At 51.7% G+C, this 57,671-nt stretch carries 52 protein-coding genes and 2 tRNA genes (2 of these 54 only partly in view); 10 read left to right on the top strand and 44 right to left on the bottom strand.

The features are described 5' to 3' along the window. From spoVE to HFP08_RS11165, 16 genes are all read right to left on the bottom strand, one after another. Nucleotides 1–527: the 5' portion of a stage V sporulation protein E gene (spoVE, locus tag HFP08_RS11240; RefSeq protein ID WP_168120689.1), read on the bottom strand. Its footprint begins 574 nt before the window's first position; only the first 527 of its 1,101 coding nucleotides appear in the window; its start codon is at nucleotides 525–527; its stop codon lies off the left edge, out of view. 46 nt (nucleotides 528–573) lie between these two features. Then, the gene (gene murD, locus HFP08_RS11235; protein ID WP_168120688.1) at nucleotides 574–2,016 is read right to left on the bottom strand and encodes a UDP-N-acetylmuramoyl-L-alanine--D-glutamate ligase; all 1,443 of its coding nucleotides are present in this window, start codon (nucleotides 2,014–2,016) and stop codon (nucleotides 574–576) included. Nucleotides 2,017–2,119: 103 nt separating this feature from the next. Further along, the gene (gene mraY / locus HFP08_RS11230) at nucleotides 2,120–3,076 is read right to left on the bottom strand and encodes a phospho-N-acetylmuramoyl-pentapeptide-transferase (protein WP_168120687.1); all 957 of its coding nucleotides are present in this window, start codon (nucleotides 3,074–3,076) and stop codon (nucleotides 2,120–2,122) included. A 4-nt stretch (nucleotides 3,077–3,080) separates the two neighbouring features. After that, nucleotides 3,081–4,502 (bottom strand): UDP-N-acetylmuramoyl-tripeptide--D-alanyl-D-alanine ligase, encoded by a 1,422-nt coding sequence (locus HFP08_RS11225; protein ID WP_168120686.1) that lies wholly within the window; start codon nucleotides 4,500–4,502, stop codon nucleotides 3,081–3,083. Nucleotides 4,503–4,505: 3 nt separating this feature from the next. Further along, nucleotides 4,506–5,990, bottom strand: a complete 1,485-nt coding sequence (locus HFP08_RS11220; protein ID WP_168120685.1) for a UDP-N-acetylmuramoyl-L-alanyl-D-glutamate--2,6-diaminopimelate ligase — start codon at nucleotides 5,988–5,990, stop codon at nucleotides 4,506–4,508. 74 nt (nucleotides 5,991–6,064) lie between these two features. Beyond that, nucleotides 6,065–8,008, bottom strand: coding sequence for a stage V sporulation protein D (locus tag HFP08_RS11215; RefSeq protein ID WP_168120684.1), 1,944 nt, complete (start codon nucleotides 8,006–8,008; stop codon nucleotides 6,065–6,067). 89 nt (nucleotides 8,009–8,097) lie between these two features. Next, entirely contained in the window at nucleotides 8,098–10,383 is a 2,286-nt protein-coding gene (locus HFP08_RS11210; RefSeq protein WP_168120683.1) for a PASTA domain-containing penicillin-binding protein, read from the bottom strand. An 11-nt stretch (nucleotides 10,384–10,394) separates the two neighbouring features. Next, a complete protein-coding gene (gene ftsL / locus HFP08_RS11205; RefSeq protein WP_168120682.1) occupies nucleotides 10,395–10,796 on the bottom strand; it encodes a cell division protein FtsL in 402 nt (133 codons plus the stop codon). 280 nt (nucleotides 10,797–11,076) lie between these two features. Continuing rightward, nucleotides 11,077–12,027 (bottom strand): 16S rRNA (cytosine(1402)-N(4))-methyltransferase RsmH, encoded by a 951-nt coding sequence (gene rsmH, locus HFP08_RS11200; RefSeq protein ID WP_168120681.1) that lies wholly within the window; start codon nucleotides 12,025–12,027, stop codon nucleotides 11,077–11,079. 44 nt (nucleotides 12,028–12,071) lie between these two features. Next, nucleotides 12,072–12,509, bottom strand: coding sequence for a division/cell wall cluster transcriptional repressor MraZ (gene mraZ / locus HFP08_RS11195; protein ID WP_168120680.1), 438 nt, complete (start codon nucleotides 12,507–12,509; stop codon nucleotides 12,072–12,074). 130 nt (nucleotides 12,510–12,639) lie between these two features. Beyond that, on the bottom strand, nucleotides 12,640–13,785 hold the full coding sequence (locus HFP08_RS11190; RefSeq protein ID WP_168120679.1) for a DUF4349 domain-containing protein: 1,146 nt from the start codon (nucleotides 13,783–13,785) through the stop codon (nucleotides 12,640–12,642). 157 nt (nucleotides 13,786–13,942) lie between these two features. Further along, a complete protein-coding gene (locus HFP08_RS11185; RefSeq protein ID WP_168120678.1) occupies nucleotides 13,943–15,208 on the bottom strand; it encodes an adenosylhomocysteinase in 1,266 nt (421 codons plus the stop codon). Nucleotides 15,209–15,261: 53 nt separating this feature from the next. Further along, entirely contained in the window at nucleotides 15,262–16,905 is a 1,644-nt protein-coding gene (bshC, locus tag HFP08_RS11180) for a bacillithiol biosynthesis cysteine-adding enzyme BshC (RefSeq protein WP_168120677.1), read from the bottom strand. 186 nt (nucleotides 16,906–17,091) lie between these two features. Beyond that, on the bottom strand, nucleotides 17,092–17,490 hold the full coding sequence (locus tag HFP08_RS11175; RefSeq protein WP_168120676.1) for a DUF3397 domain-containing protein: 399 nt from the start codon (nucleotides 17,488–17,490) through the stop codon (nucleotides 17,092–17,094). A gap of 31 nt (nucleotides 17,491–17,521) precedes the next feature. Continuing rightward, nucleotides 17,522–18,499: a ketopantoate reductase family protein gene (locus HFP08_RS11170; protein ID WP_168120675.1), complete on the bottom strand. Its 978-nt coding sequence runs from the start codon at nucleotides 18,497–18,499 to the stop codon at nucleotides 17,522–17,524. 143 nt (nucleotides 18,500–18,642) lie between these two features. After that, on the bottom strand, nucleotides 18,643–19,293 hold the full coding sequence (locus HFP08_RS11165; protein WP_168120674.1) for an RsfA family transcriptional regulator: 651 nt from the start codon (nucleotides 19,291–19,293) through the stop codon (nucleotides 18,643–18,645). 256 nt (nucleotides 19,294–19,549) lie between these two features. Here HFP08_RS11165 and HFP08_RS11160 point away from each other — a divergent pair, with 256 nt between their 5' ends. Next, nucleotides 19,550–19,786, top strand: a complete 237-nt coding sequence (locus HFP08_RS11160) for a DUF2626 domain-containing protein (protein WP_168120673.1) — start codon at nucleotides 19,550–19,552, stop codon at nucleotides 19,784–19,786. A 66-nt stretch (nucleotides 19,787–19,852) separates the two neighbouring features. On the opposite strand, the gene HFP08_RS11155 is transcribed toward HFP08_RS11160, so the two are convergent. Further along, on the bottom strand, nucleotides 19,853–21,046 hold the full coding sequence (locus HFP08_RS11155; protein ID WP_168120672.1) for a class I SAM-dependent methyltransferase: 1,194 nt from the start codon (nucleotides 21,044–21,046) through the stop codon (nucleotides 19,853–19,855). 82 nt (nucleotides 21,047–21,128) lie between these two features. On the opposite strand from HFP08_RS11155, the gene HFP08_RS11150 reads away from it, so the two are divergent. After that, complete coding sequence (locus tag HFP08_RS11150; protein WP_168120671.1) at nucleotides 21,129–22,229, top strand: coiled-coil domain-containing protein; 1,101 nt, start codon at nucleotides 21,129–21,131, stop codon at nucleotides 22,227–22,229. A gap of 12 nt (nucleotides 22,230–22,241) precedes the next feature. Here HFP08_RS11150 and HFP08_RS11145 read toward each other — a convergent pair whose 3' ends face one another. Together HFP08_RS11145 and HFP08_RS11140 are read right to left on the bottom strand one after the other, a co-directional pair. After that, nucleotides 22,242–23,459, bottom strand: a complete 1,218-nt coding sequence (locus tag HFP08_RS11145; RefSeq protein ID WP_168120670.1) for an extracellular solute-binding protein — start codon at nucleotides 23,457–23,459, stop codon at nucleotides 22,242–22,244. A gap of 183 nt (nucleotides 23,460–23,642) precedes the next feature. Beyond that, nucleotides 23,643–24,974, bottom strand: a complete 1,332-nt coding sequence (locus HFP08_RS11140) for a PhoH family protein (protein WP_168120669.1) — start codon at nucleotides 24,972–24,974, stop codon at nucleotides 23,643–23,645. Nucleotides 24,975–25,087: 113 nt separating this feature from the next. Between HFP08_RS11140 and HFP08_RS11135 the strand changes: the two genes are divergently transcribed. Then, complete coding sequence (locus HFP08_RS11135) at nucleotides 25,088–25,648, top strand: YhcN/YlaJ family sporulation lipoprotein (RefSeq protein WP_168120668.1); 561 nt, start codon at nucleotides 25,088–25,090, stop codon at nucleotides 25,646–25,648. A 34-nt stretch (nucleotides 25,649–25,682) separates the two neighbouring features. On the opposite strand, the gene HFP08_RS11130 is transcribed toward HFP08_RS11135, so the two are convergent. The 7 genes from HFP08_RS11130 to HFP08_RS11100 form a co-directional block, all read right to left on the bottom strand. Then, the gene (locus HFP08_RS11130; protein WP_168120667.1) at nucleotides 25,683–25,820 is read right to left on the bottom strand and encodes a hypothetical protein; all 138 of its coding nucleotides are present in this window, start codon (nucleotides 25,818–25,820) and stop codon (nucleotides 25,683–25,685) included. Nucleotides 25,821–25,901: 81 nt separating this feature from the next. After that, nucleotides 25,902–26,984, bottom strand: a complete 1,083-nt coding sequence (locus tag HFP08_RS11125; RefSeq protein WP_168120666.1) for an LCP family protein — start codon at nucleotides 26,982–26,984, stop codon at nucleotides 25,902–25,904. An 18-nt stretch (nucleotides 26,985–27,002) separates the two neighbouring features. Continuing rightward, on the bottom strand, nucleotides 27,003–27,275 hold the full coding sequence (locus tag HFP08_RS11120) for a hypothetical protein (RefSeq protein WP_168120665.1): 273 nt from the start codon (nucleotides 27,273–27,275) through the stop codon (nucleotides 27,003–27,005). Beyond that, nucleotides 27,272–27,589 carry a YlaH-like family protein gene (locus HFP08_RS11115; protein WP_168120664.1) on the bottom strand — a complete coding sequence of 106 codons (318 nt, stop codon included), beginning with the start codon at nucleotides 27,587–27,589 and terminating at the stop codon, nucleotides 27,272–27,274. The genes HFP08_RS11120 and HFP08_RS11115 overlap by 4 nt, the downstream gene beginning before the upstream one ends. A gap of 113 nt (nucleotides 27,590–27,702) precedes the next feature. Further along, a complete protein-coding gene (gene typA, locus HFP08_RS11110) occupies nucleotides 27,703–29,544 on the bottom strand; it encodes a translational GTPase TypA (protein ID WP_168120663.1) in 1,842 nt (613 codons plus the stop codon). A 159-nt stretch (nucleotides 29,545–29,703) separates the two neighbouring features. Continuing rightward, entirely contained in the window at nucleotides 29,704–30,186 is a 483-nt protein-coding gene (locus HFP08_RS11105; RefSeq protein ID WP_168120662.1) for a hypothetical protein, read from the bottom strand. A 188-nt stretch (nucleotides 30,187–30,374) separates the two neighbouring features. Beyond that, nucleotides 30,375–31,037, bottom strand: a complete 663-nt coding sequence (locus HFP08_RS11100) for a TerC family protein (RefSeq protein ID WP_168120661.1) — start codon at nucleotides 31,035–31,037, stop codon at nucleotides 30,375–30,377. Nucleotides 31,038–31,177: 140 nt separating this feature from the next. Here HFP08_RS11100 and HFP08_RS11095 point away from each other — a divergent pair, with 140 nt between their 5' ends. After that, nucleotides 31,178–31,933, top strand: a complete 756-nt coding sequence (locus HFP08_RS11095) for a TerC family protein (protein ID WP_168120660.1) — start codon at nucleotides 31,178–31,180, stop codon at nucleotides 31,931–31,933. 151 nt (nucleotides 31,934–32,084) lie between these two features. On the opposite strand, the gene thiI is transcribed toward HFP08_RS11095, so the two are convergent. From thiI to HFP08_RS11070, 5 genes are all read right to left on the bottom strand, one after another. After that, the gene (gene thiI / locus HFP08_RS11090; protein WP_168120749.1) at nucleotides 32,085–33,305 is read right to left on the bottom strand and encodes a tRNA uracil 4-sulfurtransferase ThiI; all 1,221 of its coding nucleotides are present in this window, start codon (nucleotides 33,303–33,305) and stop codon (nucleotides 32,085–32,087) included. A gap of 2 nt (nucleotides 33,306–33,307) precedes the next feature. After that, complete coding sequence (locus tag HFP08_RS11085) at nucleotides 33,308–34,465, bottom strand: cysteine desulfurase family protein (protein WP_168120659.1); 1,158 nt, start codon at nucleotides 34,463–34,465, stop codon at nucleotides 33,308–33,310. Then, nucleotides 34,462–35,190 carry a DUF6081 family protein gene (locus tag HFP08_RS11080; RefSeq protein WP_168120658.1) on the bottom strand — a complete coding sequence of 243 codons (729 nt, stop codon included), beginning with the start codon at nucleotides 35,188–35,190 and terminating at the stop codon, nucleotides 34,462–34,464. Before HFP08_RS11080 ends, HFP08_RS11085 begins: the two co-directional genes overlap by 4 nt. Before the next feature lie 53 nt (nucleotides 35,191–35,243). Further along, a complete protein-coding gene (locus HFP08_RS11075; RefSeq protein WP_168120748.1) occupies nucleotides 35,244–36,164 on the bottom strand; it encodes a prenyltransferase in 921 nt (306 codons plus the stop codon). A 63-nt stretch (nucleotides 36,165–36,227) separates the two neighbouring features. Next, nucleotides 36,228–36,938 (bottom strand): DUF1836 domain-containing protein, encoded by a 711-nt coding sequence (locus HFP08_RS11070; RefSeq protein ID WP_168120657.1) that lies wholly within the window; start codon nucleotides 36,936–36,938, stop codon nucleotides 36,228–36,230. 251 nt (nucleotides 36,939–37,189) lie between these two features. On the opposite strand from HFP08_RS11070, the gene HFP08_RS11065 reads away from it, so the two are divergent. From HFP08_RS11065 to HFP08_RS11055, 3 genes are all read left to right on the top strand, one after another. Continuing rightward, complete coding sequence (locus HFP08_RS11065) at nucleotides 37,190–38,509, top strand: hemolysin family protein (RefSeq protein WP_168120656.1); 1,320 nt, start codon at nucleotides 37,190–37,192, stop codon at nucleotides 38,507–38,509. A gap of 248 nt (nucleotides 38,510–38,757) precedes the next feature. Continuing rightward, nucleotides 38,758–38,833: transfer RNA gene (locus tag HFP08_RS11060), tRNA-Thr, on the top strand. An 11-nt stretch (nucleotides 38,834–38,844) separates the two neighbouring features. Beyond that, nucleotides 38,845–38,921 (top strand) — tRNA-Pro (locus HFP08_RS11055). A 100-nt stretch (nucleotides 38,922–39,021) separates the two neighbouring features. On the opposite strand, the gene HFP08_RS29505 is transcribed toward HFP08_RS11055, so the two are convergent. Then, nucleotides 39,022–39,144, bottom strand: coding sequence for a hypothetical protein (locus HFP08_RS29505; protein ID WP_277345850.1), 123 nt, complete (start codon nucleotides 39,142–39,144; stop codon nucleotides 39,022–39,024). 45 nt (nucleotides 39,145–39,189) lie between these two features. After that, nucleotides 39,190–40,053, bottom strand: a complete 864-nt coding sequence (locus HFP08_RS11050; RefSeq protein ID WP_168120655.1) for an AraC family transcriptional regulator — start codon at nucleotides 40,051–40,053, stop codon at nucleotides 39,190–39,192. Nucleotides 40,054–40,199: 146 nt separating this feature from the next. On the opposite strand from HFP08_RS11050, the gene HFP08_RS11045 reads away from it, so the two are divergent. Together HFP08_RS11045 and HFP08_RS11040 are read left to right on the top strand one after the other, a co-directional pair. After that, nucleotides 40,200–41,318 (top strand): glycoside hydrolase family 88 protein, encoded by a 1,119-nt coding sequence (locus tag HFP08_RS11045; protein WP_206109225.1) that lies wholly within the window; start codon nucleotides 40,200–40,202, stop codon nucleotides 41,316–41,318. A 121-nt stretch (nucleotides 41,319–41,439) separates the two neighbouring features. Then, on the top strand, nucleotides 41,440–42,033 hold the full coding sequence (locus HFP08_RS11040; RefSeq protein ID WP_168120654.1) for a hypothetical protein: 594 nt from the start codon (nucleotides 41,440–41,442) through the stop codon (nucleotides 42,031–42,033). Here HFP08_RS11040 and HFP08_RS11035 read toward each other — a convergent pair. The 4 genes from HFP08_RS11035 to mobA all read right to left on the bottom strand — a co-directional run bounded on the left by HFP08_RS11035 (nucleotide 42,019) and on the right by mobA (nucleotide 50,575). Beyond that, nucleotides 42,019–46,902 (bottom strand): DUF3320 domain-containing protein, encoded by a 4,884-nt coding sequence (locus HFP08_RS11035; RefSeq protein WP_168120653.1) that lies wholly within the window; start codon nucleotides 46,900–46,902, stop codon nucleotides 42,019–42,021. The genes HFP08_RS11040 and HFP08_RS11035 overlap by 15 nt on opposite strands. Nucleotides 46,903–47,972: 1,070 nt before the next feature. Next, nucleotides 47,973–49,139, bottom strand: coding sequence for a copper amine oxidase N-terminal domain-containing protein (locus HFP08_RS11030; RefSeq protein WP_168120652.1), 1,167 nt, complete (start codon nucleotides 49,137–49,139; stop codon nucleotides 47,973–47,975). Nucleotides 49,140–49,269: 130 nt separating this feature from the next. Continuing rightward, nucleotides 49,270–49,854, bottom strand: coding sequence for a YdeI/OmpD-associated family protein (locus HFP08_RS11025; protein ID WP_168120651.1), 585 nt, complete (start codon nucleotides 49,852–49,854; stop codon nucleotides 49,270–49,272). Nucleotides 49,855–49,930: 76 nt separating this feature from the next. After that, nucleotides 49,931–50,575 carry a molybdenum cofactor guanylyltransferase gene (mobA, locus tag HFP08_RS11020; RefSeq protein ID WP_168120650.1) on the bottom strand — a complete coding sequence of 215 codons (645 nt, stop codon included), beginning with the start codon at nucleotides 50,573–50,575 and terminating at the stop codon, nucleotides 49,931–49,933. 274 nt (nucleotides 50,576–50,849) lie between these two features. Here mobA and HFP08_RS11015 point away from each other — a divergent pair, with 274 nt between their 5' ends. Next, a complete protein-coding gene (locus HFP08_RS11015) occupies nucleotides 50,850–51,584 on the top strand; it encodes a Crp/Fnr family transcriptional regulator (protein ID WP_168120649.1) in 735 nt (244 codons plus the stop codon). Nucleotides 51,585–51,593: 9 nt separating this feature from the next. Here HFP08_RS11015 and HFP08_RS11010 read toward each other — a convergent pair whose 3' ends face one another. The 7 genes from HFP08_RS11010 to HFP08_RS10980 form a co-directional block, all read right to left on the bottom strand. Continuing rightward, nucleotides 51,594–52,694, bottom strand: a complete 1,101-nt coding sequence (locus HFP08_RS11010; RefSeq protein ID WP_168120648.1) for a PAS domain-containing sensor histidine kinase — start codon at nucleotides 52,692–52,694, stop codon at nucleotides 51,594–51,596. After that, nucleotides 52,687–53,340, bottom strand: coding sequence for a response regulator transcription factor (locus HFP08_RS11005; protein ID WP_206109230.1), 654 nt, complete (start codon nucleotides 53,338–53,340; stop codon nucleotides 52,687–52,689). The genes HFP08_RS11010 and HFP08_RS11005 overlap by 8 nt, the downstream gene beginning before the upstream one ends. Before the next feature lie 83 nt (nucleotides 53,341–53,423). Further along, nucleotides 53,424–53,873: a GAF domain-containing protein gene (locus tag HFP08_RS11000; RefSeq protein WP_168120647.1), complete on the bottom strand. Its 450-nt coding sequence runs from the start codon at nucleotides 53,871–53,873 to the stop codon at nucleotides 53,424–53,426. A 54-nt stretch (nucleotides 53,874–53,927) separates the two neighbouring features. Continuing rightward, nucleotides 53,928–54,476 carry a hypothetical protein gene (locus tag HFP08_RS10995; protein ID WP_168120646.1) on the bottom strand — a complete coding sequence of 183 codons (549 nt, stop codon included), beginning with the start codon at nucleotides 54,474–54,476 and terminating at the stop codon, nucleotides 53,928–53,930. Nucleotides 54,477–54,500: 24 nt separating this feature from the next. Continuing rightward, nucleotides 54,501–55,040 (bottom strand): DoxX family protein, encoded by a 540-nt coding sequence (locus tag HFP08_RS10990; RefSeq protein WP_168120645.1) that lies wholly within the window; start codon nucleotides 55,038–55,040, stop codon nucleotides 54,501–54,503. Between the two features lie 166 nt (nucleotides 55,041–55,206). Next, nucleotides 55,207–56,781 (bottom strand): ABC transporter substrate-binding protein, encoded by a 1,575-nt coding sequence (locus tag HFP08_RS10985; RefSeq protein WP_168120644.1) that lies wholly within the window; start codon nucleotides 56,779–56,781, stop codon nucleotides 55,207–55,209. Nucleotides 56,782–56,843: 62 nt separating this feature from the next. Continuing rightward, on the bottom strand, nucleotides 56,844–57,671 hold the 3' portion of the coding sequence (locus tag HFP08_RS10980; RefSeq protein ID WP_168120643.1) for a carbohydrate ABC transporter permease. It continues 108 nt past the right edge of the window; only the last 828 of its 936 coding nucleotides appear in the window; its start codon lies beyond the right edge, outside the window; its stop codon occupies nucleotides 56,844–56,846.

Here is a 57,671-nt window from a genome sequence, read left to right as displayed (position 1 = left end):
ATCAGGGAGGCGCCGACCATAACGGCTCCCGTGCCCAGATCGGGCTGCAGCATAATGAGACCGAAGGCAAGAAAAACCAGACCAAGCGGAGGCATCAGGCCCCTCGCGAACAGCGTAATCGTCTGCTGCTTCTCGGACAGCCACTTCGACAGGAACAGAATCATCGCCAGCTTCATGAATTCAGACGGCTGGATGCCGAAGGACGAGATGCCAAGCCAGCTCCTCGCTCCTCCGCGCACAACGCCGATCCCGGGAATAAGCACGAGCAGCAGCAAGCCGAAGCAGACGATAAGAGCTACCCCAGCCCATTTCTTCCATATCAAATAATGCGTGTTCATTGTAAATAGTAACGCACCTGCGCCTAGTACGGCAAATAACAGCTGCCGCTTCACGTAATAGAAGCGATCTCCGAATTCATGAAAAGCAAGCACAGCGCTCGCGCTGTACACCATAATGAGTCCGATCGTCAGAATCAACCCGATAGCGGCAAGCAGCCAAACATCCGGGGCAGACCGCGCTTTTGCCATAGCGTACACACCTCTTAGCATGGGAAAGTAGGGACAGGCCCCCTACTTACAAGGTATGCGCCGATTGCTTAAACATGCTCCCTCTTTGCTCGAACGAAGCAAACATGTCCCAGCTTGCGCAGGCGGGCGACAACAGCACAATATCGCCTTCCCCGGCAAGCGCCGCGGCCTGACGTACAGCCTGCCGCAGCGTGCTTTCGGCGTCCTTCTCAGGTTTCACGCTTTCGACCTTCGTTAAACCTGCCTGCCTCGCGACCCTCTCCAGCTTCCCGCTGGTCTCTCCGAGCGTCACAAGCCCCTTCAGAGCGCCGAACACCGGCAGCAGCTCCATATAGTCGGAGCCCCGGTCCAGCCCTCCGGCGATCAGAATAATCGGCGCCTTCAACGATCTGACCGACATCGCGGTCGCGGTCGGGTTCGTTGCCTTCGAATCATTGTAATAGGTTACGCCGTCCTTGACCGTTACCAGTTCCAGCCGATGCTCGACGCCCCTGAAGTCGGACAGCGGCGCTCTAAGCGCCTCCAGCGGCGCCCCGGCAGCCGCATACGCCGCAATCGCCGCAAGAGCGTTGGCCGCATTATGGCGTCCTCGCAAACCAAGCTCTTCCACCGGCATGATCGTATGCTGGACAACCTGCCCGGAGCCTTCGGCCGCCAATCGGCAAACGATGCTCCGCTCGGGCAACTCCGCGCTGTCGCCAGCGTCTCTCTCGTATGGCGGATCGATGAACACGCCCTCCTCGAGCCGCTCGAAGATCGAGAAGGGAAGCTGCCGCGCCTTAAGTCCGGCGGCAATTTGACGACAAGCACCATCATCCCAATTCAGCACGGCCGTATCTTCCTCGCTCTGATTCGCGAACAGCTTGGCCTTGGAGGCGACGTAATCCTCCATGCCTCCGTGATAGTCCAAATGCGTTTCAGCCAAATTCAGCAGCAAGGCTATTCGCGGATGAAAGCGAGAGGTTCCCTTTAACTGAAAGGAGCTAAGCTCGGCCACGATCCAATTGTCCGCTGTCGCGCCTTGAACAGCCTCGCACAGCGGCAAGCCGATATTGCCGGCAACGATTGGATTTTTGCCAGCGGCTTCCAGCAGCGCGCCAAGCAAGGTAGTCGTGGTTGTTTTTCCGTTCGAGCCGGTAATCCCGATTATGGGCGCGGGAGACAGATGGTAGGCGGCCTCAACCTCGGTCGCGACCTCAACGCCCAGCCGCAGCGCCTGCTGCACCGGAGACGCCGAATAAGGGATACCCGGATTTTTGACAAGCAATGCCGTGCGTTCGTCGACCAGATCGGAGGGATGCCCGCCGCATAACACAGAAATGCCCAAAGCTTCGAGTTCTTGGGCTTCGGGGCAGGCTTCGCGATTTTTCTGATCATTAACAATGACGTTCGCGCCCAGCTTGTGGAACAGCTTGGCGACGCTGACACCGCTTCTCGCAAGCCCCAATACAACAACTCGCTTGCCTTGGTAGGTGCTTGGATGATTCATAATGAGATGACATTCCCTTCCGTATAGGTAGTTCAAAAAGTCCACTTTTGATCACGATGTATAGCAAGAAGCTTATCGACATCGAATTTTGCATTCAGCCGAGCTAGATGACGAACAGCAGCCCTATAACGGCGAGCACGAGGCCGACCGACCAGAATACGGTCACAACCTTCCATTCGGACCAGCCGATTAGCTCGAAATGATGATGAATCGGACTCATCTTGAAGATCCGCTTGCCTCTCAGCTTGAACGAACCCACCTGAAGAATAACCGACAGCATCTCGAGCACGAACACGCCGCCAATAATGACGAGCAGCAATTCCGTCTTCGTCAGAATGGCCACAGCGGCAATGCCGCCGCCGATACCGAGCGAGCCCATATCGCCCATGAACACCTTCGCCGGATGGGCGTTATATACGAGAAATCCCAGCACCGCTCCGACCATCGCCGCCGAGAATACCGCGGACTCATTCGAGGAAAGCTGCAGCGCGACGACGGTGAAAGCGCCAAAGGCGATAGCGCTTGTGCCAGCCAGCAATCCATCCAGACCGTCCGTGAAATTGACCGAGTTGCTGGCGGCGAACATGATGATGACCACGAACGGATAATAGAACCAGCCTAGATCAAAGCCGATGTGCGTCCCCGGCACGAGCAATTCCGTGCTGTGATGCATATGGTACAGAAGCGCGCATACGATAACGGAGAATAACAGCTGACCGAGCAGCTTCTGTCTCGCCGTCAAGCCGAGCGAGCGCTTGAAAACAATTTTGATGTAATCATCGAGAAACCCGACCAGGCCGAAGCCAAGCGAAGCGGTCAGCAGCACCCAGAATTCTTGGGACTTGTCGGAGAATCGCAAGAATGCGACCATAAGCGCAATCATAATAATGATGCCGCCCATTGTCGGCGTACCGCTCTTCTTGAGATGACTCTGCGGACCTTCCTCGCGAATCTGTTGGCCGAACTTCAATCGCCGCAGCAACGGAATGCACAATGGTCCCAGCAGTACAGCAAGCAGGAAGGATGTTCCGATTGAAAATAAGATGACCGCCATGTCCATATCCTCACCTCTTCTCCAAAGCTTGGACAACCTGTTCCATGCGCATCCCTCGCGAGCCCTTGACCAGCACGAGATCCTCTGCCGTCAATTCGGACCTCAGCCAAGCCGCAAGCTCAAGCTGATCCTCGAAATGCCGGATTCTGCCCGCTTGCGCGGCTCTTGGCATACTGTCGTTGGCAGCAGTCGCGATATGCGCGGACAAAGGACCGTAAGTCAGCAGCCCTTCCGCCTTGTCATCCGACAAGTAGGCGCCAATTTCCCGATGCATGGCAATCTCGTCCGGTCCAAGCTCCAGCATATCGCCAATCACAATCCAGCGCCTGGCTATGTCCTGCAGTCCCGCAACCAGATCAATGGCCGCTCTGGTCGCAGTCGGATTTGCATTATAGGAATCATTAAGTATGATCGCTTCATTATAAGCCCTCGACGGTTCGATGCGCATGCCTGTCAATTTAAGGCTTTTGAAGCTTTCTGCCATGCTTTCGCCCGGTACGCCGAAGTAGCGCGCAACCGCGACAGCTGCCAGCGCATTGCTGATATTATGCTTGCCCGGGACGGGAATATGAACCATGCCGACGCTGCTGCTCTTTCTGTTATTCAATGCGGCGAAGGAACTGCCGAACGGGTCAAGCGCGATGCGATCCGGCGACCATTCATTCCCGGAACCGAGGCCGAAGGTTTTGAGCTGAATCCCTGCCGACAAGGCCATGCGCGACAAGCCTTCCCGAAGCAGCGGTTCGTCTCCGTGATAGAGCAGCAGACCTTCGTCGCCGAGGCCGAGCGCAATCTCAAGCTTCGCCTTCGCGATGCCTTCGCGCGAGCCCAATTGCAGCATATGCGCGTCCCCGATGTTCGTAATGATCGCGGCGTCCGGATGCGCCAGCTTCGTCAACAGCTCGATCTCGCCGAAGCCGCTCATGCCCATCTCCAGCACGGCAACCTCGGTATCCTCATCCATCTTCAACAACGTGAGCGGAAGCCCGATTTGATTGTTGAGATTGCCTTCCGTCTTGAGCACGCGATAGGAAGCGGACAGCAGCGCGGCCGTCATATCCTTGGTCGTTGTCTTGCCGTTGCTGCCGGTAATGCCGATGACGCGAACGGGCAGCTCGCTGCGATAAGCGGAGGCAAGCTGCTGCAGCGCTTCGAGCGTGTCCTTCACCATGAGAAGCGGCATATCCATCCGGGTCAGCTCAGCGGGAACTTCCCTGCCCTTCTGCCACAGCATGGCTTTCGCTCCGCTGCTGACTGCTTGAAGCGCATAATCATGCCCGTCGAATCTCTCCCCTGCAAGGGGAACGAACAATTGTCCAGACCCCGCGGCACGCGTATCGGTCATAACACCGCTGACCGTCAGCTCGCCGTTTCCGCCTTTTCGATATGCGCCGCACATGGACGCGATTTGACTTACTGTACGTGTTATCACAGATTATAATCTCCTTATTATGGCCTCTTTGGCTACTATTCGGTCATCGAAGGGGTAGCTTCTTCCTCCGATGAGCTGATAGGTTTCATGACCTTTCCCCGCAATCAATACTACATCGCCTTGGCTTGCCATTTCAACCGCTTTTTCAATTGCGGCTTTCCTGTCGGGCACGACGGAATAACAATGACCGGGAACAGCAGCTTCCTTCAGGCCGCCCTCAACATCCGCGATAATCCGTACCGGATTCTCCGTGCGCGGATTATCGGAGGTTACTATGACATAATCGGCGTAAGACGCTGCAATTTTGCCCATGAGCGGCCGCTTCGTCCGGTCGCGGTCTCCACCGCAGCCGAATACGCAGATGAGTCGCTCTTCCGCGAACTCACGGACCGCTTTGAGTACATTCTCCAGACCGTCCGGCGTATGCGCGTAATCGACGACGACAGCGTAATTTTGCCCGGCATCCACACTCTCTACGCGTCCCGGAACGCCTCTTACGCTCTCGAGCGCCTCCTTGACGGCATAGAGCGGAATGTCTTCAATCAAGGCAGCCGTTATCGCCGCCAAGGCATTGTACACATTGAATTTGCCTCTTAGCAGCAGATTAATGTCTGCGCTCCCGCGAAATGTGTCAACATGAAACGAGGTTCCCTTCGCCTTGACATGAATCTGCGAAGCGCGCACATCCGCCTCCTGCTCCACGCCGTAAGTAACAACCTCAGCCGAGGTCAACATTCCGAAGCGGGCCGAAGCCGGATCATCCGCGTTCAGCACGGCGAAGGAGCGCTGCTCATTGGGTTGTGAATAAGCATTGCCAAGTCGGGAGAAGAATAACCCTTTCGCGCTCTCATATTGCTCCATCGTCCCGTGATAATCCAGATGATCCTGCGTGAGATTGGTGAAGATCGCCGTCCGGAAGCGGCAGCCCTTCACACGGCCTTGCTCCAGCGCATGCGAGGATACCTCCATGGCGCATATCTCCGTCCCTTCATCACGCATCTCGCCCAGATAACGCTGCAGTTCATGCGCATCGGGCGTTGTTCCGCTCATAGGGAAGGATCTCCCGCCGAATCTCCGTTCAATCGTGCCAATCACGCCCGCCGAAATATCCTGTTTCAGAAAAATTTGCTCGATCAGATAAGTCGTTGTCGTCTTCCCGTTCGTCCCCGTTACGCCGATCAGCTTCAAATCCTCGCTTGGATGCGCGTAGACATAATCCGCGATTACCGCCGTGGCCAGTCTGCTGTCCTTCACGATGAGCTGCGGCACATGCAGCGGAAGTCTGCGCTCGACTACCAGAGCCGCAGCGCCCTGCGCTACTGCCTGACCTGCGAATTCATGCCCGTCGACGGTAAGTCCGCGCACGCAGATGAACAACTGACCCGGCTTCACCGCTCTCGAATCCTTCTCGATGCCGGCAAACTCCGTCTCGCCGTCCCCTTCAAGCCGGGCCGTAATTAGCAATTCCTTCAGTTCCTGTAGACGCATTCCCATCAAGCCTCCCTCGATGACTCTGACGGAATACTATATGCCGCCCAGAGCAATCGCGTTAATGCCCATGCTCAACTTCCCGGGCTGGAAATGTCGTCCTCGTCCCCAAGGTAGATGCGTATTGTCGAACCCCGGTCCACGCGAGTTCCGGCCGCAGGCGCTTGTCTGATCACGTATTGGCCGGAGCCGGCGGAGGTTAGATTGAAGTTCATATTGAGATCCTCGTAGAGATCGGAGACCGTCTTGCCAATCAGGTTTGGAACGGTAACGATCGGCGTTTCACCGTATTTGTACAGCCTGTCGATCTGATTCTGCCGAGGCGGAATGCCCAGAATGGTCAATGCGTCTTGCAAAATATTATGCACGATCGGCGCGGCCACAACGCCGCCGAATTGGATGCCTTGCGGATTGTCTACCGCAACGTATACAACAATCTTCGGATCGTCGGCAGGAGCGAAGCCGACGAAGGAAACGATATGCTCGTTCGGCGAATATCGCCCGTTGATAACCTTCTGCGCCGTCCCCGTCTTGCCGCCCACGCGATAGCCGTCGATGAACGCGTTGCGTCCGGTGCCTTGCGCCACGACGCTTTCAAGCGCTTCGCGCACTTCCTTCGAGGTGTCGTCCGAGATAACCTTGCGCACCGCTTCGGGCTCGATCGTCTGTACCGTTTCTCCCGTCTCCGGATTAATGAGCGATTTCGTGACATGAGGCTTATAAAGCGTGCCGCCATTTACCGCCGCAGAGACGGCTGTAATCTGCTGAATGGGGGTAACGGATACCCCTTGACCGAACGCCGTCGTCGCCAGCTCGACCGGACCGACCTGACTCAGCTTGAACAGAATGCCGTTCTCTTCTCCTCCAATATCAATGCCGGTTTTCTTGCCGAAGCCGAAATCCTTAATGTATTGAAACAAGGTCTCTTTGCCAAGGCGATTGCCAAGCGTCACAAAGCCCGGGTTGCAGGAATTCTCCACAACCTGCAGAAACGTCTGGCTGCCGTGGCCGCCCTTCTTCCAGCAGCGCAGCTTCGCGCCGCCTATCTCGATCGAGCCCGGATCAAAGAACATTTCATTCTTCAGATCCACCTTATTCTCCTCGAGCGCTGCGGCAAGCGTAATAATTTTGAAGGTGGATCCCGGCTCATAGGTCATCCAGATCGGGAGATTGCGGTTATAGACCTCGGATGGCACATCACGGAAATTGGCCGGATCATAGGTAGGGCGGCTCGCCATGCCTAGAATTTCGCCTGTATTCGGGTCCATTGCGATCGCGATCGCGCTATCCGCCTGCAGCGAGGTCATCGCCTGATCAAGCTCTCGCTCCATTACCGTCTGAATATCCTTGTCTATTGTTAATTCGACGGAAAGTCCTTCTTTCGGGGCGTCATAGGTATCCGTCGAATTCGGCATCAGATTCCCTCTCGCATCGGATAAGAAGGATACGTTGCCGCCGATGCCGCTTAGCTTGTCGTCGTAAGCCGCTTCTACTCCGGTAAGCCCCTGATTGTCGATACCCGTGAATCCGAGCAAATGAGCCGCGAGATCGCCATACGGATAGTACCGTTTATTGTCCGCCGCGACAACAATGCCGGGCAGGTTCAGCTTTCGAATCTCCTCGGCCTTCTCCGGCGTAACCTTTCGCCCTCCCGGTCCAAGCTGAACAATCATTTTCTTCGTTTTGATTTTCTCCAGCAGCTTTTCCTTCGTCATGTCAAGAAGGCCGGTAAGCGCCGCTGCCGTGCCCTCCTGATCCTTCACCTGCACGGGAATGACCCATACCGTGGGGGAACTGACATTATAGGCCAGCGCCACGCCGTTCCGGTCCAATATTTCGCCCCGCATGGCGGCATAAGGAATATCTCTTCGCCATGAATTCTCCGCTTTCTCCGCAAGCTCGGCGCCCTTCCACAACTGAACATACGCAAGTCTGAACGCCAGCGATACGAACGCTACACCGGCTAGCAACAGAATGATGAATAACCGCCGTCTGACGGTTACGTTCGATACCTTCATCTTCATCCCCCTCCGAACAACAGCTTGGCAAGGAGCGTACGCTGACGCTCATTCCCAGCCTATTCGGGACAAGGGGTATATAGAACAAGCTATTGCTTCGTCAAGGCTTGATCGCCGCTTGAACCAGCGCCGGCTTCCGACTCCGAGTCGCCGTTATCGGGGCTTGAGCCTTCCTCTGAATCGGAGTTCGCATCAGCGGCCCCCTCTTGCTCAACAGCCTGGTCCGAGCCCGCCGGAGGCGACAAGGTTACCTTGACGATTCGTTCGTTATTCACCATTTCCTCGGTTTGCGAGGTAACATAGCCCGTCCCTTCCGGAACAAGCCTTGCACCGGTCAGAGCTGTGAGCTCCAATGCGTCTCTCAGCGAAAGCCCAGTCAAATCCGGCACATCAAGCTGCTCCTGCTTCTCTGTAATCAGATAGATCTTCTGGGTTGGATGAACCTTGGAGCCGGCTTCCGGAACTTGCTGCAGAACCGTATCGCCTTTGCCGACAACCTCCACATTCAAAGTCGCGTTCTTCATAATGCCTCTCGCTTGAGCTACGCTGACCTCAGTCGCCTTCGGCACTTCAACGGAAACCTCTTTGTTCTCGGAGGAATCATCGATGGGATAGTTGGGAGCTACTCCCATCTTCCTCAGACTCTTCAGCACGATTTCCTTGAATACCGGGGCTGCGGCCGATCCACCGCCAGCGTCCGGATCGTCGGGTTCATCGATCGCGATATAGATGACGATTTTGGGATTGTCTACCGGCGCGTAACCGATAAAGGAAACGAAGAACTTGTCTGGGGAATAGACGCCGTTAATAACCTTTTGCGCCGTACCCGTCTTACCTGCGACACGATAACCTTCCACATAGGCGTTTCTGCCGGAACCGATTTCCTGATCGGAAACAACCTGCTCCAAATAGAGGCTCACTTGCTTCGATGCGGATTCGGAGATGACCTGCCTGACAAGCTGCGGCTCCACGACCGTTGTCGTTTTCGTTGTCGGGTCTGTGATGGACTTCACAATGAGCGGTTTGTACAGCTTTCCGCCATTGGCTACAGCCGCAACGGCCGCCACCTGCTGAATCGGCGTCACCAATACGCCTTGACCGAAGGTTGTCGCCGCAATATCCCGATTATATTGCACGTGAATCGTCCCTGTCGGCTCATTCCCCAGATCGATCCCTGTCTTCTGACCAAAGCCGAATCGGTTGAAATAATCGAATAATTTATCCTTGCCGAGCTTCTCGTAGCCCAGCTTGACAAACGCCACATTACTGGAGCGCTTCAGTCCGTCAAGAAACGAAATGGTTCCCCAGCCCTTGCCGTTATTATAATCACTGATCGGCTTCGGGTCGCCCGGCACCTTGATGCTGCCGGACTTGTACAATTCGTTCGGATCGAATAAGCCTTGATCGACCGCTGCCGCCAAAGTGGCGATTTTGAACGTGGAACCGGGCTCATAGAGCGAATAGATCGCATGATTATAATAGCTGGAATAGTCGCTCTTCCAGTAAGCATTCGGATCGAAGTCGGGCATGTTGGCCATCGCCAATATTTCCATCGTATTGGGATCTGCCGCTATGGCGGTCGCGCTTTTCGGATGATACTTGTTCATCACGTCGCGCAGCGCCTCTTCCACGATATTCTGAATTTCGCTGTCAATCGTAAGCTTGACATCATCGCCGTTCTCTGCCGGCTTGTAATCGACATCGCCTTTGGCAAGCTGCACCTGCTGGCCGTCCTTCTCGTAACGGATATAGCCGTCCTCTCCGGACAGCTTATCGTTATAGAAGGCTTCCACGCCGGACATATTCTCTTGATCCAGACTTACATAGCCGACCAGTTGGGAGGCCAATCCGCTCGGATAATATCTTTTCTGCGTTTCGACAATAATGATGCCGTCATCCGTACCCACATCCTTATCCCGTAGATACGCCTTTATTTGATCCTTCAGTTGCTTGATCTCGTCTGCCTTCGCCTTCTCGATCTCCCAGCCGCTCTTCCTCAGCTCGCGTTGCATATAATATTCGCCGCTTTTATTGGCTGCTGTCACAACCTCGCGAATATCCGACTCCTTGCCGCCCAGAATACTGTACAACCCTTCGACGACCATATCTTCAATGCCTTCCGCATGAATGACCTTGGGATTAACGGATATATTATAGGCAATCGTATCCATCGCAAGCACGTTGCCGTCCCTGTCCAGAATCGATCCCCGCTTCGCGGTCAGCACATCGGAGGTCGACCAGCGCTGCTTCGCCATCTCATAGTAATTGCCGCCGCCAAGCACTTGGAAATAATAGATTCTGCTGATTAAAATAAGAAAAAGGAGGGTTATGATCCCTCCAAACAACAATGTTCTCAATCTCATTCTCTTTGTCATGATTCATCACCTTAATTGCCCATTGCGGTTTTGGTTTCATTATCGTCTTTGCGAATCGTAATGCCATTATCCAGACTGCTCACCATGCCTTGCGTCTCCGCCATTTGGCGAATTCGCTCCGGATCGCTGAGCTGCTGCACTTGACGCTTCAAATCTTCGATTTCGACATTCATCGTCCCGTATTCGGTATTCATCTTTTTGATTTGAAGATTCATATCATAGATTTGCGCATATCGAAAAATAATAACGCCTGCAACAATAACGCACATTAACACAGTGAACAAATAAAGCAGCTTCTCCTGCACAGGCAAAGATTTGCGCTTGCGCACGAGTCGTTTCGTCTCGCGAACCGTTACTTGCTCCTGCGGCTTGCGCTTAGGCTGGAGCGCAAGGTTGCCATTGATATACGCCAATTCAAAATCCCCCTCTTATAAGGTTGTTTAAAAGTCCGCTTTTGATCACGATGTATACCAGGAAGTTTATTCGACATCGAATATTGAATTCAGCCGAAACTTCCGTTGCTCACGTAGTATCCACTACAAGCGGATGCTTTCGAAGTACGTTTCTTACGAAACGTTTTAGCTACTCAGTTTCTAGCTTCTTTCAATCTTCTGAAGCGTTTTGAAAAACGCAACTTCGTAAGCATAAGCTATTGTGCTGAAAACCGGACTTTTAAACTCACATTTATTATTTTTAAAGCTTCTCTGCAATTCTCAGCTTTGCGGATCTGGCGCGCGGATTGAGCTCGAGCTCTTCCTCGCCTGGCACAATCGGCTTTCGATTAACCAGCTTAACGATGCCCTTCTTCCCGCAGACGCATAATGGAAAGTCCGGCGGACAGGTGCATTTCTCCACATTCTTAGCGAACAATTGCTTGCAGATCCGATCCTCAAGGGAATGGAAGGTGATGACCGACACCCTTCCCCCGGGAGCCAGGCATGCTATCGCTTGCTCCAGCGCTTCCTCCTCGGCGCCAAGCTCGTCGTTCACCGCAATGCGCAGCGCTTGGAATGAACGTTTCGCCGGATGTCCTCCGGTTCGTCTTGTTGCTGCCGGGATAGCGTTTTTAATGATTTCCGCCAATTCCCCCGTCTTCTCGACGGGCGCGTTCGTACGCAGTTTCACAATGCTTCGCGCAATCGATCTGGCGAATTTCTCCTCGCCATAGCGATCCAGAATTCGCGCGATGTCCCGTTCTTCCCAGTCATTGACGATTTCATGCGCCGTCAAATCGCTTTCCTGATCCATTCGCATATCCAGCGGCGCGTCGTGATTGTAGCTGAAGCCGCGCTCCGCTTCGTCAAGCTGCGGGGAGGAAACGCCAAGATCGAACAGAATGCCGTCCACTTGCGGCCTTCCATCCTGAATAGGCACGTCACAGCCGAGGAGCTCTTGCTCCAAATACCGAAAATTGCTCCTTACCAAAGTTACTTTATCCATATACGGGGCCAGTCTCTCGCGGGCATTGTTCAGCGCCCAATCATCCTGATCGAATGCGATCAATCTTCCGCCGTCTCCCAGACGGGAAACAATGAATTCGCTGTGACCCGCGCCTCCCAGCGTGCAGTCGACATAAATGCCGCTTGGCTTGATGGCTAGACCGTCAACCGCTTCTTCGAGCAGTACTGTTTTGTGCTGAAACACGCTAAAGTCCACCCCTTCTTGTTGTTTTGGAAGTCAATTGGAAATTAAAAATTAAAGTCGAAATCAACCAGCTTCTCCGCGATGTCATTGAACGCTTGCTCGGACTGCTCATAATAGCCTTCCCAAATTTTCTTGCTCCAAATCTCAACCCTGCCTGAGACGCCGAGTACCATGCAATCCTTGTCCAGCTTGGCGTAATCGCGAAGATGCGAAGGGATATTCACCCTTCCCTGCTTGTCCAGCTCGCATTCTGTCGCCCCGGAGAAAAAAAACCGGGTGAAGGCGCGCGCGTCAGACTTCATCAGCGGCAAACTCTTCAGCTTCTGCTCCATAATGCTCCACTCGTTCATGGGATAAACGAAGAGGCAATTGTCTAGTCCGCGGGTAGCAACAAAGATGGAACCGAGCGCTTCACGAAATTTCGAGGGAATAATAATGCGTCCCTTCTCATCGATGCTATGTTGATATTCACCCATAAACATGATTTCGCTCCACCTCTCCCCCCAAACGCTCCACTTTGCCCCACTATTCCCCACTTAGATACAGTATTTCGCCACCTAAACAAAAAATCCTGCTCCATGAGCAGGATTTAATTTTTTTTATTTTATCCAGTTAATCTTTCTTTTGCGGCGCATCTTCTCGATCAACCTGCCCGCTTGTTGCCTGATCGGCTTCCATCGGAGCCGTTTCCTTCATGCCTGCCTCATCGTTTACTTTCGGGTCTTTGACGATTTCTCCCCATTTCGCCGGTTCCAATCGTCTTCGTGATGCCGAACCGTTCCCTCTGCTTCGATTACGGGAGCGAACAGTCATCATAACAGGTATCGCGATTATCGCCACAATCGCCAGCACGGGCAAGGCGCCTACAAGGATGAGAAGCAGCACTTGAATCGTTTGCACGACCGCGTCAGTACTTCCTTCAAGCACATTTCTCAACCTGCTGCCAAAGCCTTCTTCCTCATCCGTTCCAGCGATCAATGACTTATTGGTCTGATAGATGCGCAGATTTACCGTTGAATAAGCGACATTATTGTCCAGATAACGCATTCTGCCTTTAATCTCTTCAATCTTCTCTTCCACGGAAGCAAGCTTATTCGAGAATTCCAGCAGATCGTCAGCCCTTGTCGCTTTATCCATCATGCTGAGCAATCTCTCCTCCACAAGCTGCGCCGCATGAAGCCGGGATTCAAGATCAACATATTCTTCGCTGACATCCTTGCCGGATAATTCACGCTCAAATTTCTTGTTCGGAATATCCGCCAGCCGATCGATGAACGACATGAAACTCCCTGCAGGAACTTTAATGGTATAGTTGGCTCCCATTTCGCCGTCATATCTCGAATCATTGAATTGCAAAATATAGCCCCCGCTTTGATGAATGGCATCCCGAAGCGTCGTCGAAGCCGTTTTCAGCTCCTCAACCGCCATGGTCAAGTTTGCGGTATAAATAATTTTCCCTTGAATGGCTTCTCCGCTTGCTGCGATTGCCGGCATGACGGATCCTCCGCCTTCCGCCGTATTCGCCAAACTGTCATCCGCAGAAGAGGCTTCGCCAGAAGCGCTTGCTTTGCTGTCAGCCGCTGGAGCTGCATCATTGGCAATGGACTGCAGTTCTTCGCTTATGCCTGTCGCTGAATTGGCATCGTTATGATTGCTTGAAGAGCAACCCGTCATGAGCATTGCCGCTGCCATCACCGCGACAAACAACGCGGTCCAAGCTTTTTTTCTTTTTCTGCTTGCACGCCTTATCCCTTTCATACCGATCTCCCCTTTCAAAATAGTCAGACTGAAAGCGAAAGTGTCAATAATTACCGCCTTCTCCCTTACTGACGGCTTGATTGAATGAAAAGTTACAGGATTGTGAACAAAAAAAAGAAGCCGCATCTTCAGCAGCTCCCTGCAGGATTTACTCCTTCTATTCGCCTTCCGCCCAGCTGTCGAGATAAGCGGCTTGCTCTTCTGTCAGGCTGTCTATGCCAAAGCCCAGCGATTGCAGCTTCAATCTTGCCACCTGCTCGTCGAGCTCGTACGGCACATTTACAACCTTGCTGCCAATTTCCTTATAATGCTCGTTCACATATTTCAAGGACATCGCCTGCAGCGCGAAGGTCATATCCATAATTTCCGCAGGATGACCATCCCCGGCAGCGAGATTCACAAGACGTCCCTCCGCCAGCAGATAAATGCTGCGGCCGTTCTTCATCGCGTACTGCTCGATATTGCGGCGAACGGTCCGCTTTTCATTCGATTGTGCCTCTAGCTCCACCTTGTTCACTTCAACGTCGAAATGCCCTGCATTGGACAGAATCGCCCCATCCTTCATCACTTCGAAATGCTCACCGCGAATGACATCGCGGTTGCCGGTCACGGTAATGAACATATCGCCGAGCTTAGCCGCCTCCAGCATCGGCATCACGGCGAATCCGTCCATATACGCTTCAACCGCCTTAATCGCGTCGATCTCCGTAACAATGACATTCGCGCCAAGCCCTTTCGCCCGCATCGCGACTCCCTTGCCGCACCAGCCATAGCCGACGACAACGACGGTCTTCCCTGCCACGACCAGATTGGTCGTCCGATTGATGCCGTCGAATACGGATTGCCCCGTGCCATAGCGGTTATCGAACAAATATTTGCAATAGGCGTCATTAACGGCAACCATCGGGAATTGCAAGGTGCCATCCTTCTCCATCGCCTTGAGACGAATGATTCCCGTGGTCGTTTCTTCCGCGCCGCCGCGCAGATTCACAGCCAGGTTCTTGCATTCCGAATGCAGCAGCGTCGCCAGATCGCCGCCGTCGTCAATCAGCAGATCCGGCTTGCATTCGAGCGCCTTCATGTTGAGTGCTTTGAACTCCGCCGCATCCGGATTGTATTTCGCGAAGACGGTAATGCCGTCCTCCACCAGAGCCGCGCATACATCATCCTGCGTCGACAACGGATTGCTGCCCGTGATCGTCACTTCCGCGCCGCCTGCCTGGACTACCTTTGCCAAATATGCGGTTTTCGCTTCAAGATGCAGCGAAATGGCCACCTTCAAACCCGTGAACGGCTTTTCCTTCTCGAATTGCGCTTTAATCGTATTCAAGACAGGCATATGCGCGCTTGCCCAATCAATCTTAAGATGTCCCTCCGGCGCCAGCGCCGGATCCGTGATGATGCTTTTGTCAACTGTACTCATTCCTTAAGTCTCCTTTGGCTCTTTAAGTACGTGTTCCATCTTATTATTTCAGTTTACAGAAAGACGATTTCGTGGCCGCCGGTGCGGCAATACGGCACTTCCATTATTTTTTGCAGCCAAGCGTCTCCATAGCGATTCCAGTACACCGCCATCGTCAGCATTCGCTCCTGCGGCTTGCCGCCGGGAAGAATCGCAAGACGAATTCGCTCCAGCTGCCGGATCGAAGCTTCGAATTGCTTGTTGAAGGCATCCGTCGTCTTGCTCTCGAGAAAGCCGATTTGCTCCAAAATCTTCTGCTTGTTCGTGTCGCCAAGCTTGGCGAGGCCAGGCTGAATATTCGAGGCCATCTGCAGCAGCGGTTCGTACATTTCCGCGAACGCCGTTTTCACTTCGCCGAACTTCTGTTCGATGGCAAGCTCATCCTGCTCTTTCAGCCACTGCTCCTTGCGCTCCTCGAACCGCTCCATCACATCGGCAAAGGATAATTCGTATTTCGTCATATATTTCGCAATGGTGCCCTCAATCAAGGTGAAGGACATACGCGGCACGATAATCGGCATCTCCATGCCGAGCACGCGGAAGGCTCCCCCGGTCAATGCCCAGTAAGCGATCTCGCCGGGACCCAGCACCGTCGCAAGCACAGGGAACAGATAGTCCTGCATAATCGGCCTGGTCAATACATTATTGCTGAACTGCTGGGGATGCTCCTCGAGAATCTGCAGCAGCTCCTCCTTGCTCCAGCTCGCACTCCCCTTGCGGTCTTCGAATCCCCCGTCCCGCTTATAAAGAAGCGTTCGCTCGTCGCCGTTATCCTTGTTGAACAGGAACAGATTCGCGCTGCCTTCGTTCACATCGGCTTGGAGGGCATAGCCAAGCTCCTTCACATGATGCGCCGCGCTTACGTATGCTTCTTCCAGCTCATCATTGCGAAGCAGCATCTGCTGGAACATCGGCGCCTCCAGCTTCCTCAGCTGCGGATCGTCCGCATCGAGCAGCACAAGGCCGTCATTGCCGAACAGCATGGTCAGCATTTTTGCGAACAGCTCCGACAGGGAGGAGCAATGCTCGCTGGATTGTCGTATTTGTTCGAGAAGCGGACCCTTGAACTCCGAATGCGGCAGCGCTTGCTCAAGCTCATCGGCCAGCTGCCGCCATTGTTCCTCCGAGACGAGGGAACGAGAAACAGAGGTTCTTGGACCTTGGGGTCTTTCGGCCGTCAGCTTGCTCAGCTCTTGCTCCGCTGTAATAACATAAGCATGGTTCGCTTCATCCCAATCATGATCCTCGCCGGCAATCCAGAATACGGGAACAACAGGCGTGCCGAGCTGCTGGCCGGCCGACTTCGCGGCTCCGAGGATGGACACGGCTTTATGTATAACGAGGAGAGGCCCTGTCCATAAGCTCGCCTGCTGACCGCCGATTACAACGGGAGCTCCGCCGCTTAACAACTCGATCCCTTCCATAGTTTTCGCGGAACCGCCGGCCTTCTCATTATAAGCTCTCAGCACTTCGGCGAGAGAGGATGCGTCCGCGCGCGTTGAACCGTTCTTTCGCAAGCTGTCCAGCCGTTTCGTCCAATCCTGCTCATTGCCGGCATGATAGCCGTATAAGGCTTCAATTCGAGGGTCGGTGCGGTTCGTATATGCCTCAGTCAAGGGCTGGGCGCTCTTCAGTTGATACGTTTCTGTCGATATCATGCAGCCATCGACCTCCTGTATGTTACAATTTCACTTTACTATATCGTGTTCAAAAGTGGATTTTTTGAAAAACCGCTTTGCTCTGATTCGGTAAAGTGATGCCATTGTTATTGTACAGGAATATTCTGCGGGACGTCAAAGCAAAACCGCCTTTGCCTATGCGCAAAAGCGGTTTTGCATCATTCTCTATGCTGTTGTGAAGATGACTTTGCCCAGCATCACAATCATGAAAATCACATAGAGGACGCTCATGGCAAAAAAGCTAAGCCTCCAGATTGCTTTGAAGATCCGCTTCACGTCCACATTGCCTCTCTTACGGAACTGTGCATTTCCGAGCAAGCCGCCCGTAAGCAGCATGACAAGCAATATGCCGTATAAGCCGAAGTTATTATCGAACAACATATTGAACAGAGCCGCCACGCATAGAATGAGCAAGGCGGTGGAAATATCCATTGCCATGCGAAAAGCGTTTTTCCGATCGTCCGCAAAGGCCTGATAGCCGAAGAAGACGATGGCAAAGGGCAATATAGGCACGAGAGCGAGAATCGCAATGAGAGTGTGCAAGCCGTTCCATATGGCGCTCATCCTTTCAAATCCCTCTCCTCTCCCTCTTCTTTTATTTCCGTTCCATCGCATGAACGATCGTGACAATCGCTTGATTCATCCGGGCATCCATGCCGAAGCTATACGCCATGTCCGCTATCGCTCCGTTAATCGAATCAATCTCCGTGAGCCTGCCGGCGCGAATATCGCTCAGCATTGAGGACTCGTTATCGCTCGTTTGCCGACAAACCTGCAGGATCTGCTCCCAGCTGTCATGAGCTTGCAGCATGCCGGCGCTGCGCAGAATCGCCTCGGATTCCGCGTATAGACTCTTCATGAGAAGCAACCGCTCGGGCTGCCGCGGCAGCTCACCGTTTAATACGTGAAAAATGGCGGTCAAAGGATTGATAACGGCGTTAATCAATAATTTATGTAAGATTCGATCATTGATGTCATTCGACAACAAAGCGTCAAATCCTGCCTTTTGAATGATCTCAATGAACTTTTTTTGCGCAAAATCGAGTAATTCGGCAGGAACCTTCCCTTTCACAGCGTCTTTGGAAATCCATATCCGTCCCCTGCCGGTATGCTGCACCGAACAGACGCCGAGCCGCTTTGCGCCTTCCGTCGTTACAGCCGCGAAGACCGGCACCCCCTCAAGCGCGTCCGCAAGCTTCTCCAGATGTCCAACTCCATTCTGAATCGCAACAATCGCAGCCCTGTCCTTGAACAACACTGCACGTTCGCGCAGCTTCTTCATAAACGATGCATCCAGATGCGACTGCTTCACCGCCACAATGAGCCAGCAGAAATCCGGCATGGCTTCGGGCAGCCAGCATCCCCCGTCCTGTTCAAAAGCCCGGCTCTCGATCTGTACGATATTCGCTAGATTCGAATCCGTCTCCAAATCTTGCAGCCTGATGCCGGTTCTCCGCAGTTCTTCGCTTTGTTCCGAGCTTCTGGTCCAGACTGCGGTTTCCTCGCCTGAACGGGCAAGTCTAGCCGCGATTAACATTCCGATCGCGCCCCCTCCTATAATTTCGATCCGCATATACAACCCTCCCCGTTTCCTTCGCAGCTCTATTCATTATGAGCGAATAGCAGCAAAGAATCCATATTGGCGTTAGCATCGGGCAACAGCAAAAAACTCGCTGCCTGTTGTCGGCTGCGAGCTCTTTTGGCTTTCCGAAATTGTTATTCGATGCGTTCAAGGTTTCCATTCGCGTCCATCTTAAAGCGCGGCTTTGCTTCATCCTCGCTCGATAGAACGGTCAATCTTCTGGCGCGATCCATAATTTGAATCAACGTCTTGTAATCATCGTTCACCGTGTGATAATCCGTCTTCGCGCTGCTGACTTCCTTCGTTAATCTCTCATTCTCATGGCGTAGCCGGTACAATTCCTCGTCCTTCTCCTTCACGTCTTTCTCGAACAGCTTGATCTGGCGAGATAAATCCTGATACGTCGTCTTCCAGCCTCTCAGAAAACGGATAACTGCGTCAACCGACAAACCTTCATCCAATGCGTTTATATCTGGTTTGTACGTACGCTCCTCAGCATCGAATGCCGTAAGAGAAGAGACCTGCGATGTCGCCGCCACCGTTTGCTTCTTCAAGTAATTGCGCTTCTGACGCTGCTGCTTCGCAATTTGAATCGCTTCCTCATACCGTTTGCGGACGCAGCTGTTCCAGCGGAACCCGCAGGCCGCTGAAGTGCGTCCTATTCTCTCTCCAACCTCTTCGAAAGCCCCAAGCTGTGTGCTTCCTTCGCGAATATGGCGCAGAGTAACCTCGGCGAGAATGAGATCATCGTCCGGGCTCCACGCATCTTGTCTAACTGCTGTCATGCGATAAAAACCTCCTAACGTAAAGGCGCTTACTTATCTCTATGCCCTTGGTAGAGTTCATAGAATCTATTGGATACTATTTTGTATAACCATTTTTTTGCGAACTCATACATGATCAAACGTCACGCGGAGCAAACTAAAGTGAACACTTATGAAATATTTATGAATTCCGCGCAGTTGCAGGTTTACACTTTTTTGCTCAAACGTTATAATGATGTTTAGAAATTGGGGAAGACTTCGGAAGGGGGATGCTATCTTGGGACGTATGTATCGGGTACTCGGCTTTTGGTGTTTGGTCATTGGTTTAATGGCTTTCGCCGGCCACATGACAGAATTTGCTCTATTGTTCTTCGCGCAAGCTGTCGCTTTTGTATTTCTGGGTTACTTAAATTTCTCTGAGAAAACATACATCGTTATGTTTTGGGGATATATGGCAATATCGTTTATTGGATTTACATATTGGTCCGTCTTCGTAATGGGCTTGCCGTTCTAATCGAGCAAGCACAGAATCAAAGCCTGCTGAAGCGCAATGCTACTCTCTGCGCCCGGCAGGCTTTCTTCATGCCTTCTCCAATATCATGACCTTGAAGGTCTCGCTCATCCCGTCGCTGAGCAGCAGTTGCCGAATAAATCGATTGCTCCTTGCAGTCTCGCCGAACGGATCTCTTCCATCATGCTCCCGCAGCTGATCAAGAATCCCGTTATCAATCAGAAACTGCTTCTGCGTATCGAAATACAGCTCCCGAAAGCCAGCCGAAGCGGCAGCAGATCGAATGGCCGTGAAATTAACATGAGCCGTGATGTCCCGCCTCCCCGGCTCCTCGAATGGCGAATCACTTGCTTGATGTCTGGCGTAAGTTAGAAGCGTGCCGTTCATGCGGTGCTCCGCGCCATATTCCCCGGCCTCGTGCCCGTAATCAATGAGCAACACTCTTCCCTGCTTCATTCGCTTTCCAAGCTGCCTGATCCAGTCACCCGCATCGGGACAAAGCTCCGTTGTTTGTCCTTCCGCGAGTGTAAGTCCGCTCTCCTCCAGCGCTTGCCGCATTCCTTCATCATTTTTGTTCCAGGGAATGCGGGTGTATACCAAATGATTATGCTCGTCGCAAGCAACGCCCAGTTCCCAGAGAAGGCCGTCATACCGGCATATCCGATGCACCGGGAATGCGTCGAGCAGTTCGTTCGCGATTAACTGGCTGTCAAGAGGCCATTCATCCTCTATCTCCATTTGCGCCGAGCGTCTGATTCGAAGCGCGGAGGCGTCCAATTCAGCTTCAACAAAGGCGTTCCTGATCGCTTCCGCATGAGCGGGATGATTCTCAACGCAAATATACGGAGGCCGCTTTCCTCGCTTTGACTCGTGAAAATCCGAACATGTCATGATCGTCAGTTTCCTGACTATTGCAGCTGCGAGCTTGCCCGTGCCCGCTCCCCATTCGATCAGACTGGCATACCCGCCCGATTTCGCCTCATGCTCGGCTATATAAGAAGCAATGGCGGTTGCCATCACATCGCCCGCGGAAGCGCTCGTATAGAAGTCGCCTTCCTTGCCGATTCTCATTCGACCGCTTCGATAATAGCCGAACTCTTCATCGTAGAGGCAGCGAGCCATATAATCTTTGAAGGAGATGCAGGGCACCGTCCTCGAGACGCCTGCTTTCGGTTGAGCCTGATGCGGGTAACCTCTAAGCGTGGATGCATTTATCAACTGCTTTATTTTTATCGATAATTTCGATGAAGCTGATTTTGTCATGATTGATTTCATCCTTTTCCATTTGTAAGATATAATAGACAGGACAACCGCATACACTAGTTGCGGGGGAGGGAGAGAGACGTTGCCTGAATTCAATTACCGCACACGATTGACTTCCGTCATACTCTTGCTGCTAATCAGCCTGGCGCTTGCGATCGGGTATCCAGCATATGCCGAGACGCTCGCTGTTCCCAATGACGATATTCACGACATTCTGGAGAAAAGCCTGTCCGTCGTCGAAATCGACAAGGAAATCGCGCGGCTGGAGCAGCAGCAAGCGGACTTACGCTTGACGATGACGGATACGGAGCAACAGCTTTCCGAGCAGGAAGAGCAAATCTCGGACAAACGCGATGGAGCCGGCAAAGTGCTGCGGGCTTATTATATGGGAGAACGCGACGGGATGTACGGCGCGTTGCTAAACGCCGACTCCCTTACGCATTTTTTTCAAGTGCTGGATTTTATTGACCTCGTTATTTCCAATGACAAGCATACTCTGAACAGCTATATCGATCAATATCATGCGCTCCAAGAGCGTTACACGGAGATGGGCGAGAAGCAAGCCGGGCTGATTCTCCTTGAGAATCGGCTGAAGCAGCAGCGCGAACGCGTTCTTGCTCTTGAGTCGCAAGTCGACGAGCAGCTTGAGGGCCGCAGCGACAGCGAACGCATCAGGCTTCTGATGGAGGAACTGACGAACAGTTGGCAGACTGCGGGCCTTAAGGAGGTTCAAAGCTATTTCAAGGCGTTGTCGAAGGCAATGGGCAAGCTGCCGGAATGGATTCAAGACAATAAAGATCTTCTGGAAACAAAAGGATTTCAATATACGATTCGCATTCCGGAGGAAAAGCTAAATGCGTTCTTGATCGAGCAAGATAAACGGTTCAGCAATTTCTCTTTCCATTTCGAGGATAACAAGATCACCGCCTCTGGCAGCCGGGACGGCATGGACATTAGCGTCATTGGCCATTATACAATCGAAAATGAAAAGATAAACGGCATTATTTTTCATGTTGACGAGCTTATCTATAACGGGTTTTCGTTGCCGGACACCACCAGGGCTTCGCTGGAGCAGGAGTTCGACCTTGGATTCTACCCCGGAAAGATACTAAAATTCCTGAAAGCAAACGATGTCGAAACAACGGATGGCGAGCTTATTATTAAATTAAGCATTAATCTCTGATGAGATTAATGCTTAATTGATGTCGGCGGCAAACGCCTCCAGGTGAAAGGCTTCGTTCGTATCCCTATTCCATAAAGTTTCCCATTGCAGCCATTTGACCGGCCGCAGCGGGTCGGGCTGAAGCAGCTCCCCTTCCTCCGTCTTCGCGCCAAGAATATCGTCCCACCAGACAGGCAGGCTCTCCGTCTCGCTCCTCGTCATTTCCTGTATCCACAATATGGCCTCATTCTCATGAAGGCTGCTGCTGCTTATGACAAAGGAGCTGCCATTCATCCATGGATAGCGAATTGCATCTTTGTCGATAATAAGCTTCTTCTGAGCGGCCAGACTTAGCTTCTGATAGCTGTCCCAAGGCAGCATCATCGCGAGAAGCTCATCGCCGGCAATGAGATCGCTGAGCGTATAGATTTGATTGAGCGGAACGCGAACAAGTGCTTCATGAGGAATCGATTGAAGCCATAGCAGTCTCTCGCGCTGCTTGTCGCTTAGAGCCTTAAGCTCGTACAATTCTTTGCTGCTTTCCGCATCGAACTTCGAAAGCCACAGCAGCAATTGATTCAGATCATCTCTGCTAAGATTAAGCAGGAAATGATTGGCCGCGGTTGAATTGGATAGAATCCAATCCACTGCTTTCTGCCACTCTCCCCAGTTGCCGGGAGCCTCGTTTAACCCTGCCATCTCCAGCATATCCTTATTCCACAGCATAATATAAGGATTGAAATCATTCGGCACCCCCCACGAATAACCGTTCCACTTGAGCGGCTCGGCAAGACGAGCAGGCTGTTCCTTGAGCACGTCCCCTGTCATGAGCGAGTCCACGGGCTTGAGCAGACCCTCTACGGCAAAGGGGATAACCCAGCTGTTATCGAGCAGCATAATATCCGTCGCGCTGCCTTGATCGCTCCGATTTTTCCAAGCTGCGAAATCGGCTTCAGCCGCGGATTCGTTCGTTAATTTCACATTCAGGTAGGGGTAATTATTCATAAATTGCTTATTAAGCGCTTCTAGCTTATTGAATTCGGCGGCATCCATGGAAACGGTTACAAACAAATCAGTTGTCTTTAAGGAAATCGTCTGTCCTCCGGCCGGTTGTAATGCCGACTCGTCATTGGCGTGATCCAGGCTTCTCCAATTCCAATTCGCTGTTTGTGAGAAGTAGAGCAGCAGCAGCAGCGTCAACAGCAGCGCCCCGACGAGAAGAGGCGCGAATTTTCGAGGAGACACGGTCATCGTCCCTTCCTTCTACCCTATTATGCGTATAGGATAACAGTAATAGGACGTTTTGTATATGTTCGCAATCGAAATGTAATATTTCGAAGTCTTGAAGTAATAGGAAGGAAATAGAAAAAGCGGCGAGGCATCGCTTTTCTCCTGCCTCGCCGCTTGCTTGCAAGCATATCTTGCCATGTTAATCTACAGTAAATCCGCTGCGATCTGGGCGAGCTTCGAGCGCTCGCCCTTCTCTAGAGTCATATGACCGCTAAGTCCTTCATTCTTGAATTTCTCGATAATATGCGTAAGTCCGTTACTGATCGAATCGAGATAAGGATGGTCAATTTGACCCGGGTCTCCCATCAGCACGATTTTGCTTCCTTCGCCTACCCGGGATACGATGGTTTTCACTTCATGCTTGGTTAAGTTTTGCGCCTCGTCGATAATAATGAATTGACCCGGAATAGACCTGCCGCGAATATAGGTTAGCGCTTCGACTTGAATGCTTCCCATGCCCATCAAGATTTTGTCAATATCTCCCGCCTTCTTCGTATCGAACAGAAACTCCAGATTATCGTAGATTGGCTGCATCCAGGGTCTCAGCTTCTCCTCCTTTTCACCGGGAAGATAACCGATATCCTTGCCCATCGGCACGACCGGTCTTGCAATGAGAAGCTTTTTATATTTATGCTCGTCTTCAACCTTCATCAGGCCCGCAGCGAGAGCGAGCAGCGTCTTGCCGGTACCGGCTTTGCCCGACAAGGTCACGAGCGGAATTTCATCGTTCAAAAGCAGCTCCAGCGCCATCCGCTGCTGAGCATTGCGGGCGGTAATGCCCCATACCGGGTCGTTGCTCAGAAACAGCGGCTCAAGTCGGATTCCGTCTGGACTGACCTTGAGCAGCGCCGACTTGGATGTACCCATTTCATCCTTCAGAATAACGAATTCGTTCGGATTAAGACGATCTCTAAGCTGCAAATGATTCACGCTGAGATAGCGATACGTATAAAATTCATCGATGACCGATGGATGGACATGCAGGGTTATATTGCCGGAATAGAAATCGGAGGAATCGATGATTCGGTCTGACAAATAATCCTGCGCTTTAACGCCAAGCACATCCGCCTTAATTCTTACGAGCACATCCTTGCTGACGAGAATGACTTCGGATTTTTCGACCTCGTTCTCCTGCTCCATTTGATAATTGAGCGCAACGGCTAGAATCCGATTGTCATTCGAAATTTCTCCGAACATTTCCTGAACGCGCATGAAGCTTCGATGATTAAGCTCCACCTTGAGCAGCCCGCCTCCCGGCAAGCCGATGCCTTCATGCAGATGTCCTCCCTCCCGCATTTTATCGAGCAGACGGGAAACGGTCCGCGCATTCCTGCCCAGCTCATCCGCAAGTCTTTTCTTGGAATCAATCTCTTCAAGCACGACAGCAGGGATTATAACTTCGTTGTCATCGAATGAGAAGAGCGATTGCGGGTCATGTAGCAGCACATTAGTATCGAGCACGAATTTTTTCTTCATGAGAACCCTCCCGGCGTCGGATAATCTTTTGCATACATAGCCATAGAATGCTGCGGACAAACTACATAGACAACAGATGCGCATGCAATTCAAACTTGAAAGAGGTGGCATCCATGTACAAATGGATAACCGCCGCTTGCTGCTCAGCATTGCTGCTGAGCGGCTGCGGCGCTAACGCGAATCCTGATTCATCACCCTCTCAGCATAATAATGGCAGCCTGCACGCTCAGGAGAATGGCGCAGGCAAGAAATTAATTGAAGACCGGTCCGCGGTGGAAGCACACCTGGAGGAGCTTGCCAAGGGCGTTGACGGCGTTAATGACGCCAATTGCGTCATTATTGGCAACACGGCGATTGTCGGCATTAATGTGAACGGCTCGGTCGAGCGCTCCCGGGTCGGCACGATTAAGTATTCGGTTGCCGAAGCCTTCCATAATGATCCATACGGCATCGATGCGATTGTTACGGCCGATATTGATATTCGCGATCGCTTGAAGGAGATCGGCGCCGACATTCGCAACGGCCGCCCCCTTTCCGGATTCGCCAATGAGATGGCCGATATTATTGGAAGATTAATTCCCCAGCTTCCACGCAATATCGCTCCGCCGAAGCCGGATGAACAAGCGCCTGCTGAAGAGCCTGTCAACGAAGAGCCGCATTCCGGGGCTCAATAATGCCGCAAGACGCAAAAAGCCTAGTGAATGCTCACTAGGCTTTCTCATATTCGTCGGCGGACAATGCAAATACAGCCTTGTCCGAAGCTATTGTATTCACTTGGTTCTTCCTTACAATCGAATTCGTGCCGGGTATAGATTGCGGAGCTCCCGCAAGGATTCGTTCCACCATCCGCATGACCTCCTCTTGAGTGAACCTTCAGAAGCAGCTTCATACCCTTATTATAACGATTAATTCATGAACAGTCTATGCTCATTCGGCCATTATCGCTTGCAGAGCGTCTCTGGCCGCCTGCAGACTGTCGTCATCCGCATAGACATACGGACTCTTCCAAGTGCCATCCAGCGCCATGAACGTGATGTCATCGCTGCGAAGCGATTTGTATTTCGCAAGCATATTTCTAATTTCACTGCTCTGCATATCCATGCTTACATTGTCGCCAACCGCCTTTATGACATCGTCGAGCTTGGTTAAACCTCCCAAGGTCATCATCTTGTCGAGAATAGCCTTCAGCACCTGGCTTTGCCGCTCGTTGCGCTCAAAGTCGCTCGACATATTCGTGCCGTCATTGGATTTCCGATAGCGTACAAAGTCAAGAGCATTCTTCCCGTCAAGCACTTGTTCGCCCTTCTGAAGGTCGATATTGGTTCCATCAGCGGAATCCGAGTATCTCATCCGCATGTCCACATTTACCTTCACGCCGCCAAGCGCGTCAATCACTTCCTCGAAGCCGCTGAAATTAATCATTGCCGCATATTTAATATCTATGCCGAAATAGTCGCCTAAAGTCTCCCTGGCGCCTTTTTTTCCGGCAAGCTCCGCCGCGGTCTTCTCCATTTTGTCTGTATTCTTGGCATGCATATAGAACTCGGCGTATGCGGCATTGATCTTCCCGCCCGAATAGCCTCCGGCCTTTACGTATGTATCGCGGGGAATCGTAACAAAGGTCGCCTTCTTCGTATCCGGGTCGAAGGCCGCCACCATCATCACATCGGTGTTCAAGCCGCCGCCGTTATGGCGCGAATCGAGCCCCATGATGAGAAATGCGACAGGCTTCTCCTTCACCGATTCATCCTTGGGAACCGGCGTAATGACCGTCTCGCCGAGATCATTGCTTTCGTTAATGCCGATTGTATTGATCGCGTCGTTTGCCTTCAATGCCAGATGAGCAAGGAAGACAGCGAGAATCAATAGCAGCCCGAACAGCGTCGCGAACAAGGGGATAAGAATATTGCGCTTTTTCTTTTTCTTCTTGACTGGTTTTTTCGGTTTGTCGGGCCCCGAAATCCTGCGCGACGACGCGCGCGGGGGCAAGCTCGATTTGTCAGAAGTCATGGGTTCCACCTTCAATGCTCAGTTATATTTGGGATTCGCTTCAATGTCTATTAGCAGCTGTTCTCCAAGCTCATTCGGATAAGCCTGCTGTTTGGACTCGCCGTGCCGCTCATAATCGACATAGATCATGGCAGCGTCCCGCTTCGTAATCTCGCATCGGCTTAGACCGTGATCCTCTCTCAGAATCTGTTCGAAGAACGAGAGCGTATCCGCCGCCGCTTCATCATCGGGGCGAGCCTCCGCCACCAACCGGATCTGGAGCCAATTGAACAAAGCGTCTTCGAGTCTCATCGTCCCGTATCCGCCTGATTCGCATCGGAGGAGGAATCCTTTCCTCTGCGCGATTTCCATTTGTCGTAGAATTGACGGCTGCGAAGCATCAGCATCAAGAGGACCGCAATAGCCATGCACTGAAGAATTGGCAGCTTGTCGACCTGGAAGATGAGAAGAATGAAGCAGCCGATCGCCATAAGAACATAGACCAGCACCTCCTTCAGAATCGGCAGCTTCTGTTGAGGACGGAACACTTGATTGAATATGAAGATCGTAAACACGAGAATGAGAATGTAGGAGACGAGCATATGATCACTTAGCCATTGTTGCATATCGTAACGTAACCTCCAATCGGTAATGGCTCCGAAAAGTTTAAAGGCTGTCATGGTCAAAAAGCGAAGGTTTGCCGAAGCAAACCTTCTGTTCAAACCCAATTATGATTCGCTTAGACGCCAGCTTGAGCCGTCTTGCGATGCTTCTCCGCGCGCTCTCGCTCGCTCTTCACAAGAATTTTCTTGCGGAGACGAATCGATTTTGGCGTAATTTCGCAATATTCATCATCATTCAAATATTCCAGCGCTTGCTCCAGCGAGAAGAGGACAGGCGTTTTCAGCTTAACGGTATCATCCTTACCCGCAGAACGAACGTTGGATAGCTGTTTCTCCTTGCATATATTGACGATAATGTCATTATCGCGATTATGCTCGCCGACGATCATGCCTTCATAGATCTCTGTGCCGGGCTCCACGAACATAAGCCCCCGATCCTCCACGCCGAGCATGCCGTAGAAGGTGGACGTTCCGTTCTCGCTCGCTACCAGCACGCCTTGATGACGTCCGCCGACGGCAGCTCCTGCCAGCGGGCCGTAGCTGTCGAATGCATGATTCATAATACCGTATCCGCGCGTCAACGTCAGGAACGAGGTGCGGTATCCGATCAATCCGCGCGCCGGAATGATGAACTCCAGACGAACTTGGCCGTTGCCATTGTTGATCATATTGACCATCTCGGCTTTGCGCGTACCCAGACTCTCCATAACGGAGCCCATGCTTTCTTCCGGCACATCAATCAGCAGCCGTTCATAAGGCTCTTGCTTCTTGCCGTCTACTTCCTTGATGATAACCTCCGGCTTCGACACCTGCAGCTCATAGCCTTCGCGGCGCATATTCTCGATCAGAATACCGAGATGAAGCTCGCCGCGGCCCGACACGATGAATGCATCAGGACTTTCCGTCTCGTCAACGCGAAGCGCTACATCCGTCTCCAGCTCTTTGAACAGACGCTCGCGCAGCTTGCGAGAAGTTACCCATTTGCCTTCGCGGCCTGCAAATGGCGAATTATTAACCAGGAACGTCATTTGCAGCGTAGGCTCGTCAATCTTAAGCACTGGCAATGCCTCCGGATTCTGAGGGTCCGCGATGGTCTCGCCGATATTAATTTCGCGAATGCCGGCAATCGCGACAATATCCCCTGCGCCCGCTTCCGCCACTTCAATGCGCTTCAAGCCCTGGAAGCCGAACAGCTTCTCGATTCTGGCCTGCTTCGTCTTGCCATCGCGGTCGATAACCGCCACCGATTGACCTTGCTTGATCAGACCTCTGTTCACGCGGCCGATTGCGATTCGTCCGAGATACTCGTTGTAGTCAAGCAACGTAACCAGGAATTGCAGCGGCTCTTCCACATTCTCCGTCGGAGAAGGAATATGGCTGACGATGGTCTCATACAAGTCCATCATATTGTCTTCCTGCTTCTCCGGATCAAGCGAGGAGGTGCCCATCAATGCGGATGCGTAGACGACCGGGAATTCCAACTGATCGTCATTGGCGCCAAGCTCGATGAACAAATCCAGAACCTCGTCGATAACCTCGACGGGGCGGGCATTCGGACGGTCGATCTTGTTCACGACCACAATCGGGGTCAATTGATGCTCAAGCGCTTTGCGCAATACGAATTTCGTCTGCGGCATGCAGCCTTCGAACGCGTCTACCACGAGGAGTACGCCGTCGACCATCTTCATAATCCGTTCAACCTCGCCGCCGAAGTCGGCGTGGCCCGGCGTATCCACGATGTTAATCAGAAACTCCTTGTAATTAATAGCCGTATTCTTCGCCAGAATCGTAATGCCGCGCTCCCGTTCCAGATCATTCGAATCCATCGCGCGTTCCTGTACGGCCTCATGATCCCTGAACGTGCCGGACTGCTGCAGAAGCTTGTCAACCAAAGTCGTTTTGCCATGATCAACGTGTGCGATGATCGCGATGTTGCGTAAGTTTTCTCTTGCTTGCATAAGAAATAATCCACTCCAATTTTTTATTTATAGAGGTTGTTCAAAAAGTCCGATTTTGATCGCGGAGTATCCCAAGAAGATTATTCGACATCGAATCTTGCATTCAACCGAACTTTTTGAACATACATTTAACCTCAGCTACTCAAGCGCAAGCGCTGGTTACCAGCGCTTGCGCTTGCCAAACATCATCCATGCTCCCGCCGCGATCAATGCGGCGGCAACGAGATAAATCCCCCAGCTCCACATCAGCATAATAACAAGTACGAGCAAGGAAGCTGCGGCCAAACCGACTGAAACTCTAAATATAACACGCGGCACCGCGGAACCGAACATGTAATATTCATACAAACCCGCGGCGACGCCGAAGAAGAACAGCGGCCAAAGGATTCTCAAGCTCTCCCAACCAAAAATATTGCAGATGATAAAAAGCAATGCATAAACAACGAGCATTCCGCCAGGCACCAAGGTCACAGCCGGAACTACTCTGCCGAAATACAGCACTTGCAGCAGCACTCCAGGAATCAATACGAGCAAAGGCCAGAATATCGCCCCGAGGACGCTGAATACCCCTATCTTGCCCAAAAGAATGATGACTCCGACGATCAGCAAAATAATTCCAGCGGAATATTTATTAGTTGGCATATCCATTCCGCTCCTTACAACATCCTCCGCGACAAAAGACGAAAGACGCCGGTTTTTATCTTTATTAGTTTAATGGAAGTGAAGCAAAAATACCAGTGCATGAAGGGCAAGTTCGCAAAAAAAACCGCCAATGCCCGCAGACATCGGCGATTCCTTTGCATTTACCCTTTTTTCGACGAATTCCGCCTTTATGGATTGGATTTTCTGCGAAGCATCGCAACGGCGATGACCATCGGAACGCACAGCAAGGGAATAAGCTCCGTTACCGCATGCGAGCCGTAGGCGATATAACTGTCAAGACCGGGATCCTGAACCAGCATCTCCCCCGCCGCGAACGCAAGCAGTCCCGCGCCGATGAAGGACAGCGCCGGAAAGCGTTGAAGCAACGAGCCCAGCATCTGGCTTCCCCATATAATCATCGGAATGCTCAGCGCGATGCCAAGAAGGATCAGGACAATATCCCCCTCTGCAACCGCGGCAATCGCGAGCACATTATCGAGACTCATGATGAAATCGGCGGTAACGATCGTCCAGACGGCTTGTCCGATTGTCGCGGAACGCTTCACGTGCTGTGAATCGGGATGACTTCCCGCCTCCGCCAGAAGCTTGACCGAAATATAAAGCAGCAGCAGAGCGCCTGCCGCTTGCAGGAATGGAATCTGCAGCAGTCTCAGCGCGACAAGGGTTAGCAAGCATCTTAATCCCACGGCGGCGAATGCTCCCCACCAAATTGCGCGTTTCCGCTGGCGCGCCGGAAGATGCCGGCTCGCCATGGCGATCACGATCGCATTGTCGCCGCTGAGCAAGATATTGATCAACACGATTTCCAGAAATACGATTATGCTGTCCACCGGCTATTCCCCCCTCATAACAGGGGTATGAACAAGCTTTACGGATTATGTCTTAAAATTTTTGAATCGATCTCATAAATGGAACGTATGAACTGTAGTTATAAGCATCGACCGAAAAAAGGGAAAGGAGGAAATTCGAATTGGATATTTTCTCGGCGGAATTTCTAATGGCCTTATTAACGATTGTGTTCATCGATCTCATTCTGGCCGGAGACAACGCAATCGTCATCGGACTCGCGGCGAATAAGCTGCCCAAGCATCAACAGAAGCAGGCGGTCATCTGGGGAACGGTCGGAGCGGTCGGCATACGAGTGATCGCTACGCTGCTCGTCGTTCAATTGCTCGCGGTGCCTTGGCTCAATCTCATTGGAGGCCTGCTGCTCCTATGGATCGCTTATAAGCTGCTGGTGCAGGAGGACGGTCATGATCATATAAAGGCGGGCAACACGCTTCTGCAATCCATCCGAACCATCATTATCGCGGATGCGGCAATGGGCATCGACAATGTCATAGCCGTCGCCGGCGCGGCCAAAGGCGGCTCGGGGGGCGGCGAGCATGAGCTGCTGCTGGTCATTCTCGGCTTGCTCATTTCCGTGCCGGTCGTCGTGTGGGGCAGCACGCTGTTCATCAAGCTAATCGACCGCTTCAGCTGGATCGTCTATCTCGGCTCGGCGGTGCTGGCTTATACGGCAGCGAAGATGATTACCCACGAAGAAGCCTTCCATGACGTATTCAAGGAAAATTCACTGACCTATTGGGCATTTATTCTGGCTCTGATTGTAATTATCGTCTACGGAGGCTATCTGACGAACAAACGGGCTCATGCGAAAGCCGAGGGCCGCGACAAGGACAAGGTCAAAAGCAATGATAAAGCAAAGAGCAGCTCATCCCTTTGAGGGACGGCTGCTCTTTTTCAAAATAATCGATTCGCCGCGAAGCTTGCGAAGATTTGTAACGCCACTGCCTCAAAAACGAGGCCTTCATCATCAATCAAAAGCGATAAATAAAGATACAAATCTTTGTTAGATTTCTGAACCGCTCAACGACTCAGAACCAAGCATCCTCGCCCGCAGTTTCTTCAACTACGACGCTTTCCGGCGTAAGCAGAAGCTCCTCTGTTCCTTCGACCGCCGCTTCAATCATCTCCTCCAAATTCGGAATGAGCTTCTCCGCCTTCTCCACGATGCGGAGATTCGGATTCGTCGTAGGCGATTTCGGAAGGAACAAGGTGCAGCAATCCTCGTAGGGCAGAATCGAGGTTTGGTACGTTCCGATCTTGACGGCTTGATCGATAATTTCTTGCTTGTCCATCATGATGAGAGGCTTAAGCAACGGCAGCTCGGCGGTTCTGCCGATGACGTTCATGGAAGACAGGGTTTGGCTGGCAACCTGACCCAGGCTTTCACCCGTAACGATGCCGAGAGCCCCGCTCTTCTCCGCCAGCTTTTCCGTTATGGCAAGCATGGAGCGTCTCATCAGCGTAATGAGAATATTATCATGCTTCGAGCCGGCGAAGGCGGTCTGGATATCCGTGAACGGAACAAGATGAAGCTTGAGCGGGATGCCGCTGTAATACGACAGCCGTTTGGCCAGCGCAATAACCTTGTCCTTGGCCTGTTCGCTGGTGAACGGATAGCTGTGGAAATGAACCGCTTCAATTTCGAGCCCTTTGCGCATCGCCATCCAGCCCGCAACCGGCGAATCAATGCCGCCCGACAGAAGCAGCATCGCTTTGCCGTTAGAGCCGAACGGAAAGCCTCCCGCGCAAGGAATAACCTCGCAAAAAATATAAGTCGCTTCCTCTTGAATATCGATTCTCAGCTCCAGCTCGGGATGATGCACATCTACAGACAAGGACGGAAACGCCCGAAGTACATGGGAGCCGGCCAGATGATTCATCTCTTGCGAGTTATGGGGAAACTGCTTCCAAGCCCGCTTCACGCTTACCTTGAAGGTGCTTGGAACGCTTTCCAGCGCTTTCATGAGAGACAATGCCGCTTCTCTTATCGATTCCAGATCGGACGTCGTACTGATCACGGGACTGAGCGAGGTTAACCCGAACAAGTCCTTTAGACGGCTTGCGACGCCCTCGTACGGATGTCCGTTCAGCTTTACGTACAGCCGTCCGAACGTTTTCCAATAAGTTACCTTCTCAAACCCGGCAAGCGCGTATTTCACCTGCGCAAGCATCTTTCTCTCGAACTGATTGCGATTGCGTCCTTTCATGGTCAAATCTCCGTAGCGAAGCACGATTTGATCGTATTGAATACTCAACGGCCTCTCCTCCTCTCCAGCGTCGCGAGCTCCTTAGCTAGCTCGTCAAGCGCTTCTGTCAACCGTACAATGTCTTCGCTTGTATGCTCGTCGCCAAGCGATATTCGAATGCCCGACGACGCGTGCGCGGCATCCTTGCCGATAGCAAGCAGCACCTTGCTCGGCTTGTCCTCCTTGGAGGAGCATGCCGACTTCGTCGAAGCAAGTATGCCTCGCTCCTCCAGCATATGAATCATAACCTCCGGCTTCATGCCTGGATAGGAGAAATGAATGATATGCGGCGCTGCCGGCTCCGCGCCGTTCAGCGAAAGCTTGTCGCTGGCTGCAATAAATTCGTTCAACTGCTTCTTCAATTCGCAATGCCTTCGCTGTCTCTCTTCCATCGCTTCAATCGACATGCGGACGGCCTTCGCCGAAGCCACGATAGCCGGCACATTCTCCGTCCCCGGACGCAAGCCCGCCTCTTGCTCCCCGCCCTGCGCCAGCGGCGTCAACAAGGCACGTTCGCCGACATATAAGTAGCCCGCTCCGCGCGGACCGCGCAGCTTATGCGCCGAACCGCTTACGAGATCGATGCCCCAGCCGTCCGGATCGAGCTTCACCTTGCCCAAGCTTTGAACCGCATCGGTATGGAACAGAATGTGAGGATAGCCGCTGAGCAGTCTGCCAATTTCTTCAATGGGCTGTATCGTTCCAATTTCATTATTGACATGCATAATGCTGACCAGAATCGTATCTTCTGTAAGCGCGTCTCGAACCGCATCCACCGCGACATGTCCGGTTGGAAGTACCGGCAGATAGGTTACGCGAAACCCCTCCGTCTCGAGCTGCTTCATTACTTCCATGACAGACGCATGCTCGATGGCAGTTGTAATAATGTGGTTGCCGCGGCTGCGATATTGCTTCGCAGCCCCTTTGATGGCAAGGTTATTCGACTCGGTTCCGCCGGAGGTGAAGATCCAGCGTCCGCGGCTTGTGCCCAATTGCTTCGCCACCAGGTTTCTTGAACGCTCAATCAGCTTCGCCGCCTCGCTTCCGCCGGCATGAATGGAAGAAGGATTGGCATAATGAAGGCGCATCACTTCCGCCATCGTCTGAATGACTTCCTCGTAAGGAGGAGTCGATGCGCTGTGATCGAAATACAACTCCTTCATTCCTTAACCTCGATCGTAATCGGCGACCATTCCGCAATGATAGTTTGTCCATGCACGGAGACGCTGCCTTCCGGCGATAGATCCTTCTCGGTCATAATGCCAAGTGCGACTGTGAACTGATTGAATTTCACCGGCGTATTGCTTTCGCGGCGCACTTCCACTCCGTTTACGAAGAACGCAACCTCGTTGCTCGTCCGATTATAGCTGATTTTGTACGTATTGAATTCACGCGCAGCGAATTCTTTCTCCTCCTTGAAAATGCAAAAGTACCTTGTCCCCTCCGTCTCCGGAACCTGAACGCCGGGAAACGGCAATACCGCATAGACGCTCGCGTATTGATCGTTGCCCACGAAGAAGTCGAGCGCTCCTCCCGTTGTGAAATCAAGCAGGTTGAGCGAGACAAAGCCGTCGTACAAATCGCCGGGCTGCGTATCCTTCGTCCTTGCCCGAATCTTCAGCTCGAAGTTGATTTCGCCATTTTCCGGCACCTCTACGGGCTTTGCTGAATAATACATATGCTTGGCGTTGTCGAGAATTTGAACCCCATCGTTCGAGCGGCTCAAGACTGCTCGCGTATAGAGAATGCCGTCTCTTACAATAACAACCGCGTCCGGCTCGCGATATTGCCAGAAGGAGCCGTCTGGAAGCGGAAAGCCGCCAATTTTCCAAACCTCTCCGTCATTCAGTATCGTATGAAAATCGCCCAATATCGACTTGGTGCTCATTCGTAAATACCTCTTTCTTTATTGTAGTTTATAGAAATCAAACGGTGTTCAGGTTACCAATGATTAATAGCGGCTTGCAACGCCAATGCAACAATCAACACGCCGCCGCAGCGCATCGTGGCTTGAAGCGAGGCTCCCATCAGCGGCAAATACGCGACGGACTTATTATGCGCGCCCAGCCTGCCGTATACCATATAAAGCGGGATGGCCGTCGGAAGCGCCAGCAGAGCGTAGAAGGGGAGCGCTCCGAATCCAATGCATAGAAACAGCGACAGATAGGCAAGCAATAGCAACACGCGCGAGAAAACAAGCGCCCGCTTCTCTCCCCAAACCACGACCAAGGTGCGTTTGCCAGCCTGTCGATCGGCCTCCCAATGCAGGAAATGATGATTGAACAGGATAAGCGTTGTCAGCAAACCGATCGGAAGCGACAACAGCAGCGCGCGGTAATCCAGATTCGAGGCTTGAACATAATAAGCTCCCGCTACCGGCAGCACGCCAAACGCAAGCAATATCGCGATTTCGCTGTAGCCTTTGCCCCGATAACCGAAACGAATTGGAGGCGCGACATAGAAGTAAGCGATGAACGCGCCCAGAAAGCCGAAGATCAGCACAACCCAGCCGCTGAGGAAGCTCAGCGACAACCCGCAAGCGGCGGCAATGGCGAATAGCAGCCAGGTAACGAGGCTGAATTTCCTATAGGACCAGGTTCCTTTCGTGAGAAAGCCTGAATTGGTCGAAATCGCGCCCTCTGTCTGATGGGCTTCCAGATCCGTTCCGTTCTTGAAATCCCACAGATCGTTGATCATATTGGAGAACAAGTGCGCGGCAGCGGCTCCGATTAGAGCAAGCAGAAACAGCAGCGGATGGAATTGATTTGTCCACACGTAAGCGCCGATGCTCCCGAGCGCTACCGGAATGAGCATAACAGGGATAACTTGAAATCTGGAAGCTTTCCTGAATTGATTCCACATGATGATGAACACGTTCCTCTCTATGATGTGCCAAGGCGAAACGGCTGTGCCGTCCATTCCTTCCTATATTTGAAGAAATAAGGTCGCATTGCAATATTGCCTGGCCAGGGTCTGAAAATAGGATGATTGAATGGATATTACGGCTACCGCGAGCAGATTGCCGGCGGCGGCGCGCTGTATGCCGTTCAAACCGTCCAACGTCTCCGCCGCGGCTTTCGCTTGCATGCGAATATGACGGTCGCCTTCAAGCGAGCATCTTCCAATCACATGTCCGTCCAGCCTTTGAAATATCGCTGCGTAACACTCCAGAAAGGCGATTGGCTCGATCCAGGCAGACGACTTCCTGCCATCCCCGTCAGTGCTTGGAAGCAAATGCGCGAAGAAGCCTCTTATCGATTCAAAATCCAGGTTCGACTTCAAATCGTCGATTATAAATAGTAAAGCGGCTTGATTCAAGGAATATTTCTTACCCGCCTTCGGGCTGTCGAAGTAGCTCTTAAAATCTCTCTTCACCCAATTCTGCATCGACGTGGCCGTGAGTGCGGAAAATTCGATTAAGCCTCCCAGTTCGGCAATTTCCTGAAGCGAAAGTCCCTTGCGCTCTCCGCAACGCATCAGCTTCTCCACGATCGCGGGAAGCGGCGCGGTCTCCAGCGGTCGTTCGGTTCTTCTCCATGCCTGCTGCAAAATCTCGATAGGCTTCAACTCATGCTCTCCAGCCATGGAACGCAGAATGCGGGCCATCTCTAATCTTGTCAATGTGAATGAATTCATCCTGCAACCACCTATCTTTTCTAGCTACAAGTTCATATGAACTCATCTTAAGGCTATGAATTCGAGATGTAAAGGCTCGAAAATCAATGAGAATGGCACTCTTCCTTCCTGAAAAACCGCTAAAATGACCGTAAAACGCTAAAAACCTCCCTTTTGCGAGTTGTCAGCACCTGTCAACATTCGTTATAGTTAACCTTAAGTAAATGGAGAACTTCCAAAATTTTAAAAACAAAGGGTAGTGAGAATCGAAAATGGGTATAGGACTTAATTTAATCATGATTGTTCTTCTCATTCTATTAACTGCATTTTTCGTGGCGGCCGAGTTCGCGATTGTCAAGCTTCGAGGCAGCCGAATCGATCAGTTAGTAACGGAAGGCCGAAAGAACGCATTAGCCGTTCAGAAGGTTTCGAACAATCTGGATGCCTACTTGTCGGCATGTCAACTCGGTATTACGATTACCGCGCTTGGACTTGGTTTTCTGGGCGAGCCGACTGTGGAGAAAATACTTACACCCGTATTTACAAACCTTGCTATTAATGAAGGAATCAGCCATGCTCTATCGATTATTATCGCCTTTATTACGATTACGTACGTCCATGTCGTAGTCGGCGAGCTGGCTCCGAAATCATGGGCGATTCAGAAAGCGGAGGCCATTGCCTTCCTGACGGCGAAGCCGATTATTCTGTTTCACAAGATTATGTATCCGTTCATCTGGCTGCTTAACGGTTCAGCCGGCGCGCTCGTCAGAATGTTCGGTCTTAAACCGATGACGGAGCATGAAGAAGCGCATTCCGAGGAAGAAATTCAGATTATATTGAATGAAAGCTTTCAAAGCGGCAAGATTAACAATACCGAATATGGCTATGTGAGCCGCATCTTCGCATTTGACGAACTGCTGGCTAAGGAAATTATGGTTCCCCGGACCGACATGATCTGCTTATACACGAACAATTCGCTGAAGGATAACTTCGATATTATTCGCAAAGAGCAGTACACCAGGTTCCCGGTTGCATCTGGAAGCAAAGACAATATAGTCGGCATGATTAATACGAAGCAATTGTTCCTTTCTTATGAAGTGAACAAGGAATTTGATTTCAAGAAGCTGATTCATCCGGTACTGAGCGTATCGGAGGTTACACCGGTCAAGATGCTGCTCAAACGCATGCAGCAGGAACGCGTCCATATCGCCATTCTGGTCGATGAATACGGAGGCACATCCGGTCTTATCACAATCGAGGATATTTTGGAGGAGATTGTCGGCGAGATTCGCGACGAATTCGATGCCGATGAACGCAAGGATATTGAATTGCTTGCCGAGAATTGCTATCTGCTCGACGGCAAGGTGTCGCTTGACGATATTAGCGGGTTAACGGGAATGAGCTTCGAGGAAGAAGACGTCGATACAATCGGAGGTTGGCTGTACAGCAAGCTGATGGACCCCAAGCCGGGCAAAGAGCTGCAATACGAGCAATTGAAATTCATCATTCGCGAAACAAGCAAAAACCGGATTCGAAAGATCGAGATGCAGATCGAACAGATCGAGCTCGAGGGCGAAACCGCTACTGCTTAAACCATACGGAGGCCGATCCGCTCGTCCAAGCGACGCGGATCGGCCTTTTTTTCGCATTTGACACCAACCGTATACCACTTGTTTCAGGTGAAAATCCGATGCCATTTTTCTGAAAATTTAAACTTCAAAAAAGTGCTTGCATTAATAATCGAATCTGTGTAATAATACATCTTGTGCTCAGCAATTATGTTTGAAACGTCCAGAACATAAAGCGTTGATCACAACTGAATAAATACATTCCACATCGTGCCGTTGTAGCTCAATTGGTAGAGCAACTGACTTGTAATCAGTAGGTTGGGGGTTCAAGTCCTCTCGACGGCACCATTTTTTTACCACGGGACGTAGCTCAGCTTGGTAGAGCACCTGGTTTGGGACCAGGGGGTCGCATGTTCAAATCGTGTCGTCCCGACCAATCATGAGTCGTTGAATAATACATAGCAAAAAGGCATCTTCTATGATCGTTCGATCATCAGATGCCTTTTTTTAATTTCATGAAGCAGACTCTGCTTCCCTTATTCGTCCGCGTCGTCCCATTTCCTCGAATACGCCTTCTTCGTCACCCACAGCGTCACCCATGTGACCAGTACTATAATAATACCCGCGAACACCCATACTCCGGCCGGTACATTGCCCATCTCTCTATACCCCCTCTCAGCTTCTCCTATTTTACCTTAACCAGGCTACAGCTTCAACCTGTATTGATGCGGCGAAATGCCCATGACTTTCTTGAACAATTGAATGAAGTAAGACACGTTCGAAAGGCCCACCTGCTCCCCGATCAGCTCAATCGATTGTTCGGAGGAATGCAGCAGACTACAAGCTTGTCTTATGCGCCTCGCAATCAAATAACCCGTGATGCTGCTGCCCGTTTCCTCTTTGAACAATCTTGACAAGTAAGATTTGGATAGATGCAGCTCATTGGCCAGCTTGTCCATCCGGAAAGGCTCCTGATAGTGGGATTCGATCCATTGCAGCACTTGATCGGAATGCCTCAGTTGCTTAACGGCTTCGCGGCGATCTTCGGCCAACCCTGATCGTTGCAGGACGGATAAAATGTGCAGCAAATACAATGCAGCCTGCTCCTCTCCCCCTCCGCTCGTCGACGCGGCTTCCCTGCCGTCTTGAAAGATCTCGGACGCTTGCTCCAGTTCCTCCTTGTAGGCGGACACCTCGAAGCCCTGCTCAATGATGAAGCCTTCCTTCATTCGGGTATAAAGATCTCTGAGAGTCGGAAATGCAGCCAGATACGCTTCCATTAGCTGCGGCTGAAAATGGAATACGCTGCGTTCGTAAGGATTGCTCTCACTTGATTCAATATAGACCTTATGCAATTGCAGCGGACGGAAGAAGAAGAGCATGCCCGGGCGAAGCTCGTAGGTTTTCTGATTCACAATGACCGAGCCGATGCCCTGGTGAACCAGCAGCAGCTCGAGTCCATGATGGAAGTGGTAGTAGCCGACGGTATGCTCTGTCGTGCAATGCCGGCAGTCGAACAGATAATGACGGTTTTTGAATTTGAGCTCCATATATAAAGTCGACTTCACACATCCCGCCTCCATCAGGTCAATAGAACAACATTTTTTATCATTGTACAGCAACTTTTATCTTTTGTCAGACCTTATAATTGAAGATGCAAGCAAGAATACTTGTCATACTAGGGAATGGGAATTCCGCGGGAGGATACTTATCTATGTTGAATGAAGCCTATACCGAACAAACGATGAACAGGCTGTCCGAAAAGGTAGAAGCCATGATCGGGCAAATTGGCGACAAGACTCCGCATGTGGCGGGGCAAGACGGCAAATACGACAGTACAAGAGACAACTGGTGGACTTCCGGCTTCTGGCCGGGCTTGCTGTGGCTGATGCATGATGTGACGGGCAAGGAAGTATTCAAGAAGGTCGCATGGGGCTGGGATGCCAAGCTTGAGAAATGCTTCTCGGAATATCCGGTCGAGCTGCACCATGATGTCGGCTTTCAATTCTTGCCAACGGCTGTCATAAAGTACGAATTAACCGGCGATCAAGAAGGTCTGCGGATTGGTCTGGAAGCGGCCAACTACTTGGCCGGCAGATTCAATCCCGTCGGCAATTTCATTCGGGCATGGAACGGCTCGAACGCGATTGGTTGGGCGATTATCGATTGTCTTATGAATATTCCGCTTCTCTTCTGGGCGAGCCGAACAACGAATGATCCTCGTTACAAGCATATCGCGATGAAGCATGCCGACACCTTCTTAAAGCATGCGATTCGAGACGATGGCTCTGTTTGTCATATTCTATCTTTCAATCCCGAAACCGGAGAATTCATTGAACCGATTGGCGGGCAGGGCTTGTCCGGCACATCGGCATGGAGCCGCGGCAACTCCTGGGCGCTACATGGCCTCGCCATTGCCTTTCGCTGCACGGGAGAAGAGCGCTACTTGCAAGCCGCCAAGCGCGTTGCCCATTATTTCATTGCGGCGCTGCCCGAGGATCATGTGCCTTATTGGGACTTTCGCGTGGAGAGTCTTGAAGGCGAGCCTCGCGACACCTCCGCGGGCGCCATTGCCGCATCCGGCTTGATTGAGCTTTCTCAGTTGACTCCCGCGTCCGAGAGCAGAATCTATCGATCGGCCTCCGAGCGCATTCTCTACTCCTTGAGTGAGAACTATGCGACATGGGATCAGCCGAATCATGAAGCGATCCTGATTGAAGGCACAGGACACAAACCGGCAAATTCCAATGTCAATGTATCGCTCATTTATGGCGATTATTATTTCGCCGAAGGCTTCGCCAAGCTGAGCGGATGGAGGAATCGTATTTTCTAATCTCCTTGTCGCAAACATGTGAAACAACGTACGCAAGCCGCTCGGACCAATGGTCCGAGCGGCTTCTCTGCTTGTTATGCTACAATAACGGAATAACCTACTTAAATTGGAGGCGATATTCATGCAAACCGCACTTGAAACCATTATACACGACTTATTGGAACGCGAAGAGGGACAGCGCCTGTCGCCCAAGCTGATCTGGAATGCCAAGCTGGAAGAGGATATCAACAGGCTGCCGATCGCCGAGCAGACCAATCAGACTTCCGCTGTCGCATTAATGGCGGGCCTTCATCTCATGAACGACAGTCTCCACGCCTCGCATTCCTATGCCCAGTTGATTGAGGACGACAGCAGCGGAGCCTATTGGCACGGACTTATGCATCGCATGGAGCAAGACTTCTCCAACAGCAAGTATTGGTTTCGGAACGCCGGCAATCATCCGGTCAAGGATGAGATGCGGGAAGCGGCTGCAAAGCTGCTCCAAATCGCATTGGAATCCATCCCGGAGCAAGAACGCGACCACGTTATTATCAGGAAATTAATTCGCTTTCGTGACGATATCGGCTGGAATGCGAACGACTTCGTCGATCTTGTAGCGATGCAAGAGCATGATGACGGTACCGAATCAACGGGAGCTTTGCTTGAACAGCTGCAATGGCTTGAGCTTAAGCTGCTGCTTCGCGACACCTATGAACGGTACTCAAGCGAGCAATAAGGTCTCGCCTTTCATTGCCAGAAGCTTCTCCTGCAAGAGTCGCTTGATGATTTCATCCAGAGATTGCTTGAATTCATCGCCGGCTCTTGCAAATCCGACCAAATTGCTGACTGCCGTATAGATTTTGTCCGAAGAAATGCCGAACGAATCCCTTACAATTTTCAGAAGTCCCTCTTGCAGCTCCTCTGGAGAAACATGCTCCAGCTTCTTATTCTTGAGCTCGCTTCTGTCTCTGATCGGCGGAGTTTCCATGCTGCGAAGCCAGAGAAACGCCCCTCTTCTCTCTATGTCCGGAAGCAACGCGAAGCTTTGCTCGAAGGCATCATGAATGCGGCTCGTTAACCTGCGAATGCCGAGCGCTTCACAAATTCTTCGCATAACCTCGATCTCATGAACGGGGCTTTCGATCTCCACCACTTGACTGACCCATGAGGCGAGCACAGACAGAGGCAAATCCTGAAACTCCAAATCATTCAAGGATATATCCAACTCGGCAGTTGCATAAGGCTCAGACGCATAATTTCGATCAACCTCTGTTGATTCCTCTCTCTCAATATCCGGCTCATCGGAGGAACCGGTCGCGAGCATGAAGGAATTGCCTTCGAGCCTGGCGCTCAGTTTGGCTCGATCGATCGCGTCGACGGCTCGCTTCAGCTCCCTCTCGGGATGACGGAACCAATCCGTGCTCCAGATGCGATGAATCGTCCAGCCCAGCCCCTCCAGCACATCCTGTCTCAGCCGATCTCTGTCTCGAGCTGATCTTGCGCTGTGATAGGCGGCGCCGTCGCATTCAATACCGATCGCGTATTTGCCCGGCTTCTCCGGATCAACAACGGCCAAATCAACGAAAAAGCCGGCCGAACCGATTTGCGTCTTCACCTCATAGCCCAGCTCCCTCAGAGCCATGCATACCGCTTCTTCAAAAGGCGAGTCAAAGCCTTTGCCTGTCTCCGCCGGAACATCCACGCTTCCGCTTTCTGCGTACTTCAGGAATGTCTTCAGCGCCTTTACGCCTTGCGCGCTTGAACGGCCCAAGTCGATGTCATGCGACTGCAAATTGGCGAACACCTCGCAGCGGAGCCGCGCGCGCGTAATCAATACATTCAAACGGCGCTCGCCTCCCTCGCGATTCAATGCCCCGAAATCCATGGCCAGATAGCCTTCGCTTGTTTTGCCGTAGCCGATCGAGATGAAGATCACATCGCGTTCATCCCCCTGCACATTCTCCAGGTTCTTCACGAAGAACGGTTCATGCGGATGCGCGGTGAAATACGCTTCGCAGGACGGCCTCGCGCGCCGCAAGGCTTCCAACTCGTCGAGGATGGCCTGCATCTGCGCCATGCTGAAAGCAGCAACGCCAAGCGTCAAGCTCGGATAGAGCTCCGCATGACGCATGACGGCCTCCGCAACCGCCCGCGCTTCCTGGCGGTTCGTTCTCGAGCGTCCGCGATCGTAAGCCGTATCCGGCAAGTAATTGTATATAAGACCGGATTGATGCTTGTCTGCATCCGGACTCGGGAAGACAACCAGCTTATTGTCGTAAAATTCATGATTGGAGACCGTAATCAAGCTTTCATGACGGCTTCGATAATGCCATCTCAGCATCCGCTGCGGCGCATTCTGGCCGACGAACAAGCCTAGCACGCTTTCCACATCGCCAACGAAGTTGTCGTCAGAGTCATCCCAGCCATCATCGCTTGCGATAGAATCGAAGAAGTTCGTAGGCGGCATTTGCTTGCTGTCCCCCACCACCACCGCCTGCTTGGCTCTAATAATGGCTCCGAAAGCGTCGACCGGCCTCACTTGACTGGCTTCGTCGAAGATGACCAGATCAAATTGGAGTCCCCCTGGCTGAAGATAAGAAGCAATGGACAATGGACCCATCATGAAGATCGGCTTTATCGCTTGAATGGCGTTGCCGGCCTTCAGCATCAAGCTTCGGATGGGAAGATGTCTCGTCTTCTTCTCGAACTCCCGGCGCAGCACGCCCAGTTGCCCGCCCGCTTCATATTGCGGCAGACGCTTCCAATGCGCCTCAGCCAGCTTGGCCCGATTATATTCGGCCAAATAACGGTCCAGCTCTGCGAATTTGCGGATGGTATGCTCATGTCTGCCGCTGTCGAAGCTCGCAAGCGCAGGACGTTCGTGAAACGCTCTCGCCGCAATAGACTGATACCTGTTCCAGCGATAGCAATCAAGCAATGACGTTCCGGCTTCCTCCCAAGAACGCGACATCTCTACGAAAGGCGCCAAGCCTGCATCCACGCAAATCTCTTTCAACTGATTATAGGAAGCCATCTCTTGAAGGCCGGAGGTCTGCTCTGTCCATATGCCAAGCAGCTTCCGCAAATCGGCAAAGGACTGCTGCTGCAGAGAGGTCTTGTCGGGGAAGCGCGTTGCACCATCGAATTCAAGCGCTTCCTCAAGCAGACTCAAAGCATGGCTCATTGCCTTGAAAGCTGTTGTCAGCTTCTCGCATTGCTCTTGCAGGAACGCTTTGGTTGGCTGCAAGGCAAGAAAATCATAGGTCCAGTGGGGAAGTCTGTTCCCGCGAATATCCTGTCTAAGCTCCATCATCCACTGCCGCAAGCTCATTAATCGTTCCCAAGAGGACGCCGCGCCCTTCCATGCCGACCCGAACAGTTGCTTGGCGAGCTGGGATTCGTCCTCAATTGCCGCTCGCTGTCGCCTGGACTCCATAATTGTATCCGCAATCGGGAGCAGCGCCCCGGCATTTTCCTTCGGGTTGCGCAGCAATCCTCTCATCCGACTTCTTGCTTTGCGATATTCCCCCGAAAACAAGCGCCACATGCTGCCCTCGTTCTTCACCAGCGCCTGCCGAGTCTCCAGCAGATCCTGCTCCCAAGCTTCGGGAATAAGCATATCGTCATATTGCTGATGAAGCTTGGCGTAAGCTTCTCCCGTCTCGAACAGCTTCGCTATTGCATGCGATTCGCTTTCCCATAGATCGGTTTCCAGATTGGCATCCTTCAGGTCGGGAGCCTGGATGAACCGCTCCAGCATTTTCAAATAAATTGACGCGTGACGAGCATCCTTCGGCAATGGGAAGAAGCATTGCCGCGAGTAATCCTGCAGCAGCAGCTCGAAGGACTGGACGCCCTCGGCGGCGACTGTCGCCATGCCTTGAATCCGTTCAATGTCGGCGGGCAGCACAACCTTTCTCTTGCTCCCCCAGAAGGCATGCTGCTCCGGCAGCCCCATCTTATGAACTACGCTTTGAAGCTCCTCGATCAATGCGACCCGCTTTACATTCTCCTGCTCGCTCCATGAATGAAGCTGTGGCAGCTCGATCGCGGGAAAAGCGTTTCCGATCTTGCCAGCTTGATAGCGCACGATGGCGCCAAGCGCATAATAAGGAGAAACGCCGGTATCCCCGATGGGCGTATTGACCGCTTCGCAATAATCGTTCAACCTCTGGCGCAAATCCTCCAGCAGATGAATGCTTGCGTTATCGTCATGCTTCGGCTTGCCCAGCTCCAGCGTGGCGGCAAGCTCCTGCAGGAGCGCCTTCTTATTGGTCTTATGGCTGTGCAGCTCCAGACATGCAACCCCGAGACCAATCCGGTCGAGTCTTCTCTTCACGACCTCAAGCGCCGCCATCTTCTCCGATACGAACAGCACCGTCTTGCCTTCGCCCATCGCCTCGGCGATGAGATTCGTTATCGTCTGCGATTTACCTGTGCCCGGCGGACCTTGAATAACCATATTCCTTCCTTGCATCGCGTCGAGAATCGCCGTAATCTGCGAGCTGTCCGCATCTACCACTTGATTGGCCTCGTTCAGATTCAAGAACTTGTCAATATGCTCATCCTCCGACACATGGCTCGGCTCCTCTCGAAAGCCGGTATCCAGCAAAGCAGTCATCACCGGATGCTTGTCCGGCGACGCTTCCTCCGGCCACAAGCTCGCGTCCAAGTCCCTATACATCAGAAATTTGCCGAACGAGAAAAAGCCGATCACAAGAGAGCTTGTATCGACGAACCAACGCTTATACCCTTCAATTGCCGTTTGCACATCTCCAAAATAATGATCTAAATCCAGTTCCCCTTCCTCCGAAATAACGGGAATGTCCAGAGCAAACTCCGCTTTCATCTTCGCGGCCAGCGAAATGTTGCTGCCGATTTCATCCTCCGTATACGCGACAGTGAATCGCTCCCGCGCGCTGACGCGGTCGATGCGCAACGGCACGAGAACCAGCGGCGCTTGCCGGGCTTCATTGCTGCTGTCGGATTCGTACCAATGCAGCATGCCGAGCGCGAGGTACAGAATATTGACCCCCTGCTCCTCCACATAGGTCCGCGCGTAATAATACGTGTTAAGCAGCCGGCTTTCCAGCTGCTTCGCTGCGTAGCTCGTCTGCAGCTTCGAATCCGTATGCTTCACGTTCCCCTTCGCTTGCTGAGGCGGAGCCGTCCTATTCGCAGCGGCGGCTTCGGAAGCTTTTGCACCTTCCGCCTCGGGCGGAAGAGCGGGCACGGTCCAATCAGCCTTGAATTCATCCGAATCCGCTTGCCAAGACGCAGGATCCCGCGACAGAACGACTCTCTCCGAAGCTTCTTCTTTTGCAAAATCCCCGGCACCGGCTTGTTTACGATCCATGCCAGCTTCAGAGCTGGCCTCCTTCGTGTCATCCCTTGTCGCATCCTTTTGCGGCTCGGCTTCTTCAAAGGTCATTTTCTTTTTCTCCGTCACAAGAATCCGGTATACATCCGCAGGATTCTCGTTGACGATTTCGAGGCCCTTCGCCTTTAAGGTGCGATAATTAAGCAGCGGGTTGCGCAAGCCAAGATCAAGCAATTGCTCTCGCGCATGGTCTAACTTCTTCTGAATGCTCGCATAATCAGCCATCCTCACGTATCCTCCATAAACTTGACATTCGACGTTCATCTATTTCTTACTGTTATTCGACAATTATCTCTCAAGTCCTCTCTATTGTGAAGTATACCGCATCTTCGCAGCTCCTGCCTATCTTATAGAAGACCGCTATCGTTGCAGCACGCATTATTTAATCTGGCGCATTCAGCCCATTGACTCCTTCGGCTCAATCAGATCATTCAGCGCTTTCTGCTCATTTCGTTTTTTCAGCGCAAGGCGTAGACTCGCATCCACTCGAATTCCTGCATATATCCATCAATTCTCCGAACTGAGCGCGATATAAGCAAATTACTGCAAATATACAGGAATCACATTGGAATTTAGCCTCGCCTGCACAGTCAAACTACAATTGATGGATATTTGCATCATTTTTGCACTTTAACTGATTCATCATGCACTCCATACAATGACATTCAACTACTCCTATTACTGTTACAATACATTCAACGCCGATGGATGAAGCTCATATCGGACAACATACTTGCCGCTTTCTCCGGTTACCGGGATCATCCTATTGCTGTCGCACAGCCGCTTCAGGCATTGAACCGCCATTCGATGATCAATATGCAAGCGCCTTTCAATATCTATTGGTCTTATCGAGTTCGACATACCGCATGCGAGCCGAATGATCTCTCTTTCTATTGCGGCAGTCCTCCCTGACTCATGAAACTGACTGGTAAAATACCTGCTCAGAACCATTCTAAGCAAATTCGCACATAAATCCGGTCGAGCCGCCACGTCGTCATAAGAGAAGCTAATAACTTGAAAACCCATTGCCGTCAGAAAGGTTTCCCTATTCAGCTCATTGCAATATTATGTCCCCTCTCCAACCTCCCCCTTCTCTCGCCGCTGCGTCTCCTAAGATGATCATGAATAAAGTCGTTATGAATTCTCTCATTTTCCAAGCTGTCCACTCCGTTTCTATAAAAGTAAATTTTCTTTAGCAATGCAAAAAGAACGCCCTCTGCTTCCTAAAGACACTTTAGAAAGCAAAAAGGACGTTCCCCGTCACAGTCTTTGTATTCAAATATGAAGACTATTGGCTAATCCACACTCAGCTCATAGCTCAGTTCCGTATCCGAATTGTCAATAAACCAATGATGGGTCAGCTTTAACGTATCGCCGTCTCTTGATACAAGCTTCAGTCCGTCCCAGTTTACAAATTCCACGCTTAATGGATCCAACGACTCGATAATCTCCAGCTTCTTGTTGTCGAGCAGCGCATCCGCAAGTCTGACTGCCGTCTTCGTTTTTTTATCAATTAACGTAAGCCAACCGGCCATTTGCGGACGCACGACCAGAATGTCTTCATCTCCGTACTCCACTTGGAAAGCGGCATCCTCATACCCTGTAAGCTCCCCAAGATCGTAAGTTTCCAGCGTTTCGCCAGTCGAAGAGATTTCCAGAAGCTCCGCTCCGTTCATAAGTAACGCGTTCCCGTCTTCGGACCAATCCGTGCTCTGAAGCGGATGCATGCCCCAATAATGAACTTTCGTTTCCAAAGTCAGCTGATCATTTGCTACTACCATTTTGAATACATTGTCATTGATATGAGGCTCGCCGAAATTATCATGCGCTTCCAGCAGCACGTTGTCTTTCGACATCGCTTCCGCCGTAAACTCGCCAATATCGGTAATTTCGGCGTTCGTATCCGCCACAAGCTCCGCCTCATCCGCATTTTCGGACAGATAGAGCTCTCCGTCCTCGCGCTTCAACCAGAAGGACTTGTCCCCGCTAACCGCATACAAATACGGTTGATCAAAACTTAAATCCACGCGTTGCTCAGTGCCGTTCCAAGAAACTTTGGCGCCCAGCGCTTCCGTAACGAATCGAACCGGCACATAGAGGGTGCCATTCACATTAATCGGCATTGCTGGAATGGTGTACGCTTCACCGTTCACGGTTGCAGCCGTGCTTCCGAAACTCATCTCGATCCGCGTCGTCGGGCTGTTCACCACAACTCGCCTGCCCTCGGGAATCCATGTAACGCTGCTGTCCATCAAGCCTGCCGTCTCCCTGATCGGAAGAAAGACAGATCCGTCCACAAGGAATGGAGCATGCTCGAAGGCAATCGGCTCATCGAATCCATTTGCCGTAATGACGACCGGCAACCGTTCGGCCGATTTCGCCGAAACCGGCTGCGCGCCAATGCCTCCCGCAATCAAAGCAACCGTCACAGCCGTTGCCGCGATATATTTCCTCTTCTTCACTTTCATCCATCCTCCCATTTGCATGTCTACCTAATTAGACGCATGCAATTGGGTAAAAGTTCCTGTTATCGCTTAAAATGTACAGATTTCCCACAATAACTCACTCATCGACGTATTCCACTCGAATGAATTACGTATAAATCTTCTCTTCCCGTTCCAGCATGCCGATGAATTTCTCGATTCGTGCCGCTCTCGTTTCCTGCTTCTTCGCCTGATGAATACGGAACAGCATCGCGTATTGATTCGTCCGATTCAAGCTCTCGTAGAATGCTTTTGCTTGCGCATGCTGCTCCAGGGCATTTGCGAAGTCCTCCGGCATTTCCATCGTTTTCTGGCCTTCATAGGATTTCTCCCACTGACCATTTGCCTTCGCAGCTTCAATCACGGCCAGTCCGGCAGGCATAATTCGCCCATCCTGCAGCAGTCGTTCCGCCTTCTCCTTGTTAATCTTCGACCATATGCTTCGCTTGCCGCGCGGCGTAAAGCGCTGAAGCCAGAAGGCTGTGTTCCCCTTCTTCTTCTGACTGTCGACCCAGCCATAGCAGAGCGCGCATTCCATTGCTTCGTCATAAGTTATGGATTCCAGACCTGAATCCTTCTTCGCGATGCTAAGCCAGAAGCCCGGCGAGCTGTCCCCATGAAGGGACAACCAGGACATCATATCCGTTTGATTTTGAAAGCTGATCTCGGGAAGCTCAGTCTTGCCACTACTCATCATTCCGCCTCCTTTGCTTGCCGCCTATCCGTTTATTCGTATTTTACCGAAATTGCATCACAATGAACAGATCCGTTTATTCTTGCATATGCGGTTCATTGATCATGCCCTTCGGGGGGATGATGTTGAACTGCTTATTCATGCTTTCATACTCCTCCCAAGTATGAAAGCCGTTCACAAAGTCAAGAGCAATGCCGCATTCCAGAAAAGAAGCATCGGGCATATCCTTCCACACAATCGAGCGAAGCAACGACGACGCGCTTCTTTCCCCTTGCTCGAGCAGCTTCTGTACATGCTGTGCGCAGCTCTTATCATAAATGCCATGAAGCGGATAGACGCCTCCTCCAATAAGAGGCAGCGCAGCTTCAAAGCCCTTGAGCTTGCAGCCCCTGAGCAGCAAGGCTGCTTTGGCCGACACAAAAGGCATCTCGCTTCCTATCGCCCACACTTCTTTGTATCGGGCGAGCGAGAAACCCGCGAACATCCCGCCCATCGGACCCATTCCGCTATAATAATCCGTTATGATTCTCGTATTGGAATCGAGAACCTTCAGGAACCGTGTTGGATCCGGGGTAGCGACGATAACCTCTTGACAAATTTTTTTCATTTCCCAAACCTGCCTCACAATGAGCGGTGAATCGCCAAAGGGCAGTAGAGCGCTCGTCTGGCCCCGTAAACGCGCGTCTGGCCCGCCCGCCAGAATCAAGCCTGTTAACATCATGCCCGCCTCCTCGCTGGTTGCCTTATCCCTCATTTCTGAACTAAGCATACCGTGATTTTCATGGCGAAGCTGTGAAGTGCGTCACATAGACAGCCTTTTTCAAATGATTTAGAGGGAATGAATCATGGTTGCTAAGGGAATTCCCTTAGGAGAATGGCAGGGAATAATTTCCTCTGAGCAATTGACTTACGCAAAAATCAGAGAGTTCCCCGATTACGAAACTGGAACGAAATTGTTATGATGGAAACAAGAAAACGCCGAGGAGACGATGACCATGCAGGCAAGAACAGTTCAAAAATCGGAGGAGCCAACCCGTGTAAATGAGGGCATCAGAGCGTATTTCTCTGAGGAAAGCTTTGAGCGCCTTTCCGGTATTATGTACAGCAAGCATGCGAAGAAGGGCTCTACCCTTTTCTGGGAAGGCGACAAAGCGGATTATCTGTATTTCATTCACAAGGGACGGGTCAAGGTGAGCAAAACGATGGATGAGGGCAGCTCCTTGACGCTCTATCTTCATCATGACGGAGATCTTCTCGGATTTGGGGATTGTCTGTCCGAAACTCCGCATATTCTTTGCGCGGAAGCTTTGGAGGATTGCAGTCTCGGCGTCATCCAACGCAAGGATCTGGAGGTCCTCTTATGGCAGCATGGGGATCTCGCGGTGGAATTCATGAGATGGCAGGGGATGATGCACACGCTGACCCAGACCAAGCTGCGCGATCTCATGATGTTCGGCAAGCCCGGGGCTCTGTGCTCCTTGCTCATTCGGCTCAACAATTCGTACGGAACATCGTGCGGCGAGAACAGTCGAATTACGGTTAAGATGAACAATACGGAGATGGCCGAGATGATCGGCGCTACTCGAGAGAGCGTCAATCGTATGCTCAGCGATCTGAAGAAAGACGATATTATCGATCTTGAGAATGGACATCTCATTATCAAGGATTTGACTTACTTGCGCGATGTCTGCCATTGCGACAATTGTCCGAAGCATATATGCCGCGTGTAAGCCGTGCAGCTACAGCTTCGGAACAATGAAGCAAACCTCGGTTCCTCCTCCCGGCTCGGACCGGATTGTCAGGCTGCCTCCAGCGCTTCTTGCGCGCTCGCGCATGCTGAAGAGTCCTACGCCGCGTTGCTGCATAGTCGAATCAAAGCCCTTGCCGCAATCCGCAACAACGACCTTCACCTCGTTATCCCGCTCTTCAAGCGTCACGGTCGCTTCGGATACGCCGGCGTATTTCGCGACATTGGTCAGCGCTTCCTGAATGATTCGATAAATGGCGGTTTCCTTCAAAATATCCATTCTTCCGTGCAAATTGCACTGCAATGCTATTCTGATGCCATAGTGTTCCGAATAGCTTTCCATATAGGTGCGAATGGCAGGCACTATGCCGTGATCATCCAGCACGGTTGGCCGCAATTCCCATGCAAGTCCGCGAATATCCTCCATCATATGAGACACATCGCTGCGAAGCTCGTTCAATTCCTTCTCCGTGTCGCGACCGTCGATAAGTCTGTCCAGCTTAATGAGCAGCGAAAACAGGCTCTGACCGATGCCGTCATGCAATTCGCGGGAAAATCGTTTCCTCTCTTCCTCCTGGATCTCGATGACCTTCATCATCATTTCCTTCAGCTCTTGCTCCGCCTGCTTGCGTTTGGTCACCTCGCTTCGAATCGCGAGATATTGATACGGCTTGCCTTTCTCGTCAAGGAACGGAACAATCGTCGTGTTCACCCAATAATAGCTTCCGTCCTTGGCACGGTTCTTCAGCTCCCCCCGCCAGACGCTGCCAGCTTGAATCGTATGCCATAGCTGGCGAAAGAACGCCTTGTCGTGGTGACCCGAATTAATAATGCGATGATCCCTTCCAAGCAGCTCTTTCCGACTATACTGCGATATTTCACAAAATTTATCATTCACATCTTGAATGATTCCTTTCGCATCCGTAATGGCGACTATGGACGATTCGTCCAATGCGAATTTCACATCGCTCAGCTGTTTAAGCGACTGACTCATCCGTTCAAGCGCTGCTTCGTCGACCATCCTCTCTTCGATAATGGTTAGAAGCTCTTCCACGTCCGCACCAATTGTCTTCCTGTCAAACTCTCTATTCATAGTCGAGCAACCCTTTCTTGAAAGCGAATTTGATCAACTCCGGCCGCGTTCGAAGCCCCAGCTTCTCCATCAGGTTGCTCTTATGGGTTTCCACGGTCTTCACACTGATGATCAAGCTCTCCGCAATTTCCTTATTCGAATAGCCTTTGGCGATCCAGCCCAGAATCTCTTTCTCTCTCTGGGAGAGCGAGTCATACGGCTCGGCGCCTTCGCCGCCTTCCTTCACTCTGTTCAAATACTCATTCATGAGTCGCTTCGTCGCGGTTGGATAAAGATAGGCATTGCCGGTCGACACTGTACGAATGGCCGTCAGAAGCTCTTCATGAGGCGCATTCTTGAGAATATAACCGGAGGCGCCAATCTGAATGGCGCGGAACAAATATTCATCATCATCATGCATCGTCAGTATCAGCACGGCCGTGTCCGGCAAGATTTGCTTCAGTTCCGTCGTCGCCGTCATTCCATCCTTGCCGTGAGGCATACTCAGATCCATAAGCACAACATCCGGCCTCAGCTTCTTGGCAAGATGAATGGCCTCATCTCCCTCCGACGCTTCCCCGACCACCTCAATTTCATGCCTGCCATGAAGCAGCATGGAAAGTCCGGATCGCACAACAGCATGATCGTCGCATATAAGCAGCTTAATGCTTCTCCACCTCTTCCCGATTATCTTTCTTCTTATTATAAAGTATACAAAAAAAAACGCGGTTCCGTAAACGGCGCCGCCTCTTATCTGTTGTTCTGCACCTCGGGAATAGCCCCGGCCAGTCTTGTTGCCGCGAGTAAAGCCAATTGCAGCTCCCTGGGAATATAATCTCTCTCGATACGTCGCCCAAGCAATATAACCCCGATTAAACCGGCGGCTCCTTCAACCGGTACGACAGCAGCGCTCCGAAGCTGCTCGGAGAACATCAATGGTTCATCCAGTCGCAGCGACTCCTTGCTGTGATTGTCGATCTCGGTCGCCGCAGGTCGACCGGTACGAATGGCGACTCCCGATAATCCCCTCGTCGTCTTCTGGGTAATGCTCAGCATTCTCGCCTCGCTGATGCTGCCCGCCGCGAAACGCCATCGAATTCTGCGCGCCGCTGCATCGATTTGACCGAGGCCGGCGAAGTCGCTGCTTGTTTCCTCCAGAAGATGCAGCAAGCTGTCGACCGCAGAATCCGTTTCTCCCATAACGCCTCACTCCTTATCTCATTCTATTGTAATCGACTTTTTTGCATTTGTATGTCAGGGAATACCCTGATTGTTGGCCTTGCCAGCTGTGTCGTCCTCCAGCATTTGCTCCGCTGAGGGTAAAATATACTTTTGTTCCATCATCAAACAAAACGACATAATCATTAGCCCGCTCAAGAGGTGATCAAGAGATTTGATCAAATCAACGGCCTGCGGATTCCCTCGGAAGCTATCGACCTCTTCAATAAAAGAAGTCAATTCCTTCCTTGCCTCCCGACAACGGCTTTCCATGACCAGATGACTAAAATGAACGGAAGGCGCGAATAACGCATCATCCCGTTCATAATCCAGAAGAGCAGGAATAACTCTCGCTTCTTCTGTTTGATAATGCTCTTCGATGCGTTGTTCAAAACTTCTCACCTGACAGGACAGCTGCTTTAATTCAGACATGCTTGCCGATTTGAGCTCCCCTCGCAGCGACCCTGCCTGACTGAGGAGCTCTTTGAGCTCCTCAGTCAGCTGCAGACGTTGTACTTCGAGCACCTGAAGAATTGGCGGCTGTGGTTTGTTCCATTCCTTCCCAGGTTGATTGATTGCGGTCATTAGACGTTCACTCCTTCGGCCTCGCTAGGTTGTTCTATGCTTGCCATTCCCTATCTTCTTGCCGAATTCCCCTCTGCGGCCCAGCTTTGCCAATGTGTTCTTCAAGAAAGGCAAGACGTAGAAATCGGCTCCGAACTTACCGGCATTGGCGCCAGCAACAACGATGAACAGACCTAGCAGAATCATCCATGGGTTCGTGCTGATTGTGCCCGCGAACAGGAACATGAAGTTCATCAACAATCCGAAAAATGCGGCGGCGGCAGTCAAGCAGCCGAGTATCAAGCCAACGCCAATCAAAAATTCGCCTAGCGGGATAAGAATATTAAACAGCTTCACGTTCGGCAAGGCAAAGTGCTTCAGAAATGCGGTGAAGGTCGGATAGATCAGGTCGCCTGTCGCGTGATCCGCAACCGGCTTTTCGATCGCGCCTTTCAGGAAGCCCGCCGCGTCAAAACCGCCCGTTAATTTATGCCATCCTGCATCAAGCCATTTCCAACCGAGGTAGAAGCGAAGCACCAGCAGCAGCCCTGCTGCGATTCTGTTTTCTCTAATCCAAGTTACCATTTGAACCATCTCCTTGTTTAATCTATGGTCTTATTGTATATCCTCCTCCCTGCGCGGTCTGTGAAGTTGCTCACAGCTGCATGTGATCTTTCTCACAGTGGACACTGACATGGAAAAACCGGGCACAGCCTCCCATCGGCCATGCCCGGTTTCTCTTTCCCTTCTATTATTGCTTCGCAAGAAACGCGTCGATCTGCGCTTGCAGCTCCCCTTGAATTTTCTCTAGTCCCGCTGCTTTCAATTGCTTGTTCAAATCCTCCAGGCCTTTGTCGATATCCTTGATGACGCCGTATTCGAGCGGAATGCCGTAGCGAAGCATCACATTGCCTACGCTCGCGATTTCCGTCTTCACCTTGCTGTTATCGAACACGAAGGTTTCCAGCGGATAATGGTACACTTGGCTCTCCCAGCTATTGACCATATCCGTCACTTCTTGCGGGAAGGACTCATTGCCGCGATTCAGCGGAGAATTGAAATCCCAGTTAGAGAAGCCCGTGAAATTCGCGTTTTTGTCCGTTGTTTTATATTTGTCATCGCCAACCGGCTCATAATGCACGCCTGCAATGCCGTACATGATCAGATCGTGAATTTCTTTGTCGTTCTGCATCAGATCGATCATCATCATCGCGCGCTCGGGATGCTCGGAGGTAGCATGAATGGAGGTTCCGTTCTGCGTGGAAATCGCGACCGATTTGGCCTTGTCCGGATTGATGTCCGCTATAGCGACCTCATATTCCGAATTTTCACGGCGCATTTGCTCCATGAGCGAGCCCGTTGTGCCCGTATTATGCGTAATGGCCGCTGTTTTTCCTTGTCTGAAATCCTGCTGATGATCGTTTTTACTGTTCAGAACGTTTTTCGACCAGGCATTGTTATCCGCCAGATTCTTGTAATAGACGAGCAAATCCTTGAATTCCTGCGTTTCGTACACATTGAATACCTGACCCTTAGGATCGGATAATTTGAAAGCAAACGGCATATCCAGATCGAACATATTCCACTCATTCTGTTGCTTCAGCAAGATGCGGTCCAGGTTATGAAACTTCCAATCGCCCGATTCCGGGGTGAACGGAATAATTCCCTTCTCATTCCGGGAAACGGCAATCAAATAATTGGAAAACGCTTCCGGGCTGTCGATCGCCGGCAAATTGTATTTCTTGCGCAGATCCTCCCGATACAAAATGACCTTCTCAACCGATTCTCCACTGTTTTGCGGAATCATGTACAGCTTGCCGTTTACTTTCGCTTGATCCCAGCTCACGTCGCTCATCGCTTTCTCCGTAAGCGGCATATACTTGGCGATCATGTCATCGGTCAGCTCCAGGAAGCCGCCCTTCAAAGCCTGATCGCTGTAGCCTGCCCAATTGGCCGAGTAAATCAGATCGAATTTCTCGTCGGCTGCCAGCTTTAACGGATATTTCTGCGCCCAGTCGGACCAATCCAGAAACTCGCCTTCGATCGTCGCGTTGATTTTCTCCTTCAGCTTCTTATTGAGCTCCGTGAACACTATGTCATAGTCCACCGGCTTCGGTCCTACGAAGATCATTTTCAGATGAACCTCATCCGAAATATCTACGCCGTCCACAGATTGGGGAGCGGCCGATGCCTCTGATCCCGATGTTGCTGTCGGAGTAGTCGTGCCCTCGGACGATGTGTTATTGTTGTTGCTCCCGCAAGCGCTTAGTACCATGGCAAAGATAAGAACGATTGCCAGCAAAACGGATCTTTTCGTATTCCACATATTCTCGTTTCCCCCTAATGATCATTATATTGATAAACCAGGTTCATTTCCCTGGGCTCATCCTATCCTTTGACCGCGCCAATCGTTAAGCCTTGCACGAAATAGCGTTGTATGAACGGATACACAAGCAGAATCGGACCGGTTGCCACGATCGTCATCGCCATCTTCAAGCCTTCTGACGGCAGCGAGGTCGTATTCACGGCTCCCGCGCTCATCATCGCCTTCCTCATGCCGTCCATATTGCCGAGCATCTTGTAGAGATAGTATTGGAGAGGCATCAGCTTCTCATCCGACACGAAGAGCAAGGCATTGTACCAATCATTCCAATAGGCCAGCGCCAGGAACAGGCCGATCGTAGCGAGCGCCGGCTTCGCAAGCGGCAGAATAAGCCGCAGATAGATGAGGAAATCGCCGGCTCCGTCTATTTTCGCCGACTCGACAATCGCCTCCGGGATGCTGCTCATGAAGGATTTCATCACAATGATATAGAACACATTCAGCATGAGCGGCAAGATTAATGCCAGCGCAGTATCCTTCAGGTGCAAATAATTGACCAGCAGCAGGTACCAGGGAACAAGTCCGCCGTTAAACAAGGTTGTGAAGAAGAAGAAAAAGGCGAATTGATTGCGCCACTTGAAATCCTTCCTCGACAAGCCGTAGGCCGTCATCGAGGTCAGGAATAATCCGAGAAAGGTGCCGACCACGGTCACCATAATGGTAACGAGATAGGCGTGAATCATTTGATCGGGAAATTTGAAAAGAATGCGATAAGCCTCCGTCGAGAAGTCGAGCGGCAGAAACTGATAGCCGTCAACGACAATCTTGCTCTCCTCTGTTAATGACGAGGAGATCACAAGAACAAACGGCACCAGGCATAGCAGGGCAAATAA

It is taken from the genome of Paenibacillus sp. HB172176 (genome assembly GCF_011947265.1).
Lineage (GTDB): Bacteria > Bacillota > Bacilli > Paenibacillales > Paenibacillaceae > Pristimantibacillus.
This window is presented reverse-complemented; position numbering and strand designations above follow the sequence as displayed.

Bases quoted from the DNA above. Each gene is read 5' to 3' on its own strand.
- murD (WP_168120688.1), bottom strand. From the start codon at position 2,016: ATGAATCATCCAAGCACCTACCAAGGCAAGCGAGTTGTTGTATTGGGG.
- mraY (WP_168120687.1), bottom strand. From the start codon at position 3,076: ATGGACATGGCGGTCATCTTATTTTCAATCGGAACATCCTTCCTGCTT.
- HFP08_RS11220 (WP_168120685.1), bottom strand. From the start codon at position 5,990: ATGCGTCTACAGGAACTGAAGGAATTGCTAATTACGGCCCGGCTTGAA.
- HFP08_RS11215 (WP_168120684.1), bottom strand. From the start codon at position 8,008: ATGAAGGTATCGAACGTAACCGTCAGACGGCGGTTATTCATCATTCTG.
- HFP08_RS11210 (WP_168120683.1), bottom strand. From the start codon at position 10,383: ATGACAAAGAGAATGAGATTGAGAACATTGTTGTTTGGAGGGATCATA.
- mraZ (WP_168120680.1), bottom strand. From the start codon at position 12,509: ATGTTTATGGGTGAATATCAACATAGCATCGATGAGAAGGGACGCATT.
- HFP08_RS11190 (WP_168120679.1), bottom strand. From the start codon at position 13,785: ATGAAAGGGATAAGGCGTGCAAGCAGAAAAAGAAAAAAAGCTTGGACC.
- HFP08_RS11185 (WP_168120678.1), bottom strand. From the start codon at position 15,208: ATGAGTACAGTTGACAAAAGCATCATCACGGATCCGGCGCTGGCGCCG.
- bshC (WP_168120677.1), bottom strand. From the start codon at position 16,905: ATGATATCGACAGAAACGTATCAACTGAAGAGCGCCCAGCCCTTGACT.
- HFP08_RS11175 (WP_168120676.1), bottom strand. From the start codon at position 17,490: ATGAGCGCCATATGGAACGGCTTGCACACTCTCATTGCGATTCTCGCT.
- HFP08_RS11170 (WP_168120675.1), bottom strand. From the start codon at position 18,499: ATGCGGATCGAAATTATAGGAGGGGGCGCGATCGGAATGTTAATCGCG.
- HFP08_RS11165 (WP_168120674.1), bottom strand. From the start codon at position 19,293: ATGACAGCAGTTAGACAAGATGCGTGGAGCCCGGACGATGATCTCATT.
- HFP08_RS11155 (WP_168120672.1), bottom strand. From the start codon at position 21,046: ATGACAAAATCAGCTTCATCGAAATTATCGATAAAAATAAAGCAGTTG.
- HFP08_RS11145 (WP_168120670.1), bottom strand. From the start codon at position 23,459: ATGACCGTGTCTCCTCGAAAATTCGCGCCTCTTCTCGTCGGGGCGCTG.
- HFP08_RS11140 (WP_168120669.1), bottom strand. From the start codon at position 24,974: ATGAAGAAAAAATTCGTGCTCGATACTAATGTGCTGCTACATGACCCG.
- HFP08_RS11135 (WP_168120668.1), top strand. From the start codon at position 25,088: ATGTACAAATGGATAACCGCCGCTTGCTGCTCAGCATTGCTGCTGAGC.
- HFP08_RS11130 (WP_168120667.1), bottom strand. From the start codon at position 25,820: ATGGTGGAACGAATCCTTGCGGGAGCTCCGCAATCTATACCCGGCACG.
- HFP08_RS11125 (WP_168120666.1), bottom strand. From the start codon at position 26,984: ATGACTTCTGACAAATCGAGCTTGCCCCCGCGCGCGTCGTCGCGCAGG.
- HFP08_RS11120 (WP_168120665.1), bottom strand. From the start codon at position 27,275: ATGAGACTCGAAGACGCTTTGTTCAATTGGCTCCAGATCCGGTTGGTG.
- HFP08_RS11115 (WP_168120664.1), bottom strand. From the start codon at position 27,589: ATGCAACAATGGCTAAGTGATCATATGCTCGTCTCCTACATTCTCATT.
- typA (WP_168120663.1), bottom strand. From the start codon at position 29,544: ATGCAAGCAAGAGAAAACTTACGCAACATCGCGATCATCGCACACGTT.
- HFP08_RS11105 (WP_168120662.1), bottom strand. From the start codon at position 30,186: ATGCCAACTAATAAATATTCCGCTGGAATTATTTTGCTGATCGTCGGA.
- HFP08_RS11085 (WP_168120659.1), bottom strand. From the start codon at position 34,465: ATGAAGGAGTTGTATTTCGATCACAGCGCATCGACTCCTCCTTACGAG.
- HFP08_RS11080 (WP_168120658.1), bottom strand. From the start codon at position 35,190: ATGAGCACCAAGTCGATATTGGGCGATTTTCATACGATACTGAATGAC.
- HFP08_RS11075 (WP_168120748.1), bottom strand. From the start codon at position 36,164: ATGTGGAATCAATTCAGGAAAGCTTCCAGATTTCAAGTTATCCCTGTT.
- HFP08_RS11070 (WP_168120657.1), bottom strand. From the start codon at position 36,938: ATGAATTCATTCACATTGACAAGATTAGAGATGGCCCGCATTCTGCGT.
- HFP08_RS11065 (WP_168120656.1), top strand. From the start codon at position 37,190: ATGGGTATAGGACTTAATTTAATCATGATTGTTCTTCTCATTCTATTA.
- HFP08_RS29505 (WP_277345850.1), bottom strand. From the start codon at position 39,144: ATGGGCAATGTACCGGCCGGAGTATGGGTGTTCGCGGGTATTATTATA.
- HFP08_RS11045 (WP_206109225.1), top strand. From the start codon at position 40,200: ATGTTGAATGAAGCCTATACCGAACAAACGATGAACAGGCTGTCCGAA.
- HFP08_RS11040 (WP_168120654.1), top strand. From the start codon at position 41,440: ATGCAAACCGCACTTGAAACCATTATACACGACTTATTGGAACGCGAA.
- HFP08_RS11035 (WP_168120653.1), bottom strand. From the start codon at position 46,902: ATGGCTGATTATGCGAGCATTCAGAAGAAGTTAGACCATGCGCGAGAG.
- HFP08_RS11025 (WP_168120651.1), bottom strand. From the start codon at position 49,854: ATGAGTAGTGGCAAGACTGAGCTTCCCGAGATCAGCTTTCAAAATCAA.
- mobA (WP_168120650.1), bottom strand. From the start codon at position 50,575: ATGATGTTAACAGGCTTGATTCTGGCGGGCGGGCCAGACGCGCGTTTA.
- HFP08_RS11015 (WP_168120649.1), top strand. From the start codon at position 50,850: ATGCAGGCAAGAACAGTTCAAAAATCGGAGGAGCCAACCCGTGTAAAT.
- HFP08_RS11010 (WP_168120648.1), bottom strand. From the start codon at position 52,694: ATGAATAGAGAGTTTGACAGGAAGACAATTGGTGCGGACGTGGAAGAG.
- HFP08_RS11000 (WP_168120647.1), bottom strand. From the start codon at position 53,873: ATGGGAGAAACGGATTCTGCGGTCGACAGCTTGCTGCATCTTCTGGAG.
- HFP08_RS10995 (WP_168120646.1), bottom strand. From the start codon at position 54,476: ATGACCGCAATCAATCAACCTGGGAAGGAATGGAACAAACCACAGCCG.
- HFP08_RS10990 (WP_168120645.1), bottom strand. From the start codon at position 55,040: ATGGTAACTTGGATTAGAGAAAACAGAATCGCAGCAGGGCTGCTGCTG.
- HFP08_RS10985 (WP_168120644.1), bottom strand. From the start codon at position 56,781: ATGTGGAATACGAAAAGATCCGTTTTGCTGGCAATCGTTCTTATCTTT.